General features: G+C 53.1%; 45 protein-coding genes, 5 tRNA genes, 3 rRNA genes and 5 pseudogenes (2 of these 58 running past the window's edge). 37 read left to right on the top strand and 21 right to left on the bottom strand.

Annotated elements, in window-relative coordinates; translation table 11 throughout:
* The 4 genes from ACQ86O_RS03300 to rrf all read left to right on the top strand — a co-directional run.
* A 16S ribosomal RNA gene (locus ACQ86O_RS03300) occupies positions 1-872 on the top strand (it extends 670 nt beyond the left edge of the window).
* A 204-nt stretch (positions 873-1,076) separates the two neighbouring features.
* Positions 1,077-1,152, top strand: a tRNA-Glu gene (locus ACQ86O_RS03295).
* 374 nt (positions 1,153-1,526) lie between these two features.
* Positions 1,527-4,433, top strand: a 23S ribosomal RNA gene (locus ACQ86O_RS03290).
* Positions 4,434-4,539: 106 nt separating this feature from the next.
* Positions 4,540-4,655, top strand: a 5S ribosomal RNA gene (rrf, locus tag ACQ86O_RS03285).
* The 16S, 23S and 5S rRNA genes sit together here with 1 tRNA gene alongside, the layout of an rRNA operon.
* Positions 4,656-4,857: 202 nt before the next feature.
* Here the strand turns inward: rrf and actP are convergent.
* From actP to acs, 3 genes are all read right to left on the bottom strand, one after another.
* Positions 4,858-6,510 (bottom strand): cation/acetate symporter ActP, encoded by a 1,653-nt coding sequence (actP, locus tag ACQ86O_RS03280; RefSeq protein WP_431224118.1) that lies wholly within the window; start codon positions 6,508-6,510, stop codon positions 4,858-4,860.
* On the bottom strand, positions 6,507-6,818 hold the full coding sequence (locus ACQ86O_RS03275) for a DUF485 domain-containing protein (protein ID WP_431224117.1): 312 nt from the start codon (positions 6,816-6,818) through the stop codon (positions 6,507-6,509). The genes actP and ACQ86O_RS03275 overlap by 4 nt, the downstream gene beginning before the upstream one ends.
* A gap of 191 nt (positions 6,819-7,009) precedes the next feature.
* On the bottom strand, positions 7,010-8,968 hold the full coding sequence (acs, locus tag ACQ86O_RS03270) for an acetate--CoA ligase (RefSeq protein WP_431224116.1): 1,959 nt from the start codon (positions 8,966-8,968) through the stop codon (positions 7,010-7,012).
* An 863-nt stretch (positions 8,969-9,831) separates the two neighbouring features.
* Here acs and gltP point away from each other — a divergent pair.
* The gene (gltP, locus tag ACQ86O_RS03265; protein ID WP_431224115.1) at positions 9,832-11,148 is read left to right on the top strand and encodes a glutamate/aspartate:proton symporter GltP; all 1,317 of its coding nucleotides are present in this window, start codon (positions 9,832-9,834) and stop codon (positions 11,146-11,148) included.
* A 101-nt stretch (positions 11,149-11,249) separates the two neighbouring features.
* Here gltP and ACQ86O_RS03260 read toward each other — a convergent pair whose 3' ends face one another.
* Positions 11,250-11,783: a metal-dependent hydrolase gene (locus ACQ86O_RS03260; RefSeq protein ID WP_431224114.1), complete on the bottom strand. Its 534-nt coding sequence runs from the start codon at positions 11,781-11,783 to the stop codon at positions 11,250-11,252.
* 462 nt (positions 11,784-12,245) lie between these two features.
* On the opposite strand from ACQ86O_RS03260, the gene ACQ86O_RS03255 reads away from it, so the two are divergent.
* The gene (locus ACQ86O_RS03255; RefSeq protein WP_431225636.1) at positions 12,246-12,353 is read left to right on the top strand and encodes a colicin E1 family microcin immunity protein; all 108 of its coding nucleotides are present in this window, start codon (positions 12,246-12,248) and stop codon (positions 12,351-12,353) included.
* A 62-nt stretch (positions 12,354-12,415) separates the two neighbouring features.
* Here the strand turns inward: ACQ86O_RS03255 and ACQ86O_RS03250 are convergent, their stop codons facing one another.
* On the bottom strand, positions 12,416-13,081 hold the full coding sequence (locus tag ACQ86O_RS03250; protein ID WP_431224113.1) for a DUF2461 domain-containing protein: 666 nt from the start codon (positions 13,079-13,081) through the stop codon (positions 12,416-12,418).
* A 549-nt stretch (positions 13,082-13,630) separates the two neighbouring features.
* Here ACQ86O_RS03250 and ACQ86O_RS03245 point away from each other — a divergent pair.
* The 16 genes and pseudogenes from ACQ86O_RS03245 (at position 13,631) to ACQ86O_RS03170 (ending at position 28,629) form a co-directional block, all read left to right on the top strand.
* On the top strand, positions 13,631-14,017 hold the full coding sequence (locus tag ACQ86O_RS03245; RefSeq protein ID WP_308886286.1) for a VOC family protein: 387 nt from the start codon (positions 13,631-13,633) through the stop codon (positions 14,015-14,017).
* 115 nt (positions 14,018-14,132) lie between these two features.
* Positions 14,133-14,903, top strand: coding sequence for an SDR family NAD(P)-dependent oxidoreductase (locus ACQ86O_RS03240; protein ID WP_431224112.1), 771 nt, complete (start codon positions 14,133-14,135; stop codon positions 14,901-14,903).
* 46 nt (positions 14,904-14,949) lie between these two features.
* On the top strand, positions 14,950-15,408 hold the full coding sequence (locus ACQ86O_RS03235; RefSeq protein ID WP_431224111.1) for a PhzA/PhzB family protein: 459 nt from the start codon (positions 14,950-14,952) through the stop codon (positions 15,406-15,408).
* A gap of 290 nt (positions 15,409-15,698) precedes the next feature.
* Positions 15,699-16,106: an isochorismatase family protein gene (locus tag ACQ86O_RS03230; RefSeq protein WP_431225635.1), complete on the top strand. Its 408-nt coding sequence runs from the start codon at positions 15,699-15,701 to the stop codon at positions 16,104-16,106.
* Positions 16,103-17,968 (top strand): anthranilate synthase family protein, encoded by a 1,866-nt coding sequence (locus tag ACQ86O_RS03225; RefSeq protein WP_431224110.1) that lies wholly within the window; start codon positions 16,103-16,105, stop codon positions 17,966-17,968. The genes ACQ86O_RS03230 and ACQ86O_RS03225 overlap by 4 nt, the downstream gene beginning before the upstream one ends.
* Positions 17,965-18,318: a hypothetical protein gene (locus tag ACQ86O_RS03220; RefSeq protein WP_431224109.1), complete on the top strand. Its 354-nt coding sequence runs from the start codon at positions 17,965-17,967 to the stop codon at positions 18,316-18,318. Before ACQ86O_RS03225 ends, ACQ86O_RS03220 begins: the two co-directional genes overlap by 4 nt.
* Complete coding sequence (locus ACQ86O_RS03215) at positions 18,297-19,142, top strand: PhzF family phenazine biosynthesis protein (protein ID WP_431224108.1); 846 nt, start codon at positions 18,297-18,299, stop codon at positions 19,140-19,142. The genes ACQ86O_RS03220 and ACQ86O_RS03215 overlap by 22 nt, the downstream gene beginning before the upstream one ends.
* A 13-nt stretch (positions 19,143-19,155) precedes the next feature.
* The gene (locus ACQ86O_RS03210) at positions 19,156-19,791 is read left to right on the top strand and encodes a pyridoxal 5'-phosphate synthase (RefSeq protein ID WP_431224107.1); all 636 of its coding nucleotides are present in this window, start codon (positions 19,156-19,158) and stop codon (positions 19,789-19,791) included.
* Between the two features lie 12 nt (positions 19,792-19,803).
* The gene (locus ACQ86O_RS03205) at positions 19,804-20,442 is read left to right on the top strand and encodes a hypothetical protein (protein WP_431224106.1); all 639 of its coding nucleotides are present in this window, start codon (positions 19,804-19,806) and stop codon (positions 20,440-20,442) included.
* 424 nt (positions 20,443-20,866) lie between these two features.
* The gene (locus ACQ86O_RS03200; protein WP_431224105.1) at positions 20,867-22,237 is read left to right on the top strand and encodes an aldehyde dehydrogenase family protein; all 1,371 of its coding nucleotides are present in this window, start codon (positions 20,867-20,869) and stop codon (positions 22,235-22,237) included.
* Entirely contained in the window at positions 22,234-23,166 is a 933-nt protein-coding gene (locus ACQ86O_RS03195; RefSeq protein WP_431224104.1) for a hypothetical protein, read from the top strand. Before ACQ86O_RS03200 ends, ACQ86O_RS03195 begins: the two co-directional genes overlap by 4 nt.
* A gap of 44 nt (positions 23,167-23,210) precedes the next feature.
* Positions 23,211-24,980: a non-ribosomal peptide synthetase gene (locus ACQ86O_RS03190; protein ID WP_431224103.1), complete on the top strand. Its 1,770-nt coding sequence runs from the start codon at positions 23,211-23,213 to the stop codon at positions 24,978-24,980.
* Positions 24,981-25,049: 69 nt separating this feature from the next.
* The gene (locus ACQ86O_RS03185; protein WP_431224102.1) at positions 25,050-25,508 is read left to right on the top strand and encodes a hypothetical protein; all 459 of its coding nucleotides are present in this window, start codon (positions 25,050-25,052) and stop codon (positions 25,506-25,508) included.
* On the top strand, positions 25,505-26,917 hold the full coding sequence (locus ACQ86O_RS03180) for an FAD-dependent oxidoreductase (RefSeq protein WP_431224101.1): 1,413 nt from the start codon (positions 25,505-25,507) through the stop codon (positions 26,915-26,917). Before ACQ86O_RS03185 ends, ACQ86O_RS03180 begins: the two co-directional genes overlap by 4 nt.
* Before the next feature lie 29 nt (positions 26,918-26,946).
* Positions 26,947-27,986, top strand: a pseudogene (locus tag ACQ86O_RS03175) (3-deoxy-7-phosphoheptulonate synthase).
* A gap of 250 nt (positions 27,987-28,236) precedes the next feature.
* The gene (locus ACQ86O_RS03170; RefSeq protein WP_431224100.1) at positions 28,237-28,629 is read left to right on the top strand and encodes a TraI domain-containing protein; all 393 of its coding nucleotides are present in this window, start codon (positions 28,237-28,239) and stop codon (positions 28,627-28,629) included.
* Positions 28,630-28,875: 246 nt separating this feature from the next.
* Here ACQ86O_RS03170 and ACQ86O_RS03165 read toward each other — a convergent pair.
* From ACQ86O_RS03165 to aspA, 6 genes and pseudogenes are all read right to left on the bottom strand, one after another.
* A tRNA-Phe gene (locus ACQ86O_RS03165) sits at positions 28,876-28,951 on the bottom strand.
* A 126-nt stretch (positions 28,952-29,077) separates the two neighbouring features.
* Entirely contained in the window at positions 29,078-29,653 is a 576-nt protein-coding gene (gene dicD / locus ACQ86O_RS03160; protein ID WP_431224099.1) for a division control transcriptional repressor DicD, read from the bottom strand.
* A 45-nt stretch (positions 29,654-29,698) separates the two neighbouring features.
* Positions 29,699-31,407: pseudogene (locus ACQ86O_RS03155) on the bottom strand (protein-disulfide reductase DsbD).
* Complete coding sequence (gene cutA / locus ACQ86O_RS03150) at positions 31,383-31,706, bottom strand: divalent cation tolerance protein CutA (protein WP_431224098.1); 324 nt, start codon at positions 31,704-31,706, stop codon at positions 31,383-31,385. Before cutA ends, ACQ86O_RS03155 begins: the two are co-directional and overlap by 25 nt.
* 123 nt (positions 31,707-31,829) lie before the next feature.
* The gene (locus ACQ86O_RS03145) at positions 31,830-33,131 is read right to left on the bottom strand and encodes an anaerobic C4-dicarboxylate transporter (RefSeq protein ID WP_431224097.1); all 1,302 of its coding nucleotides are present in this window, start codon (positions 33,129-33,131) and stop codon (positions 31,830-31,832) included.
* 123 nt (positions 33,132-33,254) lie between these two features.
* Positions 33,255-34,690: pseudogene (gene aspA / locus ACQ86O_RS03140) on the bottom strand (aspartate ammonia-lyase).
* Between the two features lie 349 nt (positions 34,691-35,039).
* Here aspA and ACQ86O_RS03135 point away from each other — a divergent pair.
* From ACQ86O_RS03135 to ACQ86O_RS03115, 5 genes are all read left to right on the top strand, one after another.
* On the top strand, positions 35,040-35,531 hold the full coding sequence (locus tag ACQ86O_RS03135) for an FxsA family protein (protein ID WP_431224096.1): 492 nt from the start codon (positions 35,040-35,042) through the stop codon (positions 35,529-35,531).
* A gap of 197 nt (positions 35,532-35,728) precedes the next feature.
* Entirely contained in the window at positions 35,729-36,022 is a 294-nt protein-coding gene (locus ACQ86O_RS03130) for a co-chaperone GroES (protein WP_004952634.1), read from the top strand.
* A gap of 46 nt (positions 36,023-36,068) precedes the next feature.
* Entirely contained in the window at positions 36,069-37,712 is a 1,644-nt protein-coding gene (gene groL, locus ACQ86O_RS03125) for a chaperonin GroEL (protein WP_431224095.1), read from the top strand.
* Between the two features lie 224 nt (positions 37,713-37,936).
* Positions 37,937-39,565 (top strand): methyl-accepting chemotaxis protein, encoded by a 1,629-nt coding sequence (locus tag ACQ86O_RS03120; protein WP_431224094.1) that lies wholly within the window; start codon positions 37,937-37,939, stop codon positions 39,563-39,565.
* Between the two features lie 209 nt (positions 39,566-39,774).
* A complete protein-coding gene (locus ACQ86O_RS03115; protein ID WP_431224093.1) occupies positions 39,775-40,119 on the top strand; it encodes a DUF4156 domain-containing protein in 345 nt (114 codons plus the stop codon).
* A 306-nt stretch (positions 40,120-40,425) separates the two neighbouring features.
* Here ACQ86O_RS03115 and epmB read toward each other — a convergent pair whose 3' ends face one another.
* Complete coding sequence (gene epmB / locus ACQ86O_RS03110; protein WP_431224092.1) at positions 40,426-41,454, bottom strand: EF-P beta-lysylation protein EpmB; 1,029 nt, start codon at positions 41,452-41,454, stop codon at positions 40,426-40,428.
* A gap of 42 nt (positions 41,455-41,496) precedes the next feature.
* Between epmB and efp the strand changes: the two genes are divergently transcribed.
* The 4 genes from efp (at position 41,497) to sugE (ending at position 43,038) form a co-directional block, all read left to right on the top strand.
* Positions 41,497-42,063 (top strand): elongation factor P, encoded by a 567-nt coding sequence (efp, locus tag ACQ86O_RS03105; protein ID WP_431224091.1) that lies wholly within the window; start codon positions 41,497-41,499, stop codon positions 42,061-42,063.
* Between the two features lie 72 nt (positions 42,064-42,135).
* On the top strand, positions 42,136-42,264 hold the full coding sequence (locus ACQ86O_RS03100) for an entericidin A/B family lipoprotein (RefSeq protein WP_431224090.1): 129 nt from the start codon (positions 42,136-42,138) through the stop codon (positions 42,262-42,264).
* Between the two features lie 120 nt (positions 42,265-42,384).
* On the top strand, positions 42,385-42,516 hold the full coding sequence (locus ACQ86O_RS03095) for an entericidin A/B family lipoprotein (protein ID WP_431224089.1): 132 nt from the start codon (positions 42,385-42,387) through the stop codon (positions 42,514-42,516).
* A gap of 204 nt (positions 42,517-42,720) precedes the next feature.
* Entirely contained in the window at positions 42,721-43,038 is a 318-nt protein-coding gene (gene sugE, locus ACQ86O_RS03090) for a quaternary ammonium compound efflux SMR transporter SugE (protein ID WP_431224088.1), read from the top strand.
* On the opposite strand, the gene blc is transcribed toward sugE, so the two are convergent.
* The 5 genes from blc to frdA all read right to left on the bottom strand — a co-directional run bounded on the left by blc (position 43,032) and on the right by frdA (position 46,957).
* On the bottom strand, positions 43,032-43,565 hold the full coding sequence (gene blc, locus ACQ86O_RS03085) for an outer membrane lipoprotein Blc (protein ID WP_431224087.1): 534 nt from the start codon (positions 43,563-43,565) through the stop codon (positions 43,032-43,034). The genes sugE and blc overlap by 7 nt on opposite strands.
* A gap of 87 nt (positions 43,566-43,652) precedes the next feature.
* The gene (frdD, locus tag ACQ86O_RS03080) at positions 43,653-44,012 is read right to left on the bottom strand and encodes a fumarate reductase subunit FrdD (RefSeq protein ID WP_431224086.1); all 360 of its coding nucleotides are present in this window, start codon (positions 44,010-44,012) and stop codon (positions 43,653-43,655) included.
* A 12-nt stretch (positions 44,013-44,024) separates the two neighbouring features.
* On the bottom strand, positions 44,025-44,417 hold the full coding sequence (gene frdC, locus ACQ86O_RS03075; protein WP_431224085.1) for a fumarate reductase subunit FrdC: 393 nt from the start codon (positions 44,415-44,417) through the stop codon (positions 44,025-44,027).
* Between the two features lie 16 nt (positions 44,418-44,433).
* Complete coding sequence (locus tag ACQ86O_RS03070) at positions 44,434-45,168, bottom strand: succinate dehydrogenase/fumarate reductase iron-sulfur subunit (RefSeq protein ID WP_431224084.1); 735 nt, start codon at positions 45,166-45,168, stop codon at positions 44,434-44,436.
* Complete coding sequence (gene frdA / locus ACQ86O_RS03065; RefSeq protein WP_431224083.1) at positions 45,161-46,957, bottom strand: fumarate reductase (quinol) flavoprotein subunit; 1,797 nt, start codon at positions 46,955-46,957, stop codon at positions 45,161-45,163. The genes ACQ86O_RS03070 and frdA overlap by 8 nt, the downstream gene beginning before the upstream one ends.
* A 434-nt stretch (positions 46,958-47,391) precedes the next feature.
* Here frdA and epmA point away from each other — a divergent pair, with 434 nt between their 5' ends.
* Positions 47,392-48,369, top strand: a complete 978-nt coding sequence (epmA, locus tag ACQ86O_RS03060; protein ID WP_431224082.1) for an elongation factor P--(R)-beta-lysine ligase — start codon at positions 47,392-47,394, stop codon at positions 48,367-48,369.
* Positions 48,370-48,418: 49 nt separating this feature from the next.
* On the opposite strand, the gene mscM is transcribed toward epmA, so the two are convergent.
* The 3 genes from mscM to rsgA are packed head-to-tail and all read right to left on the bottom strand — an operon-like array spanning position 48,419 to position 53,787.
* Positions 48,419-51,772 (bottom strand): miniconductance mechanosensitive channel MscM, encoded by a 3,354-nt coding sequence (gene mscM, locus ACQ86O_RS03055; RefSeq protein WP_431224081.1) that lies wholly within the window; start codon positions 51,770-51,772, stop codon positions 48,419-48,421.
* Between the two features lie 12 nt (positions 51,773-51,784).
* Positions 51,785-52,681: an archaetidylserine decarboxylase gene (asd, locus tag ACQ86O_RS03050; RefSeq protein WP_431224080.1), complete on the bottom strand. Its 897-nt coding sequence runs from the start codon at positions 52,679-52,681 to the stop codon at positions 51,785-51,787.
* Positions 52,682-52,737: 56 nt separating this feature from the next.
* A complete protein-coding gene (rsgA, locus tag ACQ86O_RS03045) occupies positions 52,738-53,787 on the bottom strand; it encodes a small ribosomal subunit biogenesis GTPase RsgA (RefSeq protein ID WP_431224079.1) in 1,050 nt (349 codons plus the stop codon).
* Positions 53,788-53,987: 200 nt separating this feature from the next.
* Here rsgA and orn point away from each other — a divergent pair, with 200 nt between their 5' ends.
* From orn to ACQ86O_RS03025, 4 genes are all read left to right on the top strand, one after another.
* Positions 53,988-54,533: an oligoribonuclease gene (orn, locus tag ACQ86O_RS03040; RefSeq protein ID WP_431224078.1), complete on the top strand. Its 546-nt coding sequence runs from the start codon at positions 53,988-53,990 to the stop codon at positions 54,531-54,533.
* A gap of 178 nt (positions 54,534-54,711) precedes the next feature.
* Positions 54,712-54,787, top strand: a tRNA-Gly gene (locus ACQ86O_RS03035).
* Positions 54,788-54,850: 63 nt separating this feature from the next.
* Positions 54,851-54,926 (top strand) — tRNA-Gly (locus tag ACQ86O_RS03030).
* A gap of 56 nt (positions 54,927-54,982) precedes the next feature.
* Positions 54,983-55,058 (top strand) — tRNA-Gly (locus tag ACQ86O_RS03025).
* A 287-nt stretch (positions 55,059-55,345) separates the two neighbouring features.
* Here the strand turns inward: ACQ86O_RS03025 and queG are convergent.
* Positions 55,346-56,484 (bottom strand): annotated as a pseudogene (queG, locus tag ACQ86O_RS03020) (tRNA epoxyqueuosine(34) reductase QueG).
* On the opposite strand from queG, the pseudogene nnr reads away from it, so the two are divergent.
* Positions 56,483-57,671: pseudogene (gene nnr / locus ACQ86O_RS03015) on the top strand (bifunctional ADP-dependent NAD(P)H-hydrate dehydratase/NAD(P)H-hydrate epimerase) (it continues 325 nt past the right edge of the window). The pseudogenes queG and nnr sit on opposite strands and share 2 nt — an antisense overlap.

The raw sequence follows: 57,671 nt of genomic DNA, 5'->3' as shown, positions 1-57,671 counted from the left end.
TAGAATTCCAGGTGTAGCGGTGAAATGCGTAGAGATCTGGAGGAATACCGGTGGCGAAGGCGGCCCCCTGGACAAAGACTGACGCTCAGGTGCGAAAGCGTGGGGAGCAAACAGGATTAGATACCCTGGTAGTCCACGCTGTAAACGATGTCGACTTGGAGGTTGTGCCCTTGAGGCGTGGCTTCCGGAGCTAACGCGTTAAGTCGACCGCCTGGGGAGTACGGCCGCAAGGTTAAAACTCAAATGAATTGACGGGGGCCCGCACAAGCGGTGGAGCATGTGGTTTAATTCGATGCAACGCGAAGAACCTTACCTACTCTTGACATCCACAGAATTCGCTAGAGATAGCTTAGTGCCTTCGGGAACTGTGAGACAGGTGCTGCATGGCTGTCGTCAGCTCGTGTTGTGAAATGTTGGGTTAAGTCCCGCAACGAGCGCAACCCTTATCCTTTGTTGCCAGCACGTCATGGTGGGAACTCAAAGGAGACTGCCGGTGATAAACCGGAGGAAGGTGGGGATGACGTCAAGTCATCATGGCCCTTACGAGTAGGGCTACACACGTGCTACAATGGCATATACAAAGAGAAGCGAACTCGCGAGAGCAAGCGGACCTCATAAAGTATGTCGTAGTCCGGATCGGAGTCTGCAACTCGACTCCGTGAAGTCGGAATCGCTAGTAATCGTAGATCAGAATGCTACGGTGAATACGTTCCCGGGCCTTGTACACACCGCCCGTCACACCATGGGAGTGGGTTGCAAAAGAAGTAGGTAGCTTAACCTTCGGGAGGGCGCTTACCACTTTGTGATTCATGACTGGGGTGAAGTCGTAACAAGGTAACCGTAGGGGAACCTGCGGTTGGATCACCTCCTTACCTAAAGATATTGGTTGAGTGCAGTGTCCACACAGATTGTCTGATGAAAAAGTAACGAGCAAAGAAAACCTGTGGTAGGGGTAAGTGCCGAGGGGTTTGTGGCTGCCAGGTGCAGTGACAAACAACAATGGCGCTCGATTTTTCACGAAAAATCTCACCTTTACCCGAAATTATCGGATCGCTGTTCCGATAAGAAAATTTCGGGTCCCCATCGTCTAGAGGCCTAGGACACTGCCCTTTCACGGCTGTAACAGGGGTTCGAATCCCCTTGGGGACGCCAATCCGATAATGAGTGAAAGACATTATCACCGGTTATTTATAACCCAAAAATCTTAAAGATGACTCTCACGAGTCGTGTTTAAGATATTGCTCTTTAACAATCTGGAACAAGCTGAAAATTGAAACATGACAGCTGAAACTTATCCCTCCGTAGAACTATTGGGGTAAGGATTAACCTGTCATAGAGTCTCTCAAATAATTGCAATGCGAAGGTCATCTTCCTTGTTGCAGTGTGAGCGAGAAGATACTCGGCAAGGCGTACCGCGCACAGCAACCGCAGTGGACTTAAGGTCCATGAGGATTGCGCGCACGGAACAACGCAGCAGAGTGTGTTCGCAGCCACACCAATAAAGAAAAGACACCTTCGGGTTGTGAGGTTAAGTGACTAAGCGTACACGGTGGATGCCTAGGCAGTCAGAGGCGATGAAGGGCGTGCTAATCTGCGAAAAGTGTCGGTAAGCTGATATGAAGCGTTACAACCGGCAATACCCGAATGGGGAAACCCAGTGCAATTCGTTGCACTATCGTATGGTGAATACATAGCCATACGAGGCGAACCGGGGGAACTGAAACATCTAAGTACCCCGAGGAAAAGAAATCAACCGAGATTCCCCCAGTAGCGGCGAGCGAACGGGGAGGAGCCCAGAACCTGAATCAGTTTGTGTGTTAGTGGAAGCGTCTGGAAAGTCGCGCAGCAAAGGGTGATAGCCCCGTACACTAAAATGCACAAGGTGTGAGTTCGATGAGTAGGGCGGGACACGTGACATCCTGTCTGAATATGGGGGGACCATCCTCCAAGGCTAAATACTCCTGACTGACCGATAGTGAACCAGTACCGTGAGGGAAAGGCGAAAAGAACCCCGGCGAGGGGAGTGAAATAGAACCTGAAACCGTGTACGTACAAGCAGTGGGAGCCTACTTTGTTGGGTGACTGCGTACCTTTTGTATAATGGGTCAGCGACTTATATTTTGTAGCAAGGTTAACCGTATAGGGGAGCCGTAGGGAAACCGAGTCTTAACTGGGCGAATAGTTGCAAGGTATAGACCCGAAACCCGGTGATCTAGCCATGGGCAGGTTGAAGGTTGGGTAACACTAACTGGAGGACCGAACCGACTAATGTTGAAAAATTAGCGGATGACTTGTGGCTGGGGGTGAAAGGCCAATCAAACCGGGAGATAGCTGGTTCTCCCCGAAAGCTATTTAGGTAGCGCCTCGTGAACTCATCTTCGGGGGTAGAGCACTGTTTCGGCTAGGGGGCCATCCCGGCTTACCAAACCGATGCAAACTCCGAATACCGAAGAATGTTATCACGGGAGACACACGGCGGGTGCTAACGTCCGTCGTGAAGAGGGAAACAACCCAGACCGCCAGCTAAGGTCCCAAAGTCATGGTTAAGTGGGAAACGATGTGGGAAGGCATAGACAGCCAGGATGTTGGCTTAGAAGCAGCCATCATTTAAAGAAAGCGTAATAGCTCACTGGTCGAGTCGGCCTGCGCGGAAGATGTAACGGGGCTAAACCATGCACCGAAGCTGCGGCAGCAACGCTTAGGCGTTGTTGGGTAGGGGAGCGTTCTGTAAGCCGTTGAAGGTGGACTGTGAGGTCTGCTGGAGGTATCAGAAGTGCGAATGCTGACATAAGTAACGATAAAGCGGGTGAAAAACCCGCTCGCCGGAAGACCAAGGGTTCCTGTCCAACGTTAATCGGGGCAGGGTGAGTCGACCCCTAAGGCGAGGCCGAAAGGCGTAGTCGATGGGAAACGGGTTAATATTCCCGTACTCGGTGTTACTGCGAAGGGGGACGGAGAAGGCTAGGCTAGCCGGGCGACGGTTGTCCCGGTTTAAGCGTGTAGGGGGTGTTCCTGGTAAATCCGGAACGCTATCAACCCTGAGGCGTGATGACGATGCACTACGGTGCAGAAGTAGTTGATGCCAAGCTTCCAGGAAAAGCCTCTAAGCATCAGGTAACATTGAATCGTACCCCAAACCGACACAGGTGGTCAGGTAGAGAATACTCAGGCGCTTGAGAGAACTCGGGTGAAGGAACTAGGCAAAATGGTGCCGTAACTTCGGGAGAAGGCACGCTGGCGCGTAGGTGAAAGGATTGACTCCTGGAGCTGAAGCCAGTCGCAGATACCAGCTGGCTGCAACTGTTTAATAAAAACACAGCACTGTGCAAACACGAAAGTGGACGTATACGGTGTGACGCCTGCCCGGTGCTGGAAGGTTAATTGATGGGGTCAGCCGCAAGGCGAAGCTCTTGATCGAAGCCCCAGTAAACGGCGGCCGTAACTATAACGGTCCTAAGGTAGCGAAATTCCTTGTCGGGTAAGTTCCGACCTGCACGAATGGCGTAATGATGGCCAGGCTGTCTCCACCCGAGACTCAGTGAAATTGAACTCGCTGTGAAGATGCAGTGTACCCGCGGCAAGACGGAAAGACCCCGTGAACCTTTACTATAGCTTGACACTGAACATTGAGCCTTGATGTGTAGGATAGGTGGGAGGCTTTGAAGTGTGGACGCCAGTCTGCATGGAGCCAACCTTGAAATACCACCCTTTAATGTTTGATGTTCTAACTCGGCCCCATAATCTGGGGTGAGGACAGTGTCTGGTGGGTAGTTTGACTGGGGCGGTCTCCTCCCAAAGAGTAACGGAGGAGCACGAAGGTTAGCTAATCACGGTCGGACATCGTGAGGTTAGTGCAAAGGCATAAGCTAGCTTGACTGCGAGAGTGACGGCTCGAGCAGGTACGAAAGTAGGTCTTAGTGATCCGGTGGTTCTGAATGGAAGGGCCATCGCTCAACGGATAAAAGGTACTCCGGGGATAACAGGCTGATACCGCCCAAGAGTTCATATCGACGGCGGTGTTTGGCACCTCGATGTCGGCTCATCACATCCTGGGGCTGAAGTAGGTCCCAAGGGTATGGCTGTTCGCCATTTAAAGTGGTACGCGAGCTGGGTTTAGAACGTCGTGAGACAGTTCGGTCCCTATCTGCCGTGGGCGTTGGAAGATTGAGAGGGGTTGCTCCTAGTACGAGAGGACCGGAGTGAACGCACCCCTGGTGTTCGGGTTGTCATGCCAATGGCACTGCCCGGTAGCTACGTGCGGAAAAGATAAGCGCTGAAAGCATCTAAGCGCGAAACTTGCCTCGAGATGAGTCTTCCCTGGGCCTTTAAGGTCCCTGAAGGAACGTTTAAGACTAAGACGTTGATAGGCTGGGTGTGTAAGTGCAGCGATGCATTGAGCTAACCAGTACTAATGAACCGTGAGGCTTAACCTTACAACACCGAAGGTGTTTTAGAGAGACGAGATTGATTTTCAGCGAAGTTCCGAGATTGGATTGGCTGGCATGACGAAAGTGATGCGGGTTGATGAAACAGAATTTGCCTGGCGGCGATAGCGCGGTGGTCCCACCTGACCCCATGCCGAACTCAGAAGTGAAACGCCGTAGCGCCGATGGTAGTGTGGGGTCTCCCCATGCGAGAGTAGGACACTGCCAGGCATCAAATAAAGCAATAAGCCCTACGTGAAAGCGTAGGGCTTTTTGTTTTGTGCCAAATACCGTTCTGGTCAGTTTATCTTCGTCAGAATATAAGGGGAAGGCGGCAGATAACTGAGTTATCAATCAATAAACCTGCCGGGTAGCCCAGCAGGTTAACGGTATGGGAAAGGACCAAATCAGGTTTGGCCCAGGTTACCAGAGCTTAATGCGCACTTCCTTGTGAAATACCCAACCCGGTTTGCGAGCGTACAAACTGGGCACGGAACTTCACCCGCTCCTGCTGCCCGACTAAAGAGTTGTCGGTGACAGAGAAGAACCAGGTACCCACAAATGCAATCAGCATTGAGAATAGCGCCGGATATTCATAAGGATAGATAGGTTTGGCGTGACCCAGAATCTGCACCCAGATAGTTGGGCCCAAAATCATCAGTATCACTGCGGTTAACAGACCGAGCCATCCTCCGATCATTGCGCCCCTGGTTGTCAGACGTGACCAATACATGGAAAGAATGAGGATCGGGAAGTTACAACTGGCCGCAATGGAGAATGCCAACCCCACCATAAAGGCAATGTTCTGCTTCTCGAACAGGATCCCCAAGGCAATAGCAACTACCCCGAGTAATACTACGGTGATCTTGGAAACCTTTAGTTCATCACGTTCCGTCGCTTTGCCATCTTTAACGACGCAAGCATACAAATCGTGAGAAACCGCAGAGGCACCAGCCAGGGTTAACCCGGCGACCACGGCTAGAATGGTGGCGAATGCCACAGCAGAGATAAAGCCGAGGAAGAAGTTCCCACCGACAGCATTAGCCAGATGAACCGCCGCCATATTATTGCCGCCCAGCAGGGCCCCAGCGGCATCTTTGAATGCCGGGTTGGCGCTGACAAGCAAGATTGCGCCAAAGCCGATAATAAAGGTCAGGATATAAAAGTAACCGATAAAACCGGTGGCATAGAACACACTTTTACGGGCTTCTTTGGCATCGCTAACGGTGAAGAAGCGCATCAGGATATGCGGCAAACCTGCGGTACCAAACATCAATGCCAAGCCCAGAGATAGCGCGGATATTGGATCGGAAACCAGCCCGCCAGGGCTCATGATGGCAAGCCCCTTCGGATGCACTTTTACCGCTTCGGCAAACAGGGTATTGAAATTAAAGTTGACCGACTTCATTACCATCAGCGCCATAAAGCTGGCTCCCGATAGCAGCAAAACGGCTTTGATGATTTGTACCCAGGTGGTAGCCAGCATGCCGCCGAACAGCACGTACATCACCATTAATATGCCAACCAGGATCACGGCAATATGGTAGTTGAGGCCAAATAATAGCTGGATCAATTTACCTGCGCCCACCATCTGGGCGATGAGATATAACGCCACCACGACCAGTGAACCACAGGCCGAGAGGCTCCTGATGGGTTTTTGCTTCAGGCGATAAGAGGCAACGTCGGCAAAAGTGTAACGCCCGAGGTTACGTAACCGTTCGGCAATCAGGAACAAAATAATGGGCCAACCAATCAGGAAGCCGATGGAATAAATCAGGCCGTCATAGCCGGAGGTGTACACCAGAGCGGAAATGCCGAGGAATGAAGCTGCAGACATAAAGTCGCCTGCGATGGCCAAGCCGTTTTGCAACCCGGTAATACGCCCTCCTGCGGTGTAGTAATCGCCTCGGGATCGGGTACGCTTGGAAGCCCAGTAGGTGATATAAAGCGTGGCACCCACGAACAGAATGAACATGACGATAGCCTGGATGTTCAAAGGTTGGCGTTGTACCGCACCACCTATGGCATCGGCATAGCTCAGGCCTGGCAGTGCCAGCAGAGCAGCAGCTGAAAGCAAGCGCTTCATTGTTTCACCTCACGCAGGATTTCGGCATTAAGACGATCGAATTCGCCGTTAGCGCGATAAACATAGATGCCTGTTGAGACGAAAGAGATGACGATCAACCCCACACCGATCGGGATCCCACGGGTAATGGTTGATCCTGTCGCAACTGGAGTCCCCAGCCACTGAGGATCGAAGGCAATCAGAAAGATAAAGCTCACGTACAGCGCCAGTATGATCAGCGAGAGGAGCCAAGCAAAGCGGCTGCGTTTTTGCACCAGCTCCTTGAAGCGCGGGTTTTCTTCAATCCCTTGATAAATGTTGTCATTCATCCGAGTTTCTCCAATAGGTATTGAGCGATTACGCCGCGCGATACCCTTCCGGTTTTCAAAACGGCGCTCTGTAGGCCGCCTTTACCCCTCCCAGTCAAAGTGTCTGGGATAAGCGTTGCTGCATTGAAAACTTTCAGGTATACAGGCCGTTCAAATGCGGAGTGCAGATGAACGGCCGCAAGCGGCATAAATTAGGATGGAACTGTCATTGATTGTTTTTCTTCCAACAGCTTGTCGACTACAGCTGGATCTGCCAGCGTTGAGGTATCCCCCAGATTGCTGGTATCGCCAGCGGCAATTTTGCGCAGAATACGCCGCATGATTTTGCCGGAGCGCGTTTTCGGCAAAGAATCGGTCCAGTGAAGGACATCCGGCGTAGCGATAGGACCGATCTCTTTACGTACCCAGTTACGCACTTCAGCATAGAGTTCCGGCGTCGGTTCTTCGCCATGGTTCAGGGTGATATAGGCATAAATTGCCTGGCCCTTGATGTTATGAGGGATCCCAACCACGGCGGCTTCAGCAATTTTAGGGTGGGATACCAAGGCAGATTCAATTTCGGCCGTACCCAGACGGTGACCGGAAACGTTCAGCACGTCATCAACGCGGCCAGTGATCCAGTAATAGCCGTCTTCGTCACGGCGCGCACCGTCACCACTGAAATACATGCCCTTAAAGGTTGAGAAATAGGTTTGTTCGAAGCGCTCATGGTCACCGAACAGGGTACGAGCCTGGCCTGGCCAGGAGTCAGTGATTACCAGGTTACCCTCGCAGGCTCCTTCTTGCGGTGTGCCCATGTTATCGACTAACGCTGGTTGTACACCAAAGAATGGGCGTGTGGCTGAACCTGCTTTCAACTCGGTTGCGCCTGGTAGTGGGGTGATCATGAAACCCCCGGTTTCGGTTTGCCACCAGGTATCGACGATTGGGCATTTCGCGTTACCAATCTTGTTGTAATACCATTCCCAGGCTTCCGGGTTGATGGGTTCACCAACTGAACCCATGATGCGCAGTGAATCGCGTTTGGTTCCTTCGATGGCTTTGTCGCCTTCGGCCATCAAGGCACGGATTGCGGTGGGAGCGGTATACAGAATATTAACCTGATGTTTATCTACCACTTGTGACAGCCTGTTCACCCCAGGGTAGTTTGGGACGCCTTCAAACATCAGCGTGATTGCGCCACAGGCCAATGGGCCATATAGCAGATAGCTGTGGCCGGTAACCCAACCGACGTCTGCAGTACACCAATAAATGTCGCCATCGTGGTAGTCAAAGACGTATTTGAAGGTCAGTGCGGCATACACCAGATAGCCGCCGGTAGTGTGCACCACGCCTTTCGGTTTACCCGTTGACCCGGAGGTATAAAGTATAAACAGCGGATCTTCCGCGTTCATTTCTTCCGGTGGGCAGTCAGCAGAAACGCCCTCTGTCAGTTCGTGCCACCAGAGGTCTCGCCCTTCCTGCCAATAACCCGGTTTACCGGTGCGTTGGAATACCACGACGTTGTCGATGCTTTTCACCCCAGGGTTTTTCAACGCATCATCGACGTTCTTTTTCAGAGGCACGGCGCGGCCAGCACGTAAGCCTTCATCCGCAGTAATGACCAGTTTGGAATTGGAGTCGATAATACGACCCGCAACGGCCTCTGGGGAGAAGCCACCAAAGATCACCGAGTGCACGGCACCGATACGGGCACAAGCCAGCATCGCGACGACGGCTTCTGGCACCATTGGCATATAGATCGCTACGACATCACCTTTCTTCACCCCGAGCTTTTTCAGCACGTTGGCGAACTGGCACACGTCATGATGCAATTGTTTGTAAGTGACATTTTTCGATTGGGTGGGATCGTCACCTTCCCAAATGATGGCGGTTTGATCGCCACGCTCTGCCAGGTGGCGATCCAAACAGTTGGCAGCCAGATTCAGAGTCCCGTCCTCAAACCAACGAATGCTGATATGACCGGGATCGAAAGAGGTGTTCTTGACCGATGTATAAGGTTTGATCCAGTCGAGGATCTTGCCTTGCTCGCTCCAGAATGCTGCGGGGTCTTGCACCGATTGTTGATAATAATGTTGATATTGCGCTTCATTAATCAGGGCACGATCTGCAATTGCAGAAGGAATGGTGTGTTTATGCACTTGGCTCATGGTTTTTCTCCTTAGAATTGTTAATAATATGTCAACTTATGGTTAAGTATAGTTTGCGATGATTCTTTGTTTCTTTTTTGGGCGGCAGATCACGCAACGAAGATGTTGATTTGTAATAGTTACTGTCGTAATTGTGTTGTGCATCTGTTTGGTTGACGGTGGAAAATTGATAATGTGGCTATTTCCCTTAAAAAAGTTTTTAACTAACTAAAAATAATAAGTATTAAAATACCTATGGTGTCATTTATTAAATGAATGGCGTGAGAATAGACTGTTTAGGTGGGTTTTATTATTTTAAATCTGGAAGATATATTTTCGGTGGTTATTATTCTGGGTTTATCTTTACCTTATCAATAATGTTTTTATATGGATTATATTAAATACATACCTGAATGTTTGAGTGTCTATCCATTCTAAAAATTTATTGATTGGCGTGAGATCCCTTCTGGTTGTTGTGCAATAATTTTTCATTTGCAAAACCATTTTTTAACAAAATTCACACATTGAATTCGACTAAATATGCAAAGGTTGTGAAAAGTCACGCATATTAATTTTGTTTGAAAATTGTTCAGGTAAATTTGGTACTCATCCGGTAGAGCTAATATTATGTTTTTAAGAACAAGCAATTATGTAACAACTCATTTTTTTCTTGCTTATTCAACATTCCGGAAGGTCTGCCGGCCAGATAAAACAAGGCTTGCAGCAACCGGCCTCCAGATGATACAGATTTATACTGCGTTGCACGAAGGGCAGGCGAACGCATGGGTCAACTAACATAAGCCCGTATCAAGTGATTAAATATTCCATCTGGAGCCTAAAGTTTAGTTAACACTTTAGCACGGAGTTTTTGAGGATTTTTGGGTATGAAGAGTGTAAAAATCAGCCTTGCTTGGCAAATTCTGATTGCGTTGGTATTGGGTATTATCTTAGGCGCAGTATTACATAATCAAACGGAATCACGTGACTGGTTGGTTAATAATGTATTGAGCCCGGCGGGTGATATCTTTATTCGTTTGATCAAGATGATCGTGGTGCCTATTGTTATTTCTACCCTGATAGTGGGTATTGCTGGGGTAGGGGATACCAAAAAGCTGGGCCGCATCGGATTGAAAACCATTATCTATTTTGAAGTGATCACCACCATCGCAATAGTCGTCGGTGTGACATTGGCTAATGTTTTTCAACCCGGGCACGGCATTGATATGTCGGCTTTGACCGCTGTTGATATCTCACAGTATGAAAAAACTACCGAACAGGTGCAAAGTGGTTCGCACAGCCTGGTCGCCACTATCCTTTCGTTAATTCCTTCAAACGTGTTCTCCTCAATGGCCCGAGGCGACATGTTGCCAATCATCTTCTTCTCCGTGCTGTTTGGTCTCGGGCTCTCTTCTTTACCAAAGGATACCAAAGAGCCATTGCTGAAGGTGTTTAAAGCTGTTTCTGAGAGCATGTTCAAAGTTACGCATATGATCATGCGCTACGCACCAATTGGGGTGTTTGGCCTGATCTCGGTAACGGTAGCCAATTTTGGTTTCGCTTCGCTGTTACCCCTGGCTAAACTGGTGGTGCTGGTTTACTTCGCGATTGCCTTTTTTGCCTTGGTGGTTCTTGGGACGGTCGCGCGGTTATGTAAGCTGAGCATCTGGACGTTGATACGTATCTTGAAAGAAGAGCTGATCCTGGCTTACTCAACGGCCAGTTCAGAAACCGTGCTGCCACGTATTATCGAAAAAATGGAGGCCTACGGCGCTCCAAGTTCTATCACCAGCTTTGTGGTGCCAACTGGCTACTCTTTCAATCTGGATGGTTCAACCCTGTATCAGAGCATTGCCGCGATCTTTATTGCGCAGTTGTACGGCATTGAGCTGTCGCTGGGGCAAGAGATCATTCTGGTTCTGACCTTGATGGTGACTTCAAAAGGGATCGCCGGTGTGCCAGGTGTCTCTTTTGTGGTACTGCTGGCGACTCTGGGCAGCGTGGGCATTCCGCTGGAAGGCCTGGCGTTTATAGCCGGTGTCGACCGTATCCTGGATATGGCGCGTACCGCACTGAACGTGGTCGGTAATGCATTGGCAGTGCTGGTAATTGCCAAATGGGAACACCAGTTCGATAGTAAAAAGGCATTGGCCTATGAGCAGGAGTTCCTGGCCGGTAAGGTAAAACCGGTCAATCAAGCATAAACGGGCTAAGCCAGGGTTTTGTTTAACGGCTTCCATGATTGGGAGCCGTTTTTCATCTTGCTCCGTTTGATGATTTGCACCACCGGTTTGGCGCTTAATCATCAATGGCGCAGTATAGCTCTACGCAGCAGCATCATGGCTGTCATCAGGATCACCCCTGGCAACCATACCCATAACAGCTCTGAAATGATCACCGCATGCCCAGCGGGAGTAAGGTATTTTTCCAGGCCAAATGGCGCAACGCGGATCACCTGCCAAGGGGCGAAAAAGCGCTCATCGCTCCATGGCCACAACCAACCCACGCCTTTACCCCCGGTAGTCACCGAGTCCAGCAAGCTGTGCGATAGCAGCGAAATGAAGAGAAACAGCCAGGTCTTGAGCAGGTTGGCCTTAAAGAAACGGTAGAAAAGTAATGCCAATGTGGGCATCAGTAGGGCAAACAACAGTGAATGCGTGAAACCGCGATGGCCGAACTGATTGCCATAAGCCACACCGAATTTAAAGGCGAGCACATCGGCATCCGGCAGCATTGAAAGCACGATCCCGGCAAGTAGTAGACGGGGAGGGATGATCTTCTGGCCCAAGCCTAGGCCGAGACATAATGGCACTGCGGCGTGGGTGATAACAGTCGGCATAATTTTCTTCCATGATAGAGGCTCAAGCGTTCAAGATGGCAACACTGCGGGAAATTCTCCACATTATGGCATATCCGAATGTGCGTCATCCCCTTTGTCCCCTTGAGAGAATGCCGCTGCCTTTAGTCCGGAGATTCCGTGGTGCAGGAGGTATCGCTGGGGGAGTATAAGGCGGACGGGAAAACCCATTGATTGAAAAGTACGGCCCCAGAAATGAGAGGCCGCACAGGCCTCCATGTGGGCAAATGCACAATGCTCAACCGCTATATTGTCCCCAAAACGACCACCACCAGTAGGCAATAAACATCACCAACCCGAAGCCATAGAGGAGCGCCTTAAAAACATCTTGAAAGATAATATCCCGTATCAAGGCTATCAGGGAGGGGGCCATTGGGCGTAATCCCTATATCGATCGTTTATTTATATTGGCTAATCAACCAAAGCAATCAAAAGTTAACATACATGCTAATTTTCTCCATTATAAGCGGAGTATTGTGTCCATTTTCTAATAAAATAATGACGAAAATTGGACTGTTATTTGCCAAAAAGGAATTTTGGGAAATATTTTAAGCCACCGGTGCTGCATTATGTTAGTGCATTTCCACATCGAGATTTTTCATCTTCAACACGAATCAGGAAGAGATAAAGGGGGCTAACTGGGTAAAAGCGTCTGCCAGCGTATTCACTAACTGTGGCTTGAACAGGTCGGCAATATCATGGTTTTCTTTCATGACCGAGAAAGATTTTCGATTATACCAGGTGGCGATATCTTCGGGCTGATCGGGCTGCAACAGGTGTTTGTAAGTTTCGCCTGCCAATTCAAACATGGGTAAAAGATGCGCCGTGGCGTGTCGGAATTCATTTTCGCGGCGGAGAATATTTTCTCTGACGCGATCCATCGTGGCTCGTGTCGCAGCGTAATAGCCCAAGCCGTAATAAAAACCATCTGGCCTGATTTCAAAGAAATAGACCGGAGAATCAATCCAATGTTTTTTATCGCGTTTAAACGTCAGCCACATTCGGTTGCGAAAGCGGGATTTGTCTTTGGAGAAGCGCGTATCTCGATAAATACGGGATACGGTCTTACCTATTGCGGGACTGACTTCAATGTGAGGATCAATGCTTTGCATTGTCGGGGTAAGTGATTCTACAAGATTTTGAAAAGGCTCCAATAGATGCATTTTATATGCAGGCTTATTGTTGTCATACCACTCTTTGCTGTTTTGCCGTTTCACTTCGCTTAAGAAGGCAATGCTTTCTCTGCTGAACTGGCTGTGTGGTGCAGTTGTATCATCCATTGTTTCCTCCTTTTTTACCGCAAACAGTAAAGCTTATCTAATTAAATAACTATTATTCATTATTTCAATAAAAAGCCGAATTAAAAAGTTGATTATTGATCTATGTCAATAAAAGTCGATCTTTGTGCAAGAATTATATACATTTATCGATACGTAAAGCATTCTGTTTGTAACAAATCATTAGAAAGTATAATGAATGTTGCGAAGTAAATAGTTATTACTGGTTATTATAAAACCCCATCTATAAGGAAAGGTTTATGATGAGAGGGCAAGTTATTAATTATCAGGGTAATATATTCATACTCGACGTTCTCGCAAACGCTATTCATAGTTCGGTTTTTTCTTGCGGGCCATCCCATGCCGGTGTGAATAGCAAATTTCCGCTTCGCTCTCTGCGGTTTTCCCTGTGTTCTCCTCATCAGTTTCTGTCTTTTACCTCAGTTTTATTCTTTCTTGTGGTGATTAATTTCATACTTAATCATTTTCACTCGAAATACATCGAACGCTATTGAATCAATCTGACTTTAAGCCCTTTACAGGAGGAGTGGTATGTTCAAGCCTAATAGTGTGATTTTGTACGTTGACAACGTAGAAGCCAGCACCGCGTTTTATAAAGCTATTTTTGGCGAGGGTCCGATCGAGGCTTTCCCCGGTTTTTCCGTGTTCTCGTTAAAAGATGGTTTTATTTTAGGGCTGCAAACCAAGCACGATATCGAGCCGAAGCCCCAACCGGCATTCGGCGGATTTGAGCTGTGCCTGAGCGATATCTCGATCGAAGAGGTTGACGCCATTTACCGCGACTTTAAAGCGCGCAATGTTCCAATGGCGTTGCCGCCAAGCAGACTGGAGTTTGGCTACACCTTTGTGGCGCTGGATCCTGATGGGCACCGCATCCGTCTATGCGCAACGGACACCAGTGGGATCGAGAAGCTCTAATCGGCCTGGCCGATGTTGTCTTTACCGGCAGGTGGTATTAGCGATTTGCTTAGGGAGAGATGAACATCGGCCATGGGTTCGTCATAGCACTCAAGGAGAGGCATGTGAGAAAAATATGGTTGATCACCGGTGCGGCTCGCGGCTTTGGCCGCGTCTGGACGGAGGCGGCGCTAAAAGGGGAGATGGTGTCATTGCTACGGCGCGTGAGCCGGAGAAATTGGCCGATCTGGCCGCTGAGTACGGTGAGAGCCTCTTGCCGGTGAAGATGGATGTGTGCGATCGCGCTGCCGTGGCGGCTGCGGTGGAAACCGGCTTTCACGCCTTCGGGCGCATCGACGTTGTGGTGAATAATGCCGGTTACGGTCTGTTTTGCCCGTTGGAAGACGTGCCGGAAAAGGAAGCCAGGCAGATTGTCGAAACCAATCTGCTAGGATCGCTGTGGGTTATTCAGTCGGTGCTGCCGTATTTAAGGCGACAAGGGCATGGGCATATGATCCAGATCTCCAGCATTGCCGGTTTGCTGGCGTTGCCCGGCATGGCGATGTACAACGCGACAAAATGGGCAGTGGAAGGCATGGTCGAAACGCTGGCTCAGGAGGTCAAAGCGTTTGGAATCAATGTCACGCTGGTGGAACCTGGCCCCCACCTTACCGATTGGATCGGCAGCTCGGCTGTGCGCCCGGAACGCGGGCAGGCCTATCCCTCTCATGAGCAGATGATGCAGCAGAGCTGGCCGCGTTTGCTATTGGCCGCTCCCGATGCCGCCGTGGCGCCGATGATGACGCTGGTGGATTCGGATGCGCCCCCGTTGCGGCTGCTGTTGGGTGAGTCGTTAAATGCACTGATTATTCAGGATGGGCAACAACGCCTGGCTGGTATCGCATAATCTAATAAGCATGCTGTCTCATTTTATATGAAATGAAGGAGCAGTGATGATGGAAAGTAAAGTTCGCGCGAGCAATCGTAATATTGTCGAACAGTATATGAATACTTACGGACAAGCCCGTTTATCCAGGCACGAACTGTTTGACGAAGAGGGGTGTGGAGGGCTTTGGACTACGGATAGCGGCGAACCGGTCGTTATCAAAAGTAAAAAGCAGTTGGCTAAACATGCGGTATGGTCGTTGGCCTGCTTCCCCGATTGGCGCTGGTACAACGTGCAGATCTTCGATACACAGGATCCGGATATTTTTTGGGTTGAATGTGACGGTAAAGGAGAGATTAATTTTAAGGGCTACCCCAAAGGGTTTTATCAAAATCACTTTATTCATTACTTCCAGTTTAAAAATGGAAAAATCATCCTTCAACGTGAGTTTATGAATCCTTGTCAGCAATTCCGAGCACTGGGCATTGATGTGCCGGAAATAATCAGAGAAGGCATTCCAACCTAATATCCTTTTTCATTGATTCATCTTTATCTCGTTTTTATGTGATTCCTTTTTACGTCCTGATAAGACTGGGGATATAACATGGCTATACCTGATATTGAAGATTATGATCTCGGCTCGTTGGCATCGTCAATGCCAAATAAAGTGGACTGGCGTATAACTCCCGTAAGGAGTTTGCTTTTAGTTCACGACATGCAAAATTTTTCCTTAACCCGTTGCCTGAGTTATTACGCAATACCCTGTTGGCGAATTGCGCACAATTGTTAGCCTGGGCGAGAAAATATGCCGTTCCCGTGGTTTACACCGGCCAGAAAGGTAGCATGAGCGCCAAGGAACGCGGATTGCTTTATGATTTTTGGGGCGCGGGAATGGATGCCGATCCGTTGCACACGGCAATCACACCATTATTATCGCCTCAGCCGGGAGAGCCGGTATTAAAAAAATGGCGATATAGCGCGTTCTTCTCTTCGGAGCTTGCCAATATATTTTCTGACCAGCAGCGTGATCAAATAATTATATGTGGCGTCTATGCGCAAATTGGCATTTTAACCACCGCGCTGGATGCTTATTCCAGAGATATTGAGGTCTTTTTGGCGCGGGATGCGATAGCTGATTTTTCCCAGGCGGCCCATCAACGCATGCTGACTTACGCCGCTTCATGTTGTGCGTCGATATTATCGGTGGACGAGGTGATGGCATGAATACACATCCGGCAATCACCTCTTTGCTGCGGCATGGCAGCAACCATGAATCGTTTGCCTTGCTATTCAGATGCGGGCGCGGCGCGGTTCCCGAAATCGAAGTGATCACGGGGGAAGAACGGCATCTGAACAGTTTGCAAGATCTGGCGGATTTACCGGCGAATGCTGATGGCGGCGATGGGCGACAAACGCTGTTGGTCGCGCCTTATCGGCAGATTGCTGAACGGGGTTACGCTGTGAATGACGACGGTAAACCGCTCATTGCGTTCGTCAATGCGCGCAGCCATAAAGTGCCGCTCCATGAGGCTCTGGCTCTGCTGCCCGATGCGCCGTTGAAGGTGAACAACGCCGCGTTCGAGCCTTCCGACGATGAGTATGCGCACACGGTCGCCCAAGTCATTCAACAGGAGATCGGCACCGGTCAGGGGGCTAACTTCGTTATCCGCCGCGCCTTTACCGCTGCCTTCGCGGATTATGGCTGCGAAACGGGATTAACCCTCTTTAAAAACCTGCTGCTGCAAGAAAGCGGTGCTTACTGGACTTTTTTCATTCAGTGCCGAGATGTCACCTTGATAGGAGCATCACCTGAGCGGCATATCACCCTGCAGCAACAAAGGGTCTCCATGACGCCGATCAGTGGTACCTATCGCTATCCCGCCACCGGGCCGACCCGTGAAGGGCTGCTCGACTTCTTATCTAATGAGAAGGAGAAGGATGAGTTATCGATGGTGCTGGATGAAGAGCTGAAGATGATGACCCGTATCTGCGACGCCGATGTCAAAACGTTTGGCCCCTTCTTAACGCCGATGTCGCGTTTGGTGCATACAGGCTATCGGCTGGAGGGACATTCATCGTTGCCGATGCCGGAGATTTTGCGAACTTCCATGTTTGCGCCGACAGTCACCGGCAGCCCACTGGAAAACGCGACGCGCGTTATCGCCAAATATGAGTCATCCGGGCGAGGCTACTATAGCGGCTTTGCCGCCTTGCTGGACTCTGAGGGCGGTGAGCCGACGATCGATTCGGCGATCCTGATCAGGACGAGTGAAATTGATTCGACGGGCGCGCTGACCATAGGGTTGGGAGCGACGTTGGTTCGGACCTCGGATCCTGCCGCCGAAGCGGCCGAGACGCGGGCGAAGGCCGCCGCGTTACAGTGCGCCATGGGGTTGAATGGCGAATCGACGTCCATTTTTCAGGATGAACAGGTCGCCGTCGCGCTGCAAAAGCACAATCATCGTCTGGCCGCCTTTTGGCGTGATGACGCCGGTGCGAATGCGGGGGCCTGCCGGGGCGAGGTGCTGCTGATTGATAACGAAGACGCCTTTACCTCGATGATGGAGTATCAACTGCGGGCGATGGGATTCAACGTCCGGCTCGTGCATTACGCTTCTCCTCTCCAACCCAACCCGCATGAGCTGCTGGTCATCGGCCCCGGACCGGGCGATCCACGCGATCTGAACGACAAACGGGTGATCCGCAGCCGCAAGCTGATCCAGACCGCCATGCAACAAGGCCAGCCCTTTATCGCGATCTGTTTCGGCCATCAGATTCTGTGTGCTGCCCTGGGATATCCGATAGTCGCGCTGGCGTCGCCCAATCAGGGGATACAAAAAGAGATCCCCTTCTTTGACAAGGTCGAACGCGTGGGGTTTTACAACACGTTCACCGGGCTGGCGGCCAGCAATGCGTTGGCCAGCGAGTATGGCGAGATCCGCGTCGCACGGGATGAGGCGACCGGCCAAATTTATGGCCTGCGTGGACCGCGCTTTTCCTCCATGCAGTTCCATCCCGAGTCGGTGCTGACCATCGATGGGCCGCGGATCCTTTATGAATCAATCCAACAGGTAGTGACCTCATGATCATGGAATGTGTGTGGTGGGAGCTGGCGCCGGGCGAGCCGGACATCGGGCAACTGCAAGCGCAGCTTGAGCAGTGCGATCTGGCCGCCTGGCAGCGAATCGATGCGTTGCAGGCCAAATACTGGATTATGAATGAGGCACCGCCGCGCTGGGGGGCAGTGATGGTGTGGCGTGATGAGAAACCCGATCTCGCGGCGTTGCCGCTGAATGCGGCCGCCGAGGCGATCGGCCGGCCGCCGGATGTGCGGCTGCGGTTCACCGTCGCCGCATCTTGCCTGAATGAGTCGATTATCACGCCCTGGGCGTCTTTGCTGAATCGGGAGGAAACATGCACCACTATGTCATCGTAAATGCGTTCAGCGATCGCGTGCTGGCCGGCAATCCGGTCGCCGTATTTTTCGACTGTGACGATCTTGAGCCGGAAATCATGCAGCGCATAGCGGCGGAAATGCGGCTCTCGGAATCCACGTTCGTGTCGCGCCCTCGCAACGGTGGCGATGCGCATGTCCGCATTTTTACACCGGTAAATGAACTGGGGTTCGCTGGCCACCCGCTGCTGGGCACGGCACTGGCGCTGTCTTTCCGGCTGCAAAAAACCACCCTGAATATCGAAACTGCGAAGGGCGTTTTCCCCTTCACGCTGGAAGATGCCAAGTTGCACAGCGATCTCCCGGTCGCCCATGTCGATATGCTCCAGCCGTCCCCGATAATCCAACCTTATGCGCAAGCTGAAGCGTTACTGCTTGCGCTGGGGGTGAAACATAGCACTTTGCCGATTGAACAGTACGACGTCGGGCCGCGTCACGTCTTTGTCGGCGTCGCTGACATGCAGACGCTGGCGTCGCTCAATCCGGATCAGCGCGCGTTGGCGCAGCATGAAAACATGGCCGCGCTCTGTTTCTGCCGCGACGGCAATCGCTGGCGTCTGCGTATGTTCTCACCGGCATACGGCGTCGTGGAAGACGCGGCGACCGGCTCGGCAGCCGGGCCTTTGGCGCTGCATCTGGCGCGGCACGGGTGGAGTGACTATGGCCAGTCGTTGGAAATCTGGCAGGGGGTGGAAATGGGGCACCCGTCAAAAATGTACGGTATGGCGCAAAAGGATGAAGGGGCGTACCGGCTGTATGCCGGGGGGCACGCCATCCAGGTAGCGCAGGGCACCTATGCGATTTGAAGGAGGAGGGAAAATGGGAAACAGTGCGTTTGAAAGTGTCAGCGGCAAGGTAGATACGGACTTTTTGCCTTTCCATGCGCGGCTAAACCAGCCGATTGAGCTCGCCTGCGCCTGGGTACGGGAAGCGATGCGCGAACAGGTCAGAGAACCGCGTGCGATGGTGCTGACGACCGCCAATGCGCAGGGCGAAATGAGTTCGCGCGTTATGGCGATCCTCGATTTCGCCGAGAGCGGCATTCTGTTCGCCACCCACAGCTGTAGCCGCAAGATTCAGGATATCGACAGCCATCCCCACGCCTGCGCTCACTTCTACTGGAAAGAATTAGGGCGGCAGCTCTCGGTCAGCGGCAGGGTGGTCAAGCTGCCGCAGGCCACGGCCAGGGCGGTTTGGGAAAAGCGTCCGATTCCGTTGCATGCAATGTCGACGGCCTCTCACCAAAGTGAACCGCTGTTGGACAGCGAGATGTTGCGTCGGGCAGCCGAGGCTCTTGAGGGCGAGGGGGCATTGCCCTGCCCCGACCGTTTCGCTGTCTACCAACTGGTACCGCAAACGGTGGAGTTTTGGGCCGCCAGTTCGGATCGCCTGCACCGGCGCCTGCGGGCCGAGTATCACCGGAACGAATGGCGAAGCGTCTGGCTACAGCCGTAACCATGGGAAAATATGATGAATTTACCTGACTTTACTTCCCACCTGACGGGAATGATGAAATGGCATTTTTCACCGCAAACCGGCGCGCCGTTCTGGTTAGATATGCGCCAATCGCTCGATTTTGATCCGCTGCATGAGGTTAACACCTTCGCCGATCTGGCGCGTTTCCCCGATGTTGCCGATCGTCTGCGCGACGTTCCGATAGAAGCGCTGATCCCGCGTGGCCTGCATGGCTCGGCGCTGGCCGGCGTATTTGAAAGCGGCGGCACTACCGGCAAGCCGAAACGCATCGTGGTGTTTGAACAGTGGCTGGACGAATTGGTGAGCTGGCGTTTATCCGGTCAGCGGCCCGGTGCCGACGAACAGCCCGGCAATACCCTGGCACTGGTCCCCACCGGTCCGCATATCGTCGGCGCGATAAACGCCCGTCGCGCGAGGGCTAAAGGCGGGTTGTGCTTTACCGTCGATCTGGATCCGCGCTGGGTAAAAAGTGCATTCAGCGCAATGACATGGCCGGGATGCAAGCCTATGCCGCGCATATCGTCGAACAGGCCGAGGATATCCTGTACACGCAGTCTATCCAGTACCTTATCGCCACACCGCCAATTCTGGAGCGAATGGCGCAACGTCCGGCGCTGGTGGCGCAAATGAACCGGACGCTGAAGGAGATCACCTGGGGCGGCACCCAAATGGATCCCGATACCCTGGCGTTCCTGCAAACGGAGGTGTTTCCGGCGGTGCCGATCAACGCCAGCTATGGCAGCACGATGATCCTGGGGGAAGCGAAGGCGCGTTGCCCGGCGGGTGCCGACGATGCGGTGATTTTCGACAGTTTTGCCCCCTATATCCTGCTGGAGGTGGTCGACCCGCAAACGCTGCATCCCGTGCAGTTTGGCGAATGCGGACGAGTGATCATGCATCATCTCAGTCGTTACGCCTTCTTCCCTAATATCCTGGAGCGTGACACTGCGGTGCGCCAACCTCGCAACGACGATTTCCCCGGCGCGTCGGTTAGCGACGTCGGCCCGTTGGCGGCCATTGACGGACGCGCGGTCATCGAGGGGGTTTATTAACCATGAACTCTTCTGTTGGTTCGGCGGCGGTGGGGCGGATTGAGGCCGTGGCGCTGGGGCGCGAGTACGCTACTCGGCGGCGCGTCGCGATCCACGATCTACTCGGCGCTTCGGTAGCGGAAATGGCGGTTGCCCCGCCAGTTTACATCCATAGCACCATCGGCGCGATGAGAGAAGCCCCCGCGCTCTCCCTGGCGGAAATTCATGCCGCGATGGCGCGTGCGGCGAATAGCTTCCAATACCATATTGTCGCGGGGCTGTCGCCAGATGCGTATTGTCAACGGGTGCGCCACACCACCGGCTTACCGGCGGCGGTGACGCAAAACGCCCTGGCCGCGATCGCGCAGGCGTTGCGCGAGATGCCGCAGATTATCGATGCGGGTAGGCCGCAAGGCGCCTGCTGGTCGCGGCACGATGCACAGGCGCAGGCCGGATGCAGCTTATTCAGCCGCAAAGGCGACATTTTCGCCGTGCTGGCCGCCGGCAATGGGCCGGGCATTCATGCGTTGTGGCCGCAAGCGGTGGCGCTGGGTTACCGTGCGCTGGTCAGGCCTTCTACGCGCGAACCCTTCACGGCACAACGTGTGGTCTGCGCGATGGCGCAAGCCGGGCTGGCGCATTATGTGGCGCTGGTCCCCACGGACTATCGCGGGGCGGACGAACTGGTGGCGTCGGCCGACCTGACGTTGGCGTATGGCGGCCAGGATATTGTGGATAAATACCGTCTTCATCCCCGGGTACGCGTGCAGGGGCCGGGGCGCGCCAAGATTGTCGTCGGCGCCGACGCTTGCCTGGATGAAGCGGCCGCGTTGGTGGCGAGATCAATGACCGATCTTGGCGGCGCCGCCTGTGTATCGGCCAGCGCGGTGCTGGTGGAGGGTGATGCGCATGACTTTTGTCGGCGTTTAAGGCTGGCGCTGCAACGGCTGCCGCCGGAGACGTTGCCGCGCGCATCGCGGCAAACGGTGGATTGGCTGGGCAGCGCGCTCGCCTCACCCATTGAGGCGGACTCGACGCCGGAAGGCTACGTGCTACATCCGTTGATAACCGAAGTCACTGAACCTGACGATCCGCGGGTGCAGCGCGAGTTGCCTTTCCCCTGCGTGACGGTCGCGCCGTACCAGGCGATGCGCAGCGCACCGATGCTGTCGGGTTCCTTGGCCGTGACGGTATTTTCTCGACAATCCCGGCTGTTGGTGCCGATTTTGGCCGACGCCAGTATCAGCAATATTTATGTCGGTGATATTCCCACTACCTGGATGGCCCCCTCAGTGCCCCACGATGCCTACCTGAGTGATTTCTTGATGTGCAACCGGGGATTTCGCGTCGCGCCATCCTGGGCAGAAAATAAAACTAAAGGAGAGACATTGTGACCATCCCCTATGCGCTGATTTTTGGACCTGCGGATGTTTCCCACATGATGAAAGACATGCAGCGTCTTTACGATACCCATTCTCAGGTTCGTGCCCGCTTCGGGCAAGTTGCGCGCTCAGCCGGTATGGACGTCAACACGATCTTGCGTAAGACGCCGCTGCTTGATGATGCTTCATGCATGCAGGTGGTTTCGCTGGGGTTGCTCGCCGGCATGCTGGGCATCGCCGACGACATCATTGAACAACGCGGTGCGCCGAGCTGTGTAGGTGGCATCAGTCTTGGGGAGGTGGCCGCGCTCTGCGTGGCTGGCGGGTTGACCCTGGATGAGGCAACGGCACTGATCCGCCTGCGGGTCGATATGCCTGAGGCCGAGGACGAAACGGTGGGATTTGTCATGGTGATGGAAGAAGGCGGCCGCGCTTTCTACAACCAGCCGCCTGAAATGCGCATTGCCGTCGATTATGGCCAGATTCATCAAGGCATCGGCTCGCTGTTGATGGTCGCCGGTTTGCGCCGGGCGCTGGAGGGGCGCGGGCAGGAAGGTTCCGGCGTGCTGGAGGTGCTGCCGCCAGCGCTGTGCAACTCGGCGTATCACACCCCTTATCGCCAGCGGATCGCCGAGCAGATCGATGCGTATTTGCAGGGTTGCGCGCTGCCAGCGCCGCGTTATCCGCTGGTGACCTGTTTGCCGGAGATCGGCGTGGTTAACGATCCGCAGGGGATCAAACAGATGTGCGTGCGCGGCGAAACGGAAATGCTGTCCGTGCCGGCGATGATCCGGCAGATGCAAAGCTTCGGTGTGGCGGACGTCATCTGCATCGGACCTTTCTTGCGCAGCCTCAATATGGATTTCGGCGGCGTATCGACCTCATTTCGTGATGAACAATGGGTCGACGATATCTTGTCGTCTCTCTCGGCGGTTGAATAACGGCGCCCACGTGTTTCTCAATGCTTTGCCTACAGGAGCTCCTCATGCCAGACATGAAGACCGGAAACCGCAGTGTGAAAATCAGTGAAACCGGCAACGCGGCCGAGTTGATTCTACAGTCAATCGTGCAACATCCAGAGAAAACCGCGCTAATCAACGGCGGGATCCGCATGGATTACACCGAATTCGAACGGCGCGTGGTTGCCGTTCAGCGCCAACTGACGCAGGTAGGTGTTGGGCCGAATGATGTCGTCGGGTTGCTGTTGCATCGCGATCGGTGGCTGATCCCTGCGATGGTCGCCACATTGGCTCTCGGGGCGACCTTTGTCCCGTTGGATCCCGCCTATCCGCTGTCCAGACTGGAACGATATGTCGACGTCGCCAAGCCGAAAGTACTGCTCGCTCATCCGGACGAGACCGTTCTGGCGCGGCAGTTGCACCATAACGTGACGTATCCCGTACCTGGTGTGGCAGGAAAGGTGGTTTGCGTGGCAAGGCGGCGCGATGATATCGCTTACATCCTGTTTACCAGCGGTTCGACCGGGCAGCCCAAGGGCGTCAGTATCAGCCACCAGGCGCTGAGCAACTTCTTAACCGCCATTGCCGAACGATTGGAAGTGCGCTCGTCCCATGTCTTTTTGGCGCATACCACAGTAGCGTTCGATATTTCCATTCTTGAGCTGCTGTTGCCGTTGAGCGTTGGCGGGACGGTCCTGTTGGCGAACAATGATGAAGTGAGCGCCATCGAAGGCATTCTCCCGCTGATTGAACAAAGCCATTTCGTTCAGGCGACCCCGAGCCTGTGGAAAATTTTGTGGGCGACCGGCTGGCGTCCCGATGCATCCGTGACTTTGTTGGCCGGTGGGGAGGCGCTGCCGTTGGCGTTGGCGAAAAAATTGAGCCAGGCCTGCGGCAAATTATGGAATCTGTATGGCCCGACGGAAGCAACGGTCTGGACATCGTGCGAATGCGTTGAGTGGGACGCGGATTACATTTCAATCGGCGAACCGCTGGCGAATACCCATCTGCACGTGTTGAACGAAGCGCTTGAGCCGTGCGAACAGGGAGAACTCTATATTTCCGGGCACGGTCTGGCCCAAGGCTATTACGGCAATCGCGAGGGCACGGAAAAAGTCTTTATCACTCACCCGCAAACCGGTGTGAGGCTTTATCGCTCGGGGGATCGCGTTCACCTGCGCGAGCCGGGAAAAATCGAATGGCTGGGGCGCGGGGAAGGGGAAATTAAAATCCGCGGCAATCGCATCGGCGTGAGTGAGATCGAGCAAGAGCTGGAAAATATCCCCGGCGTCGCGGGCGCGATGGTCACCGCCAAACCGTTTGAAGGACAGGGCGACGATATGCTCACCGCTTATATCATCAGCCAGGCGTCATTGAGCAAAGCATCGCTGGAAGCCAGTTTGGCGAATAAGCTGCCCGCTTATATGGTGCCGGATCTGTTCGTTGTGCTGCCCGAGTTTCCTCTCCAGCCGAACGGCAAGTTCGACAGAAAATCCCTGCCCGATCCCTGTTGGAACAACACGTTGCATCACCATGCTGACAGCGCGTCTCCCGCGCAGGGCGGTGTCCAACGGCAAGCTATCGCGGAGACGGTTTGTCAGGTTTTCGCCACCACGTTGGGCCGCAAAGCGTTTGACGCCACATCAAGCTTCTTCGACCGCGGTGGCAATTCGGCGCTGGCCGTGATTTCGGCAGGCATTATCAGCGCTAAGTTGCAGCGCAAAATTCCGGTAGCGCTGATCGTCAGCGGCGAAAACCCCAATGCCATTGCGGAGCAAATATTGCAACACACCTGAGCGGCGGGTTGCAGGGAATATGATTAGCGCATCCAGAGCATCATCCGAGGAGCATGCTAAGGAGAGACCATGAATAACGAACAGCAATTACATGAAATCTGCCAATTCATTAATCAGGAGCGCGTATTAACGCTCAGTGTCGCTGCGGAAGGGGCAGTGTGGTCGGCAAGTTGTTTTTATCAATTCCAAAAAGATCAGATGGTGTTGTATTTGATGAGCGATATCAATTCACGCCATTCGCAGTTAATGCTCAAGGCGCCAACGGTTTCCGGCACCATTATTTCATCGGTTAAATCAATGATGTCTATGAAAGGGATGCAATATCAGGCCCATATCACCCCGTTGTCTGCGGAACATGAGGAGCAGGCGCGAAATTTCTATTGTGAACGTTATCCAATCAGTCGCGTTATGGCTTTGAAAATATGGAGGCTGCAATTGATAGAAATAAAATTTACCCAAAGACGCATGGGCGTGAAACGGTGTCTGCATTGGCTGCGGACGCCGAAGCGGGAGGCGTTGCCACAATGAAGAAAAAACATATCGCCATTATCGGTGGCGGCGCGGCGGGCACCGTAGCGGCCTGGCTGTTGCGCGACCGGCATCATGTGACCGTATTTGAAGCAAACAATTATATCGGCGGGCACGTTTATACATGCTCTGTTGACGCTGGTGAACAAGAACGCATTCCCGTGGATATGGGGGTGGAATACTTTAACGAACGGGTTGCGCCGAACGTATTTAATTTGCTGCGTTATTTAGGCATCGAAAATTACGTGGCGCCCTCATCGTTCCACGCCAGTTTTCCCGGAGAAGCGCAATACTGGAGCAATATTCACTACGATGGCACCCTGCGTCAGGGCATGCAGGACGAATTTAGCCGTTTTCAACTGGGCATGTCGGAGGTGATGAGTTCCGGCGACGCACGTTATAAAGCGATGACGATAGCGGATTACCTGGCGGAAAACGGCTATTCGCCGGGCTTTATTTATCAGGCGCTCTATCCGCTGATCAGTATTTCTACCGGCTGTAATGTCGACCTGCGTAGCTATCCGCTGATGTTTTTTGCGCTATCGTTCAACGCCAATCTGGTGTCGTTCTTTGCCCCCGGCTATTGGCGCAAGGTAGAGGGCGGCATGAATCGCTACCTGCAAAGTCTGGCCGACACGTTGGGGGAGCGCTTACGGCTGAATACGCCGGTACAGTGGGTAAAAGCCCGTGGCAAAGGCGTTGTGTTGTGCCATGTGGGCAAAGAGGAGATGTTCGATGCGGTGATTTTCGCCACCTCTGCGGAGGTGACCCTGTCGTTGTTGGCCGACGCGACGGCGCAGCAACGGGAGATCCTGTCCCATTTCGCCTATCACGATATCGAAAGCGTGGCTCACCATGATACGTGCTATCTGGGGGAGAAGGCGGTGCCGCACTACTTCAATTTTCGCCAGTTCACCGACTCGCCTGTGGGAACGCCGGCCGGTAGCGTCACCCGCGTGATTAACGCGTTAACACCGTATCGGCATCTCGCTACGCCGCTGTTGGTGACTCTCGATCCTAAAGTCCCCATCGATCCGCAAAAACGGGTAAAAACCTGCCGCTGGCGCGTGGCTAAACAGCAGCCTGGCGATTTATTGCATAAGACGCGTCTGAGGGAAATACAGGGCGGCGACAACATGTGGTTTTGCGGCGTCGACACCAGTCTGGGCGGGCATGAAGGGGCGGTGGTGTCAGGCATGGTGATCGCCGATCGGTTGGGGGCGCCTTATCCTTATAAGGATGACCTGCTGGCGTATATTCAATTCAAAGTAACCAAAGATATTATGGGGGTTAAAACTCGCGGTGAAGCGTTAAAAGACAGGCTGTCCGATCTGTTATTCATCACAGCCAAAAAATGCGCTCTTCATAAAAGCCTTTCTTACAAGTTTATTAAAGATTTCATCATGTAAACATGTACACCAGTGTACTAGGGAACATTATGTACAAAATAGATGAATTGCGTATCGACAGTTTAGTGACTCCCGATAAATTAGCGGGGCAATTACCGGCTTCCGCTGGCATTATCGATAATGTCATTGCGGCGCGTAAACGTATTAAACGCATTCTTTACGGGGAAGATAAAAGGCTGCTGGTCGTGATTGGCCCCTGTTCGATTCACGACCGGAGCGCTGCGCTAGACTATGCTGGGCTGCTGGCGACCCAGCGCGAGCTTTATCAGGATCGGCTGGAAATCGTCATGCGCACCTATTTCGAAAAACCGCGCACGGTGGTGGGGTGGAAGGGGTTAATCTCCGATCCTGCGTTGGACGGCAGTTGCCAGGTGAGCCGCGGCATTGAAATGGCGCGTCGGCTACTGCTGGATATCAATCAGCTTGGGCTACCCACCGCCACCGAGTATTTGGATGTGGTCGTGGGGCGTTATATCGCCGATTTGATCAGTTGGGGAGCGATAGGCGCGCGAACGACGGAAAGTCAGGTGCACCGGGAAATGGCTTCAGCACTGTCCAGCCCCATGGGGTTTAAAAATGGCACAGACGGCAATATCAGCATCGCTATTGACGCCATTCGGGCCGCACGCAGCAGCCATACGTTTTTCTCGCAGGATAAACATGGGCAGATGACGGTTTATCAGACCAAGGGCAACGCCTACGGGCACATCATTTTGCGGGGGGAAAGAGTCCGAATTACCATGCAACGGATATTGCAGCCGCGTGCGAAAAGCTGCGCATCTGCAACTTGCCGGAGTATTTGATGATTGATTTCAGCCACGGTAACTGCCAGAAAATAGCGCGCAACCAACTGATGGTCGCCGCAGAGGTATGCCAGCAAATTCGTGTAGGTTCGAGGGCAATAGCCGGTGTCATGGCGGAAAGTTTTCTGATTGAAGGCTCACAGCCAGTCGTTGCGGGGCAAACTCTGATCTATGGGCAGTCGATCACCGACCCTTGTCTCAGTTGGACGGACAGCGTGCAGTTGCTGGCTATGCTGGCCGAGGCAGTTGACGCGCGTTTCTGTTAACGATGATCCAATAGGTCCAATAAGGTTAATAAACAGTGATGCTCCATCGGCCATAAAGTTTGAGAATATCAGAATGAATGACATATCTATCTTATGTGTGTGATTCATAGACATCGTTTCAATTTTCTCAGCTCAAGTTTAAGCTTGTATTTCTGTCCCTGTATATGCTCTTCACTGGGCAGATAGTCGGTGTGAATGGCCATCAGCAGTTCCCTGCAACGCAGAGCGATCACCATGCTTTTCTGAGGGCATGGTGGATCACCTGCTCGAAACGGCGGGTTATGCAGCTCGGTTATCAAAAAATTATCTGTTACCGATCGGGGCACAACCGGAAGAGCAGGCCTCACAGAGTGCTGCCTGGAATGCGGTAATTGTCTTTGCGGTAATGGTGCAATCCTTCGACAGGTTATGCCAGATTGTGGCTGAGTTAGAAAGTGGACAACGTTGGATGCCGCTGAATGCAATGCCGGGCGAGCCCCACCGTTTCCGGCACAGTGTAGCGACCAACATGATGAAATCCCCGGATCATCATATCCAGGCGGTAAAGCGCCTCTTGGGACACTCCAGCTCGCGTTCTACGCAGGAATACATTGATGAAGATGTGGAAAGCTTGCGGGATATTATGGAGCAGGAGGGGGAATGAATGAGATACAGAATGAGGTTATGCCCTTGACACAATTTAACATTCGCATCCGGAAACTGTAAAAATTGCGCACAAAAAATCCCGCTTGCGCTAACAGGCGGGATTATCGAGAGCCTTTTTACAACAACCGGGTAATGGTATCACTGGTTGGAACCTTCTAACCACACCTTCGGTTATTGCGTATTCTGACTCATTTCGTACCTGTCAGGTTTCGTTTGGAAATCTTGACAAGCGCTTCTGAATGAGTGGTGCCCGGACTCGGAATCGAACCAAGGACACGGGGATTTTCAATCCCCTGCTCTACCGACTGAGCTATCCGGGCAACGGGCCGCATTAAACCGTATTGGTCGTACGGCGTCAACGGATTTATGGCAAAAAATGTGAAAATAGAGCCAATTGCTGGCTTTTCAGACAAAGGGCCCGGAATTCTGTATTTAATCTCGTCAGGCTAGCTTAAAGCTCCGAACTTGCGGCATTGGGCAATCTGCAGAATATCTTCGGCCAACCGCTTGGCGACAGCAACATCCTGCCATTGGCGTTTGACCAGCAACTTGCTCAGGCAACCTTCCTGTACCAATTCTATTTGTTGTGCCACCGAATCGGCGTCATCGGCATCCATCTCACGCAGCAGTTCGCGGGTGAAGCCCAGAGATGTCAGTTTCTGCTGTTCGGCCAACTGATGAATAGGGTGATCGCTTTCAGGGAAGAAGCTGCATGCGGCAATAAACAGGCAGCCTGGGTAGCGTTCATTCTGTACATACTCTTCCAGCACGTCATAACGCGCCAACAGTTTTTGCTGCGGGCTCAGCGTTTCATCTAACTGCAGCTGGCGGCGCCAGGTATCAATCTGCTGGCTATGATGGCGTAGGCAGTCATAAAGCAAAGCTTCACGATCGGGCCAGAACGGCGTGATGCTGGTGACGGGTACACCCAGCTTTGCAGCCAGCATTTCCAGGGTGGCGGTCGCCAGACCCTGTTTTTCCAACAGCTCCAAGGCTGTATTTAATACCTGTTCACGTTGCACTTATGCTCCCTCCCAAGAGTGTTCTAAACCTCAGCTCAGTGTCGTTTACCGAACTGTTTTCTGCAAATGCGCGTTGAATGCCGCGGCATCCATAAAGCCCGTGACGCGGGCGGATGGCAACTCTTTGCCCGTTGCGTTAAAAAACAGGATGGTGGGTAGCCCAAGCACTTGCAAATGCTTCAGTAAGGCCACCTGCTCGGCATTATTGGCCGTAACGTCCGCCTGCAGCAATACCGTGTTGGCCAACTGCGCCTGCACTGCCGGGTCACTAAAGGTGTATTTTTCGAATTCCTTGCAGGCGACACACCAATCCGCATACAGATCTAACATAACCGGTTTACCCTGTGCCTGTTGCAGGGCCAGCTCAAGCTGCTCAACGTTGCCGATCCGAGTGAAGTTCAGGTGTGGTTGAGCCGCCTGCTGAGACGTGGTGCTGCCAAATACCCAGTCTTGCAGCGGGCGTGCCGTAATCACCAATGCGGCCAGCAATAATACCTGCAGGGCACGTACATAGCCGCGGGATGACTTCAGGCTCAGTATGAATGCCCAGCCGAAGAACGCCAGGCTGAGCAGGCTCCATAAGCGCAGCCCCCAGACATCGCCGAGCACCCGCTCAAGCAGGAACACCGGCAGTGCCAGGATCACAAAGCCAAAGGCTTCTTTGACATACTGCATCCAGGGGCCACTGCGTGGCAGCAGGCGGTTACCGAACAATGTCACGATCACCAGCGGGATACCCATTCCCAGCGCGTACAGATATAGCGTACCGCCGCCTGCCCACATATTGCCGCTTTGGGCGATGTACAACAGGATGGCGCTGAGTGGCGCTGTGGTACATGGCGAGCAGATTAGGCCGGCCAATGCGCCCATAACAAACACGCCAAGCAGTGACCCACCCCGTTGGGTATTGCTCCAGTTTGCCAGCCGGGTTTGCAGCGAAGAGGGAGCTGCAGCGAATAACAGCCGAACATCGATAAGGCCAGGGCGACAAACAGCACCGATAGCCCGATCAACACGTAAGGGTGCTGAAGTGCGGCCTGGAACTGCAACCCGGCGGCAGCTACCACCAGGCCGAGCAAGGTATAGGTCAGGGCCATACCTTGCACATAAACCACGGCCAGCACCAGGATGCGTCCGCTACTGTGAGGCCGTTCGCGGCCCAGGATAATGCCGGAAATCAAGGGGTACATCGGTAATACGCAAGGAGTGAATGCGATCCCGATCCCGATCAACAGAGCCCACAGGGGCGAGAATGGCAGCTTGGCCGGTTCAGCGGTTACCGGCTCGGCCTGCGGTGGGGGCTCTGCGGTGGCGACCACGGCATCCAGTGGAATAATGCGTGTCTCTGGTGGGTAGCAGAACCCGGCTTCGGCACATCCCTGGTAGGTGACGCTCAGACTGGCACCGGCATCGGCTTGCAACAACGGAAGGGTCAGAACCAGTGGCTGTTTGAAAATAGCCACTTCACCAAAGAATTCGTCCTTATGCATTAACCCGGCGGGCAGCTCAAATTTGCCAAGCGTAGCCTGCTGCGGGACCAGCTTGATCTGCTGGCGATACAGATAATAGCCAGGGCGAATTTGCCAGCTCAGCGTCAGTTGGTGGTCCTGCTGTTTAAAATCGAAGGCAAATGCCTGATCGACGGGCACGAACTGGGTGCCACCGTTTTGGCCAAACAGGGAGGCCTGAACCGCTTGCGGCAGGAAAAACAGGCTGCAAAGCAGGAATATCAGTTTAATGAGGCGTTGATCCATGACAGGTAGTCTTTATCTCCAGCCATCACCGGCAGCACCAACAGCTCAGGGGTTTGATACGGGTGATGTTGTTTCAGGTAGGTGAGGAGGGCTTGTTGATGTTGGCGATTGCTTTTGAACAACATCTGTACTTCATATTCCTGTTCCAGTTTCCCTTCCCAGTAATACATCGATGAGGCTCCAGGCAGCAGCGTGGCGCATGCGGCCAGTTTTTCTCCCAGCACGCGTGCCGCCAGCTCTTGCGCCGTCGCTTCATCGGGTGCGGTACAGAGTATGACGATAGCTTCGCAATCAGACATCTTCGGCCCTCTCAACCAGGTTATCAGCAGGGACTATACCCTGAAGCCGGGTTGGCTAGAAGGCGAGATTATCAGCAAAGGGAAATGGAAAGGGGAAAGCGGGGCCGAAACCCCGCTGATGGATCACAGAATAACGCTGCCTAACAGGAAGCCGAAGACCACCGCAAATATCACGCCCAGGGTGCCAGGAATGAAGAACGGGTGGTTAAACACGAAACGCCCGATACGTGTGGTACCGGTATCGTCCATCTGTACAGCTGCCACCAGAGTTGGGTAGGTTGGCAGAATAAACAGGCCAGACACTGCCGCAAATGAAGCGATAGCCGTCAACGGGGTAACGTTCAGTGCCAATGCCATCGGCATCAGCGCCTTGGCGGTAGCTGCCTGAGAGTACAGCAGCGCCGAGCAGAAGAAGAAGATCACTGCCAGCAGCCAAGGGTGTGACTGGATAACCGTTCCTGCAGTCTCTTTAATCCAGTCAAGGTTGGCCTGCACGAAGGTGTCACCCAACCAGGCAACGCCCAGGATACAGATACAGGCACTCATACCGGCTTTGAAAGTACTGGAGTTCAGCACCATGTCGGTATCGACATTGCACAGGATGGTCGTCAGGGTTGCCACGCTCAGCATGATAATCAGGATGGCATTGGTGGTGTTCATCAGTGGAGTTGCCACCAGACCCATACTTGGGCTGTTGATGATGGCATATGCCACGACGCACAGAACGCCAGCCAGGAACAACAGAACGGAGGCTTTGGCACGAGGTTTGATCTCAACTACGCGGTCACCGCGCAGGGAGATCAGGCCCTCTTCCAGGCGCTTTTGATACACCGGATCTTCTGACAGTTTGGAGTCAAACAGCCAGGTGACCAGCAGTGACATCAGGATCACCGCACAGAAAGTGGAAGGGATAACCACCATCAGCAGATGCAGATAACTGACGCCATGCCCTTCCATCACCGAAGACATATACACCACTGCCGCAGAGATAGGCGAGGCGGTGATGGCAATCTGTGCGGAAACGACGGCAGTAGACAGTGGACGGCAAGGTTTGATGCCCTGTTCTTTGGCCACTTCTGCAATAACCGGCAGTGCAGAGAGAGAGATATTGCCGGTACCTGCAAAGATGGTCAGAAAATAGGTGACGATGGGTGCCAGGATTGTGATGTATTTTGGATTCTTGCGCAGCAGTTTTTCAGTTTGCTGTACCAGGTAGTCCATTCCGCCAGCGACCTGCATGGCGGCGATAGCGGCGATAACCGCCATGATGATTGAAATAACGTCAAAGGGAATACTGCCTGGCTTAACGCCAATCATGGCCAGAACCAAAACCCCAAGACCACCTGCAAAGCCTATCCCGATACCGCCCAGCCTGGCTCCTAAAAATATCGCCAGGAGAACGATTACCAATTCCACAACTAGCATAATGTTTACCCCTTCAAAATGAATATTTATGAAAATCAAAAGTTACAACTTTGTGGCGGCCTAAAGAAAAAAGGCACGCTATCCAGAGGATTAGCGTGCCTTTCAGGCTACCGGATGTTTCTATTATTGTTCATTTTCATCAGTATAGCGTTTCGCTTTGTAGGCTGGGTGCATCAGGTTCTCTACAGAGAAGATATCATCCAGTTCAGCTTCGGTTAGCAATCCACGCTCCAGTACTACTTCACGTACGCTCTTTCCGGTTTCTGCACAAATCTTGCCGACGATGTCACCGTTATGGTGGCCAATGAACGGGTTCAGATAAGTGACTATCCCGATTGAGTTAAATACGTAGTACTCACAAACTTCCTTGTTTGCTGTAATACCATTAATACATTTTTCCAGCAGGTTATAGCAGGCGTTGGTCAGAATGTGAATTGACTCAAACATTGCCTGGCCAATTACCGGCTCCATCACGTTTAGCTGCAACTGGCCTGCTTCGGCGGCCATGGTAACGCAGATGTCGTTGCCAATCACTTTAAAGCAAACCTGGTTAACAACCTCTGGAATAACCGGGTTCACTTTGGCTGGCATGATAGAAGAACCCGCCTGCAATTCTGGCAGGTTGATTTCGTTCAGGCCAGCGCGTGGGCCGGAAGACAGCAGGCGCAGGTCGTTACAGATCTTGGAGAGTTTCACTGCCAGCCGCTTGAGGGCGCTGTGTACCATCACATAGGCACCGCAGTCGGAGGTGGCTTCGATCAGGTCTTCAGCAGGAATGACCGGCAGATTACTGACTTCTGCCAGTTTTTGTACTGCCAGATGCTGGTAGCCTTCCGGGGTGTTCAGCGCCGTGCCGATCGCCGTAGCGCCCAGGTTCACTTCCAGCAGCAGTTCCGCGGTGCGATGCAGGTTACGGGTCTCTTCATTCAGCAGGACGCTGAACGCATGGAACTCTTGGCCCAGGGTCATTGGCACCGCATCCTGCAACTGGGTACGGCCCATTTTCAGAACGGTTTCGAACTCTTTGGCTTTACGGTCAAAGCCTTCACGCAGTTGGTTGATGGCGTCGATCAGTTTCTGGTTGGAGGCATATACCGCGATGCGGAAACCGGTAGGGTAAGCATCGTTGGTGGATTGGCATTTATTGAGATGATCGTTAGGGTTAAGGTACTGATATTCGCCCTTCTGGTGGCCCATCAGTTCCAGGCCGATATTTGCCAGCACTTCGTTGGTGTTCATGTTCAATGAGGTACCGGCCCCCCTTGGAACACATCCACAGGGAATTGATCCATGCATTTGCCTTTATCCAGCACCTCATCACAGGCCAGGATGATGGTATCGGCAATTTTACGCGGGATAGTTTTCAGTTCTTTGTTGGCCAATGCAGCGGCTTTTTTCACCATGACCATGCCCCGAACAAACTCAGGGACATCGCTGATTTTACTGTTGCTGATATAGAAGTTTTCAATCGCACGCAGTGTATGAATACCATAGTAGGCTTCTGCGGGGACTTCACGTGTTCCTAACAGGTCTTCTTCGATACGAATGTTGTTTGACATGAGAACCTTCTCTATGTTGCTGCCGAATTAATTATACGTATGTAAATGAAATTATGTTGCCGGGAGCTTCGAGCGCGGAAGTATTGACCGCCGCAATTGTTGCTACCCGGATCATATGCTGCTGGGTAATAAATGAATGAACGCAGATCACTATCTGGCGTTTCTAAAATTTTGGCTTTCGATTTATGTGATCGGCCTCACGCATATTAACCCTGACAATAAAAATTACCGCTCGGTTGAAATCGCTGGAGAATGCCCCCATTGTAATAAGGTCGGCCTGCTGCAGGCCCCATTATTTTACGTATGCGCCATCAGGCGTGTACGTCGACTCTACCGAGAGGAGAACCAGGTGCGCTGGTTACCACTACTGCTGATATTTCTGCTGGCTTATATAGAGATATCCTTATTTATCAAGGTCGCTGCCGTATTGGGTGTGGCGATGACGCTGCTGCTGGTGGTGTTTACTTCCTGCGTGGGTGTGTCACTGGTGCGCAATCAGGGCATGAAAACCTTTGTGCAGATGCAACAGAAGCTGGCGGCGGGTGAAAGCCCGGCTGCGGAGATGGTGAAAAGCGTATCTTTGGTACTGGCGGGTTTTCTGCTGCTGGTGCCGGGATTCTTTACCGATTTCCTGGGGCTGTTGCTATTGTTGCCACCGGTGCAAAAATCGTTGACGCTAAAACTGATGCCGCATCTTTCGGTTTATCGCCCCGGGGGTTGGGGCCACAACGGCGGGTCTGCCAATGGCAATACCTTTGACGGCGAGTTCCAGCGGAAAAACGACGATCGGTATACGCTGGATCACCAGCCAGACGATCACGATAAACGAGACGATCGCTAATCTTTTCCCCAAAACGCAGCCAAATGGCTGCGTTTTTGCTAACGGTTCCTTTCCCTGCAATCAAAATCGAAAATTTTTTTGTTCTTGCCCCTTGAAGGGGGATGGAACGCCCCCATTTCAAATCCCACGGAGCCGGTATCAACAATCCGGTGAGCAACCCTAAATCTGATAGAGACCTTCTTACAGGAGAGCGTTCAATGAGTATTCGTCCATTGCATGACCGCGTTATCGTCAAGCGCAAAGAAGTTGAATCAAAATCTGCTGGCGGCATCGTTCTGACTGGCTCTGCAGCGGGTAAATCTACTCGTGGTGAAGTGGTAGCCGTTGGTAAAGGACGTGTTCTGGAAAGCGGCAACATTCAGCCGCTGGATGTGAAAGTAGGCGACATCGTGATTTTCAACGACGGTTACGGCGTGAAAGCAGAGAAGATCGACAATGAAGAAGTGTTGATCATGTCCGAAAGCGACATTCTGGCAATTGTTGAAGCGTAATAACGCTTTATATCTTCTGAACTGAACGAGTTGAAGGGAAATACCAATGGCAGCTAAAGACGTAAAATTCGGTAATGACGCACGTGTGAAGATGCTCCGTGGCGTGAATGTACTGGCTGATGCAGTAAAAGTAACCTTGGGCCCGAAAGGCCGTAACGTAGTGCTGGATAAATCCTTCGGCGCTCCATCCATCACTAAAGATGGCGTATCTGTTGCTCGTGAAATCGAACTGGAAGACAAGTTCGAGAACATGGGTGCACAAATGGTGAAAGAAGTTGCCTCTAAAGCGAACGACGCTGCAGGCGATGGCACCACCACCGCAACCGTACTGGCACAATCTATCATCACCGAAGGCCTGAAAGCTGTGGCTGCCGGCATGAACCCGATGGATCTGAAGCGCGGCATCGACAAAGCGGTTATCGCTGCGGTTGAAGAACTGAAAAAACTGTCTGTACCTTGCTCTGACTCCAAAGCTATTGCTCAGGTAGGCACCATCTCTGCAAACTCCGACGAAACCGTGGGTAAACTGATCGCAGAAGCCATGGAGAAAGTGGGTAAAGAAGGCGTTATCACCGTTGAAGAAGGCACTGGCCTGCAAGACGAGCTGGACGTGGTTGAAGGTATGCAGTTTGACCGTGGCTACCTGTCTCCGTACTTCATCAACAAGCCAGAAACCGGTTCTATTGAGCTGGAAAGCCCGTTCATCCTGCTGGCTGACAAAAAAATCTCCAACATCCGTGAGATGCTGCCAGTTCTGGAAGCCGTTGCCAAAGCGGGTAAACCACTGCTGATTATCGCAGAAGATGTTGAAGGCGAAGCGCTGGCAACTCTGGTGGTTAACACCATGCGTGGCATCGTGAAAGTGGCTGCGGTTAAAGCACCAGGCTTCGGCGATCGCCGTAAAGCCATGCTGCAAGACATCGCGACCCTGACTGCCGGTACCGTGATCTCTGAAGAGATCGGTCTGGAGCTGGAAAAAGCGACGCTGGAAGACCTGGGCCAGGCAAAACGCATCGTGATCAACAAAGACACCACCATCATTATTGATGGCGTGGGCGACGAAACGACCATCCAGGGGCGCGTTACCCAGATCCGTCAGCAGATCGAAGAAGCGACCTCTGACTACGATCGTGAAAAACTGCAAGAGCGTGTAGCTAAACTGGCTGGCGGCGTTGCCGTTATCAAAGTTGGCGCAGCTACTGAAGTTGAAATGAAAGAGAAGAAAGCCCGCGTTGAAGATGCTCTGCACGCAACCCGTGCAGCAGTTGAAGAAGGCGTGGTTGCTGGCGGTGGCGTAGCGCTGATCCGTGTAGCAGGCAAAATTGCTGGCCTGAAAGGTGATAACGAAGACCAGAACGTGGGTATCAAAGTTGCCCTGCGTGCGATGGAGTCTCCACTGCGTCAGATCGTAATCAACGCCGGTGAAGAAGCTTCTGTTATTGCCAACAACGTGAAAGCAGGCGAAGGCAGCTATGGCTACAACGCTTACACTGAAGAATACGGCGACATGATCGCGATGGGTATCCTGGATCCAACCAAAGTGACCCGTTCTGCTCTGCAGTACGCGGCCTCTGTGGCTGGCCTGATGATCACCACCGAGTGCATGGTGACCGACCTGCCGAAAGAAGATAAAGGCGACATGGGCGCTGCAGGTATGGGCGGCATGGGTGGCATGGGCGGCATGATGTAATCCCTCCCTCCACATTCGTGTGTTAAGAACCCGGCTTCGGCCGGGTTTTTTTATCTCTAAAATCACCTATGAAGACGATTTGATGTTGATAGATTTATTTAATGAATGATTTTTGGTTTATTTTTCTTTCGACATAAATACTTCCTCCGTTAGACCGATATTAACCCTACAAGCAAAAGGCTTTTTCTTTTTGCGGTCTATGTCTATGACAATGGAGAGGACAAGTGTTGAAGAATATGAAAATTGCTAACTGGTTGATGATCATTCTGTTGTTGCTGGGGTTGATGCCGATGGGCACCAGCATCATTGCTTTCTACTTTATCGATCAGAACGGCGAAAGCATCGGTACCATGGGCACATTGTCAGAGGAAGAGGCGGCACTCAACCGGAGCTGGCAGGCACTGCTGCAAACACAGACGCTAATCGACAATCTGGCTTTTGAGCAGATGGTGAAAGACGATCAGGCTGATGTCAGACAAAGCCTGGCAGAAGCACGCAATGAGCTCGATACCGCTGAGAAGGCCTTCAACCTGTTTTGGAGCATTCCTGGTCTCACAGTCTCCAGCCCTGAATTGGGGGAAGCGATGAAGAAAGTCTATCTGGCGCAACAAGCCCTATTAAACCGGGAAATGTCGTTGGTGGAAACGACGCCCGTAGCCGCATTACTGGGTTCATTGCATCAGCTAGGCGCAGAGAAACGCCAGATACGACAGGATCTGGACAGCCAGTTCTCCGATTATATGGCAGCCACCCAGGCCAATCATCGTGCGGCGTTCAACAGTGCCAAACAGAGCCAACAGCAGTTTATCCGCTTGCTGGCGGGTACTTTAGTGGTGATTGTCGGGTTGTTCCTGTGGGTGCACCGTAGTTTCCGCAATCGTCTGGTAATGCCGTTACTGCAGGTGTCCGAGTATCTGCAAAAAATTGGCAGTGGTGATTTACGCCAGGTTATCGAGGTTAAAAACAACAACGAAATCGGCCAACTGTTCGCCAGCTTACAGAAGATGCAGCTCGAACTTACGGAAACGGTGCAACAGGTGCGTAATGGAGTGGAATCCATCAACCTCGGAACGCAGGAAATTGCGGCTGGCAACACCGATCTCTCCAGCCGCACCGAAGAGCAAGCCAGCGCACTGACACAAACCGCTGCCAGCATGGAACAGATTACCGCCACGGTCAGGCAGACGGCAGATAATGCCAATCAGGCATCTGACATGATTATCCAGACCGCCAATATTGCCCGTGAAGGGGGCAATATCATGAGTAACGTGGTCAGTAAAATGCATGTCATCAACAACAGCGCGCAGAAGGTGGGGGATATCATCAATGTTATCGACAGCATCGCTTTCCAGACCAATATTCTGGCATTGAATGCTGCGGTGGAGGCTGCCCGTGCTGGAGAGCAAGGGCGTGGTTTCGCCGTTGTGGCCGGTGAGGTCCGTAATCTGGCACAACGCTGTGCCCTGTCGGCTAAAGAAATCAGCACGCTGGTCTCCGGAGCGGCTGGCGATATCACCGAAGGTGTCCATTTGGTTGAAAAGGCAGGGATCACCATGACGGATATTGTCAACTCTGTCGATAAAGCCACGGTGATGATGGAAAGCATTTCCTGTGCTGCCGAAGAGCAAAGCAAAGGCGTGGTGCAGGTTGGTATAGCCATTACGCAAATGGACCAGGTTACCCAGCAAAATGCGGCACTCGTGGAGCAGGTAGCGACCACCGCCGCTAATGTCGAAGAGCAGGCCGTGTTGCTGACGCAGGCGGTTGCGGTATTCCAACTGACGGGGCTACGGCCTCAGGCGGCTGTAGTGGCTAAAGCTGATAATGCCCTGCAGGAAGAGGATTGGGTTTAATCTGTAACCCAGCTTTGCGCCACACCATCATGTTGTAGCGCTGAATTTGATGATATTTTTACAGACCGTATCGATTTACCGTGTAAACTGATACCTCATCAGCTGTCGCTCAAGGCGTTGACCAGGCTCCGGTGGCAACGGATGCTTAAGAGATAGCAACGCTTTCTGATAAGCTTTTGCGTAATTCTCAACATCAAATGGGGAACAAGATGCGGATTAAAGCCTTACTGGGTCTATCGGCAGCGTTGCTGCTGGCAGGTTGTAGCAGCACCAATGAACTGACCGCCGCAGGCCAGCAAGTTAAGTTCACTGACACCAAGCCCGCAGCAGAGTGCCAATTGGTAGGCGAAGTGACAGGTTCCCAAAGCAACTGGCTTTCAGGAACCGGTGGTGAAGGCAGCTCTATGCGGGGTGCGGCGAACGATCTTCGCAACAAAGCTGCGGCTATGGGAGGCAACGTAATTTACGGTGCAAACAGTCCTAGCCAGAACCTGCTTTCAAGTTTTGCACCGCTAGACAGCAAAATGGTAGGCCAAGTGTATAAGTGCCCGTAAATACCCGTCGTCTTTCATGCTGCAGCGTTGTTATCTGCACTTAATCACTAGGTCCATCCGTGGGCCTGGCCCTGCAGGGCCGCTGCATGCAGCATTCAAATCGGTTCCTGGCAGATTGGTCACTCCTGTCACTTGACGCTCTAAGTTCCAGGAGATGAGTGCTTGGTTGTGCTGTACAGCGAAGTACAAATGCCGTGGGCGCATGTGTGCGCTAGCGCGGCCAACGTGAAATCCATAAGGTATTACGTGCAGCTAAAGTAAAAAAAGAGGAATGCCAAGGCGTTCCTCTTTTTGCATTGGTAACCATCAGCTCTGCGTCAGGCGTAGATCCAGTGGTGTTTTGCTCGGCTCCCCGCCTATTTCACGCGCCAGGCGCGGCACCAGGTAGCCGGAAACCAGGCTCAATAACCCTTTCATAATCGCTCGGGCTTCATCGTCGCTGACCATAAAGTGTGCTGCGCCCTGCACTTTATCCAAGACGTGAATGTAATAGGGCAGGATCCCGGCATCGAACAGGGCATTGCTCAACGTGGCTAGCGTCTCGGCATGATCGTTAATGCCCCGCAGCAATACGCTCTGGTTCAGCAAGGTCACTCCGGCGCCGCGCAATTGCGCCATACTGGCACGCAGCTCCTGGTCAATCTCGTTGGCGTGATTGATGTGGGTGACCATCAGCACCTGCAGGCGTGATGCCGCCAGCCGCTGGCAAAGCGCAGAAGTGATGCGGGCAGGAATAACCACCGGTAAACGGGTATGAATACGCAGGCGTTTAAGATGAGGGATGGTTTCCAGCTCGCCTATCAGCCAGTCCAGCTCGTGGTCTTTGGCCATCAGTGGATCGCCACCAGAGAAAATAATTTCATCCAGTTCCGGGTGTTGGCGGATATACTCCAACGCCTGCAGCCAGTTCGCCTTATTGCCTTGGTTGTCCTGATAGGGGAAATGGCGGCGGAAGCAGTAGCGGCAGTTGACTGCACAGCCGCCTTTCACCAGCAGCAGGGCGCGGTTGCGGTATTTGTGCAGCAAACCGGGCACCACACTGCGTTGTTCATCCAGCGGATCGGTGGTGTACCCGGGGGCATTGATAAATTCTGCGCTGGCGGTCAGAACCTGAAGCAACAGCGGGTCATTGGCATCGCCGGGGCGCATGCGTTTTACAAAGGCGTGCGGTACCCGCAAGGCGAACAAACGGCGTGCTTCGTGCCCTTGTGATAGCTGTGGGTGAGTATTCAGTGACAAAAGCTGCAGTAATTCATCGGGATCGGTAATAACATCGGCGAGTTGATGCAACCAATCTTCTCTATGTGCCGTATTTCGGGTTATAATGTGTGCCATTTTTTTGGCTAAGCTACCAGTTTAAATATTCAGAGGGCCATCATGGCGACTTATTCTAGCAACGATTTCCGTCCGGGTCTTAAAATCATGTTCGAGGGCGAACCTTACGCTATCGAATCCAGCGAGTTCGTAAAACCAGGCAAAGGCCAGGCTTTCGCCCGTGTTAAAATGCGTCGTCTGCTGACCGGCACCCGCGTTGAGAAAACCTTTAAATCTACCGATTCCTGCGAAGGCGCAGACGTTGTAGATACCAACATGAACTATCTGTACAACGACGGTGAGTTCTACCACTTCATGCACCCTGAGTCTTTTGAGCAGCATCAGGTTGACGAAAAAACCGTCTCTGACGTAGCAAAATGGCTGCAGGATAATGCGGAATGTATCGTTACTCTGTGGGATGGCCGTGCCATCGCGGTTCAGCCACCGAACTTTATCGAAGCTGAAATCATTGAAACCGATCCAGGCCTGAAAGGTGACACCGCAGGTACTGGCGGCAAGCCAGCCACGCTGAGCACCGGCGCAGTCGTTAAAGTGCCATTGTTCGTTCAGATTGGCGAAGTGATCAAAGTTGACACTCGCTCTGGCGAATACGTCTCCCGCGTAAAATAAGTTTCAAGGCAGAGGAACCCCGGGGTTCCTCTGCTTTATCCCTTCCCGTCGAACGTTGGCAGAATCCACATAATGAAAAAAACTCTGTTGGCCTTGATCACCATGTTGTTGCTGATGTCCCTGAGCGGCTGCAATACTTTCCGTGGCTTTGGTGAGGATGTTCAACACCTTGGTGGCGCAATTTCCCGTGGCGCGAGCTGAATCCAATAAGCTTCATTAATCGAATAGTGCAGAAAAATCCGTTAATTTCGCCAAGCCTGCTGATTTTTACTACGCTTAGAGAGCCGTACTTTTTCATCAATAACAAATAAGGGTAATCTTATGCTGAAGAAAAGTATTATTGCGATTTTCTCTTTGCTGATTTTGTCATCGCTGGTGGGCTGTAATACAACTGAAGGCGTGGGTAAAGATGTTGAAGCGGGTGGCAAGGCTATTCAACGCACCGCACAGTAATTTTCCTTTAGGTTTTCAGCGGTATTCCACGGGAGATATTGGACGACTTCGCATTTCGCTTACCGTGGAATACCCCTATTCCTGAGTCTCGTGTATCCGTATCCTCAGTTGGTATATAATCAACTCCTTCAATCAGCCAGGCGGGACGACCCACCTGCGCTTCTGTTGTCTGGGGACGACCCCATCAGTTCTGGAGCCTGTCTCATGGCGTGGACCATCTTGATTTTTGCCGGCCTGTTAGAGGTCGTTTGGGCGATTGGCCTGAAATACACCCACGGTTTTACTCGTTTGACGCCAAGCCTGATCACCGTCGCTGCCATGGTGGTGAGCATGGTATTGCTGGCGCATGCAATGAAAACCCTGCCTGCGGGCACTGCTTACGCAGTGTGGACGGGGATCGGTGCCGTGGGCGCGGCGGTGATGGGAATGGTGTTACTCGGCGAATCGACCAACATCATGCGTATTCTCAGCCTGTGTTTGATCGTCGCCGGTATTTTGGGGTTGAAGTTCAGTAGTCAGTGAGAAGGTTGTTGATTAACCCAGATTAGCGCGTCGGTATCAAAGCCATAACCTTGGGCAATCTGCACCAATCTGTCGCGTGTGGCGGCGTCCAGCGTCGGCGTGCGCGACAGTATCCACAGATAGTCTTTGTTAGGGCCGCAAACCAGCGCATAGCGATATTGAGGATCCAGCTCGATAACGTTATAGCCACCATAAAACGGGCCAAAGAACGAGACTTTCAACGCGGCCGTCTGTGGTGAGCCGATAAAGTACGCCTTGCCTTCACTTTCCTTCCACTGTTGCCTTTTAGTATCGAAACCCCGGTTAACCACCTTCAGGCCACCGTCTTCGCGTGGGCTGTAATTGGCAGTAACCTGTTCCAGACCCCGCTCAAAGCGGTGGTCCAGGCGGGCAATTTCATACCAGGTGCCGAGATAGCGTTGGCTATCGAAGTTATCCACCACCTTGACGTCCTTCGGCGGCGTCACACTGCAGGCAACGGAAACAAAGGCGGATAACATGACACAAAGTTTTGACCAAAAACGCATGGTTTACTCCTGCTTACCGGTATCAGATAAACAGTGTAGTCGACAGGGAGGGAATTGGCGGCCAACGAAAGCTGGCCACCAGAGGTATTACAGAGTGACGACCCCGATCAGAGTAACGACGCTCAGGATAGCTGCCAGACCGTAAAATACCCATTTGCCAGCAGGCACGTGGATTTTCAGGTCATGCATGGCGTGGTGGATACGGTGCAGGCCACACCACAGTGGCAGGATAATCATCAGCAGCAGGAACAGGCGGCCGATCCAGCTTTGGCAAAACGCCAACACCCGCTCGTAACCCAGCGCTTCGCCAGGGAACAGGCCGAGTGGCAGCAGGATGCCGACCAGCAGCACGATAGCCGGTGCAACGATCGCTCCCCACATACCGCCAGCGCCAAATAATCCCCAGAAAACCGGTTCATCAGAGCGTTTAGGTGCAAGATTAGTCATGTTTCCTCCGGATTACAGTAACGCTACGGCGAGAATGATCACGGTGACGACGATGGTCACTGCCCACAGAGCCTTAACGATCGGCTCCGGCCCCATTTTCTCGCTGTTTACTACGATGTTGGCGGCTTTGGGTGCCAAATCGAACCAGGTTTTGGTATGTAGCACTGCGGCCAGCAGGGCGATGATGTTAATCAGCAGCACCACCGGGTTTTGCAGGAAGCCGACAAACCCGGCCCAGCTCTCAGCGCCACCTTTCAAGGCAAAGACGCCGTAGATCAGCACCAGGCTGAACCATACGGCCAGCACTGATGTCCCTTCACGTAGCATATAGAAACGGTAGAAACCCAGCTTTTGCCACCAGGTTGGCGTCATGGTACGCACATAGGGCTTACGTTGTGTTGTCATTGCTGTCTCCTCTCCCTTATTGCGGTTTCAGCATTGCGATCATGAAGTCTTTGGCACTCTCAACCTTGCCTTGCTGGATCGCAGCGGCCGGGTCGACGTGTTTCGGGCAGACTTCAGAGCAGTAGCCAACAAACGTACAGGACCAGACACCGTTCTGACCATTGAGCAGCGGCATACGTTCTTTTTTGCCATGATCGCGGGTATCCAGGTTATAACGGTGTGCCAGCGTAATGGCCGCAGGGCCGATAAACTCTGGGTTGAGGCCAAACTGCGGACAAGCGGCGTAGCAAAGACCACAGTTGATGCAGCCGGAGAACTGGTGATATTTCGCCATTTGTCCCGGTGTCTGTAGGCTCGGGCCATCTTCCAGCTTGCGAGTATTACCAATGATGTATGGCTTAATCGCTTCGAGGCTTTCGATAAAGTGGGTCATATCGACCACCAGATCGCGCTCGATTGGGAAGTTGCCCAGTGCTTCAACCTTCATGCCTTCTGTGTATTCACGCAGGAAGGTTTTACAGGCCAGTTTTGGTACGCGGTTAACCATCATGCCGCAGGAACCGCAGATAGCCATACGGCACGACCAGCGGTAGGACAGGTCTGGAGCCAGGTTATCTTTGATATAACCCAGTGCGTCCAACAGTGAGGTCTGCTCATCGTAAGGTACGCTAAAAGTCTCGAAATGCGGCTCTGCGTCGCGTTCCGGATTGTAGCGCATGACTTCGATTTTCAACGTTTTCATCTCAGCCATTCGCCTGCTCCTTATCCTTTTTCTCCTGTGCTTCGGCTTCAGCGCCATAAACACGTTTGGCCGGTGGCAGTTTGGTAATTTTCACGTCGCTATACTCCAGGCGAGGCGCACCATTCGGGTTATGGAACGTCAGCGTATGTTTCAGGAAGTTCACGTCGTCACGCTCGGTACAACCTTCGTCCAAACGCTGGTGCGCACCGCGCGACTCTTTACGGTTGATAGCGGAGTGTGCCATACATTCGGCAACGTCCAGGCCGTAACCCAACTCGATGGTGTACAGCAAGTCGGTGTTGAACACGTTGGTGGTGTCGGTGATCTTGACACGCTTGAAGCGCTCTTTCAGCTCTGCCAGCTTATCGATGGTTTTTTGCATCAGTTCCGGTGTGCGGTAGATTCCGCAGCCTTCTTCCATCGACAGACCCATTTCGTCGCGGATTTTCGCCCAGTTCTCATTACCTTCCTGCTTCATCAGGTTACTGAGACGGGTCTCCACGTCGCGGCCTTGTGCTTCGAGAGCACTGCCATTAGCCGGGCCGACCTCTTGTGCACGGCGGGCAGCGCTTTCACCCGCCACACGCCCAAAGACCACCAGTTCTGCCAGCGAATTGGAGCCCAGACGGTTGGCACCATGCAGACCAACAGAGGAACATTCGCCAACGGCAAACAGCCCCTTGATACGGGTTTCACAGTGTTGATCGGTTTCGATCCCGCCCATGGTGTAGTGCGCGGTTGGGCGTACCGGGATAGGATCTTTGACCGGGTCGACGCCGACATAGGCTTTCGACAGTTCACAGATAAACGGCAGGCGCTCCAGCAGCTTCTTCTCGCCCAGATGGCGCAGGTCCAGATAGACTACATCGCCACGAGGTGTCGGGATGGTGCGGCCAGCACGCCATTCATGCCAGAACGCTTGCGAAACTTTGTCACGCGGGCCCAGTTCCATATATTTGTTCTTAGGTTCACCCAGCGGGGTTTCCGGACCCATGCCGTAGTCTTGCAGATAGCGGTAGCCGTCTTTGTTAACCAGAATACCGCCTTCGCCACGGCAACCTTCCGTCATCAGAATGCCGGAGCCTGGCAGGCCGGTTGGGTGATATTGCACAAACTCCATGTCGCGCAGTGGCACGCCGTGGTGGAATGCCATCCCCATACCGTCGCCGGTGACGATGCCGCCGTTGGTGTTATAACGATAGACTCGTCCAGCACCGCCAGTAGCCATAATGACCGCATTGGCCCGGATTTGTACGCGGGTGCCTTCCATCATGTTCATTGCGACCACGCCACGTGCCTGGCCATCGTCGACCAGCACGTCCAGCACGAAGTGCTCGTCGAAGCGTTGGATTTGCGGGTATTTTAACGAAGTCTGGAACAGGGTATGCAGCATGTGGAAGCCGGTTTTATCAGCGGCGAACCAGGTACGCTCGATCTTCATGCCGCCAAAACGGCGCACGTTCACTGAACCGTCCGGCTTGCGGCTCCACGGGCAACCCCATTGTTCAAGCTGGGCCATTTCCTGTGGGCAGCTGTGGACAAAGTGATCGACTACGTCCTGCTCACAAAGCCAGTCGCCACCGGCAACGGTGTCCTGGAAGTGATAGTCGTAGCTGTCATGGGCCTGAGTTACGGCGGCGGAGCCCCCTTCGGCAGCAACCGTATGGCTGCGCATGGGGTAAACTTTTGATATCAGCGCGATTTTGAGCTTGGGATTGGCTTCTGCGGCGGCGATGGCTGCCCGTAAACCAGCTCCCCCAGCACCAATAATGGCTAGGTCGGCGTTAAAGGTTTGCACTGCACTCCTCCAATATTCTTCTTGTTGATCGATCTGCCCGTCGTCTTTCGAGTCGTAGCTTGAAAGCCAGAGGGATCTATACTTAATCTTTATCAAGATACTTCGGGTGTTAACGTATTCAGCGGTCCGTTTAACTAAAAGTTAAGGATAGATAACTCCTACCGAATATAGGGATATAACTATACCTAAAGTTAAGTAGGAGAAATTTGATGTGATCGATTGTTTTGCCTTTTATCTAAGGCACAAGACGCATTCCTGTAAAATTAACGGGTTTCCTCGTCTTCACCTTTGATTAATTTAATTAATGGAGGTTTATATGGCTAATATGTTTTTTATGATTTTAATGTAGACCATAAACCGACACCCCGAAGCATTTGTTTGCATGGCAGGATACGAGTAGACTGCACCCCCTGTTTGATTTCGGAGTAATTACCATGAGCGAAACGGCAAGCTGGCAACCAAGTGCTCCTATCGCCAATTTGTTGAAACGCGCAGCGATTCTGGCTGAGATCAGGCGTTTCTTTGCCGATCGGGGCGTATTGGAGGTTGAGACGCCGGCGATGAGCCAGGCGACGGTAACCGATATCCACCTGTTCCCGTTCCAGACGAGTTTCGTCGGCCCTGGGGCGGCAGATGGCCTGACGCTGTACATGATGACCAGCCCGGAATACCACATGAAGCGCCTGTTGGCGGCAGGTAGTGGCCCCATTTACCAACTTGGTCGCAGTTTCCGTAATGAAGAAGCGGGGCGGCATCACAACCCTGAATTCACCATGCTGGAATGGTATCGCCCGCATTATGATATGTACCGCCTGATTAATGAGGTGGATGATCTGATGCAGCAGGTGCTCGATTGCGACAGTGCTGAAACCCTGTCTTATCAGCAGGCATTCTTGCGTCATCTGGATATCGACCCACTCTCAGCAGAGAAAGCGCAATTACGTGAGGCAGCAGCCAAGCTCGATCTAAGCAATATCGCCGATACGGAAGAAGACCGCGATACCTTATTGCAGCTGTTATTCACCGTAGGTGTCGAGCCACATATCGGCCGTGATAAACCGGCGTTCGTGTACCACTTCCCGGCTTCCCAGGCCGCGCTGGCTGAAATCAGTACGGAAGATCACCGCGTTGCGGAACGGTTTGAGGTCTATTTCAAAGGCATCGAGCTGGCGAATGGTTTCCGTGAACTAACCGACGGCAACGAACAGCGCCAGCGCTTTGAACAGGATAACCGCAAGCGCGCAGCGCGTGGTCTGCCGGTTCACCCGATTGACAACAACCTGCTGGATGCATTGCAACACGGTATGCCGGAGTGTGCCGGGGTAGCGCTAGGGGTCGATCGCCTGGTGATGCTGGCATTGGGCGGGGAAAGCCTGAGTGACGTGATCGCGTTCCCGGTCGACCGGGCATAACGTTCTGGCTCAGTAAAAAAGGGGTCGGCTTGCCGAGCCCCTTTTGTTTTTACAGCCCGCCTGATTCGCGACGAGTATTTCGCGGTGGGGTTGACGGTGGTGTGCGCCCATTGCTGGTCATGCGCGACAGCGTTTCGGTACGTACCTGGAACGGTGGATACGGCAGAGTGATGCCATGTTCGCGGTAACCGGCCAGGATCAACTGGTGGATTTCGTGGCGCAGCGGCATGCGGTGGCCCATTTCGGCAGCGTAGATCCTCAGTTCAAAGATCTGAATACCCTGTTGCAGATCCACCAGATACACTTCCGGCGCCGGGTTATCCAGAACCAGTGTGCAACGTTCAGCCGCGTTGGTCAGGATCTTGGTCACTTCTTCACTGTTAGCCTCTGCTGGTGCAGGTACCGTGAGCACTACGCGGGTGAGGGTGTCGGACAGCGACCAGTTGATAAACTGCTCGGTGATAAACGCCTTATTGGGCACGATGATCTCTTTGCGATCCCAGTCTGAAATAGTCGTGGCGCGGGTGTTGATCTTGGTGACGCTACCGGTCAGGTTACGGATCGTCACCGTGTCGCCGATGCGGATAGGTTTTTCAAACAAGATAATCAGGCCGGAGATAAAGTTGGAGAAGATCTCCTGCATCCCGAAGCCCAAGCCTACGCTGAGTGCGGTAACTACCCATTGCAGTTTTGACCATTCGATACCGATCCAGGAAAAACTCAGGATCGCGCCAAACAGCAGCAACAGATATTTGGTAATGGTGGTGATGGCGTAGCCAGTGCCCGGCGTCAGGTCCAGGTGCTGTAACACCGCCAACTCCAGCAACGCAGGGAGGTTACGCACCAGCTGCATGGTGACGATCAACACCAGAATAGCGATCAGCACCGCCCCCATGGTGATCGGTTGGGCGATATCGACCCCGTTTACCGTAGAGGTGACATCCCAGAGCTTGATATTTTCCAGGAAGCCGAAGGCCGAATGGATCTCTGACCATAGGGCGATCACTGAAACCAGCGCGATCATCGTCAAGATCGAACGTACCAGCCGCAGTGACTGGGCGCTGATCACATCAAGATCGATCTCCGTTTCATCAACTTCAATCGATCCCTCGGTGCTGTTCGGCGTATGGGACGTCTCAACCTCGCCTTTGGCACGTTGTGCCAGGATATCGGCGCGGCGTTGCTTGGCACGGTCAAAAGCGATGCGCCGCCGCTGGATCAGCATCCAGCGACGGATAATATGGTAAACCACCAACAGCAGGAACCAGATGGCTACCGAAGTTTCCAGGCGGGCCAGCAGTTTCTGCGCTGTTGTCAGGTAGCCGACGGTGGAAGCCAGTGCTGCAATCAGCGGTGCGGAAAGCAGCAGCCCCCACAGCGCGGTGTTGATCAGGTTCTCGCCGGAGCCTTTTTTATCCAGATACAGCGGAATACCGGCGCGTTTCAGGCTATTGGTGACCAGCGCCAAGGCTAGACACAACAGGATGAAGCACAGGCGGCCAAGAGTGCTGGAGAATTCACGATCGTTAAGATTGTCGAAGGTAATCAGCGCCATGATCAACGGCACAATCAGCCAGATCGACATCTTGTAATACCGCATGGCGCGGGAAACCTGTTGTACCGGCCAACGGAAATGGGCAATGAACAGCCCTTGAGGATGGGCGAAGGCGGCACTGATCATGCACACCCACAGCACCGGCAGCGTGGCGGTCACGCCGTCGCCAATCGCGACAGCTACCGGATACGGCCAGGCATTCTGTAGCCCAAAGCCCAATGCGGCCCACAATACCGGTAGCGGCAAGGCCACCAGAATCGACCAGAATACGGTACGTAACGTCAGGAGAAACTCGTCCTGCGTCACCTTGCCCACTCTGCTGCTGGCGCGTGCCAGGAACGCCTGGTAATGCTTGCGTGAACTGATACTGAAGATAACCAACAGCACCGCACCAAACAACGGCACTAACGTTTCCCGGCTGGTGACCATCATCATAAAGGCACCGCTCAACTGGGTCAGCGTATCCAGTGACAGCAGGCGTGTCAGGTCATGTGCCACATTCAGTGGGTAAGACAGCGAGATAGGGCTGACGTCCGGTACCCAGAATAAATATCGGTGCGCGGCATCGCGAATTTCATTCAGCGCTTCCACCAACTGGGTGTTGGCAACTTTCAGCTTGGTCAGCTCAAGAATTTGGGTGTCACAGCCGGAAAGCAGCGAGTTCAACAACTCGCGCTGTGTACGAATCTGTGCATCAACAATGCGCTGTTCGGCAATGGTCAGCGGGGAACCATCGTCTTGTTTCAACTCTATGGCGCGTTGTGGCAGCTTTTCCAACTGGCTTTCGAAACGTAAGCGCTGAACGCGTAGATCGGCCATTGCGCTATCCAACTGCTGTGGCTTGGGCATGTCCGGCAATGTGGCAACCTGCGCTCGCAGGGTTTCGCCCAAGGCGGTAGAAGCACCCAGCCATTGGGCCTGCTCGATTATGGTACTCAGCGCCTGACGCACCTGTAGCGTTTGCGCTGCCGCCTGGCGTTGCTGGGACGAAATCAGATCCATCTGCTGCGCCTGGTTATTCAGGGCAGTAGAAAGCTCGCGGTTTATTTGCAGTTGCTGGCTGATGCTTTTTGGCAGGTCACCGTTCTGTTCTGCCAACTGTTCGGTTTTCTCCAGCGCACGCTCTGCTTCACGCTGGCGCTGGCTATTAAGATTGTTGCGCAGCGCCTGCAGTTGAATATCGGTCTTTTCGTGGCGTTTCTTGTAGACCTCGGCACGCATCCGCGCCAATTCCTGGCGGTTGTTGGCAGAAAGTTGAGCCAGTTCCAGCTCATCCACTTTCGCTTTTCTGGCTGCGGCTTCGGCCTGGAGCAGGGCCAACTGCGCCAGAGCCAAGGGGGTGCTTTGGCTGTTGCCTTGTAATTGCAGGCGACGCTGTACTTCCGTCAATGCACGCCGTGCTTCGGTTTGCTGCTGTGGCAGTTGGCTTAAGGAATCGCTGATCTCGCGTGAGCGATCCTGTTCTTGTTGTAAAAGGCGGGCCTGTTCCAGCAGTTGGCTGCTGGTCTGCAGGATCAGTTGCTCCAGGTCGCTGGCAGGCAGGTTGTCGCCATTGGGCAGGATTTTGGCTTCTTCAACGGTCAGTTGGCGGCGCAGCTCTTGCGTCATTTTCGGGAAATCGTCGATGACTCTCTGATACTGCTCAGAATTGTTCTTCGACTCATTGCGTTCGGCAAGCCAGTTAAGGGCGCTTTGCAGCGCCTCAACGGTTTCCGCCTGATTGGGCGCGTTTTTGTTGCCCTCAGCCTGCTTGAGTTCTTGCCGCAGTTGCGATTCATTGGGAATGCTGGCGGCCAGGACCGGTTGGATGAGTAACAGGCCAAGCAATAACGAGATTATCAGGCGCACGCGTCAGTTCCCTCAGGTCTGCGGGGTGTTGGTGGCATCTGGGGCGGCCACGATTTCTGCAAAAGCTTGGCCCATGCGGGTCACGCTACCGTTGTTCAACTGTGGGGCGAACTGTACGCTGCCAGGTGTAAACAAGTTAATCACCGTAGAGCCCAGTTTGAAACGGCCCATCTCTTGCCCTTTAACCAGTTGGATTGCTCCTTCCATGCCTTCGGCCGGATAGGTCCAGCGTTTGATGATACCTTCACGCGGTGGGGTTACGGTGCCAGCCCAGACGGTCTCAATGCTGCCTACAATTGTTGCGCCAACCAGGATCTGCACCATCGGGCCCAAAGCGGTATCAAACACGCAGATAACGCGTTCATTGCGGGCAAAAAGGTTAGGTACGTTGGCGGCGGTCAGCGGATTAACCGAGAACAGATCGCCAGGCACGTAGGTCATTTCGCGCAGTACGCCGTCACAAGGCATATGGACACGGTGATAATCACGCGGTGCCAGATAGGTAGTGGCAAACAGACCGTTACGGAACGGTTCCGCCAGCAGGTAGTTACCTGCCAACAGCGCTTCGAGCGTGTAATGATGGCCTTTAGCCTGGAAAATCTGATCGTCGCGGATCGCGCCGAGCTGGCTGATGGCGCCGTCGGCAGGCAGCGCCAGGAGATTCGGCTCCGCCACGATCGGGCGTGCACCTTCACGCAGTGGACGAACGAAGAAATCGTTAAAGGTGGCGTAGGAGGTCAAGTCTGGATTTTGCGCTTCTTGCATTTCCACGCGGTAATAACGGGCGAAGGCTTTCACCACCAGTTGCGTCAGCCAACCGGCCTTTTTCTCAGCGCCCCAACCGGCAAGACGGGTCAGTGCCAGTTTTGGCAGCCAATATTGTAATTTAATCTTGATGCTATCCAGCACATTAACCTCTTAAAAGTACATAAAGGGCACGCCAAGTAGCGGCGCGCACTGTTGAATCAATTATCTGCTTCCGGGAAGTTTTTGCGGGTTTTGACCTGCGCCATGCTTTCCAGGATGCGGTGGTAGTTGTCGAAACGTTCTTCCGCTATCGCACCACTCTCCACGGCGGCGCGAATGGCACAGCCTGGATCGGTATCGTGGCGGCAGTCTCGGAATTTGCAACCGCCTAAATAGTCACGGAATTCGATATACGCACGGGTGACCTGTTCCGGCTCCAGGTGCCACAGGCCGAATTCACGTACTCCCGGGGAGTCGATGACATCACCACCATGCTGGAAGTGATACAGCCGCGCCGCAGTGGTGGTATGTTGCCCCAGGCCGGAGACGTCGGAAACCTCATTTACCAGAATTTGCTTTTCCGTTTGTGGCAGCAGGGCATTCAACAGGCTGGACTTACCAACGCCGGACTGGCCGGCAAAGATGCTGATACGCCCGGCAAGCGCCTGCTCAAAGGCTTCCATCCCTTCACGGGTCTGGCTGGAAACTTCCAGAACGCGATAACCGATATGACGATAGATATCCATCATGCCATCAACCAGCTTGCGCGCTTCGGCGTCCAGCAGATCGATTTTGTTAAGGACGATCAGCGGCTCGACTTCCAGCGTTTCACAGGCAACCAGATAGCGATCGATCATATTGAGTGAAAGTTCAGGCAAGATCGCTGAAACGATAACGATCTGATCGATATTGGCGGCGATCGGTTTGACGCCGTCGTAGAAATCCGGGCGGTTCAGCACCGAAGTGCGCTCATGTACCGCTTCGACGATGCCTTTGACACCGGCGTGAGTGCCTACGCCAGGGCGCCAAACTACGCGATCGCCAGTTACCAGTGAGCGCAGGGTGCGGCGGATATTACAGCGATGCTGTGTGCCGTCTGCGGCTTCAACGTCGGCATGCATGCCAAAGCGGCTGATGACGATCCCGTCCTGTGGCTCCCCCAGTTGGGAATCATCCAGCTCAGGTTTATTGTCAGTGCGCTTGAGGCGACGCTGATGATTCGCCTGCACGCGGCGTTGCTGGCCTTTGGACAGTTTATTCTTAGTCACTGCGCCTCACTTGAGTCTTGAATCGGCTTTTATCGCTCAGGATGAGCAAAAAGGCTATGATACACACTATTTTATATGAAATAACCGTTGTATACCCGTCGTCTTTCAAGCTCAGACGGTATAGCCGCCATGCATATTGGCATTGGCAGCGGGTTTGCCCGTGGTTGGTTTTATCTTTCGGCTTTTACGCAGGAAATATCATGACAGGAAACGAAAATAACCTGATTTGGATCGATCTGGAGATGACCGGGCTGGATCCCGAACGAGATCGTATTATCGAAATTGCGACGCTGGTGACCGACGCCAATTTGAATATTCTTGCGGAAGGCCCGGTGATCGCCGTGCATCAATCAGATGAACAACTGGCGCTGATGGATGACTGGAACGTCCGCACCCATACCGGGAGTGGCTTGGTCAAACGGGTCAAAGCCAGCAAACTCGACGATCGCGCAGCCGAACTGGCCACTATCGCCTTCCTGCAAGAATGGGTGCCCGCAGGTAAATCGCCAATCTGTGGTAACAGCATTGGCCAGGACCGCCGTTTCCTGTTCCGCTACATGCCGCTGCTGGAAGCCTATTTTCATTATCGTTACCTCGATGTCAGCACTTTGAAAGAGTTAGCGCGCCGCTGGAAACCGGAAATCCTGCCCGGCTTCAAGAAGCAGGGAACTCATCAGGCGCTGGACGATATCCGGGAGTCTGTTGCCGAACTGGCGTATTATCGCGAGCATTTCATTCAGCTATGACCTCCGGTGCCCTTGAATGGCTGCCTGGCGCTTAATTCGCCACTTTGGCGTATAAAGCAGCAAACAAACTAAATTCGCGTTTTTTTGCTTTCAGGGGCTTGCGGCAAAAAGGATTTCTCGTATAATGCGCACCCCGTACCGATGAAGAATTTCGTAGTTTCAGCCATCGATACGCCGGGCGGGAATAGCTCAGTTGGTAGAGCACGACCTTGCCAAGGTCGGGGTCGCGAGTTCGAGTCTCGTTTCCCGCTCCAAATTCAACAATGCTGCTGATGTGGCATGATGAATAAAAAGCAGTGAAGTAGTACCCATGCGACGCGGGAATAGCTCAGTTGGTAGAGCACGACCTTGCCAAGGTCGGGGTCGCGAGTTCGAGTCTCGTTTCCCGCTCCAAAAATTTTCAAAGGCCATGCTGTATTTTTGTTGGCCGGATGCTCAAGCATCTCAATGCGGGAATAGCTCAGTTGGTAGAGCACGACCTTGCCAAGGTCGGGGTCGCGAGTTCGAGTCTCGTTTCCCGCTCCAATTTTATCTCCAGTTCAAACTCAGTTCTACGCCGCTCCTGGCGGGGCTTTCTATTGAGTTATTCATACTCCGATATAATGTTGTGAACAGAGTTATCCACAGCTTGTGTTCATAATACCTTCTGTACAATAAATCAACGCCACATAAATGAAATATTTATCTTGTTGATAATAATCAATATTTATTTCTTATAAAACGTTATCCCGATCACTTGCTCTTTTTGTTGCGGTTGAAAGACAACGCATTTTTATTTTTATGCACAAATCCACAGAGGGAGTCGGAAGAATTCAGGCATCCCTCGGTAATCCCTTTTCTATTGCTCGAACCAAACGTCTTTTCTGCGCGGTCTGCACCTCAATCCCCTGTGCCTCACGCCGCATAAGTTGTTGTGCCAATGCCCAGTCGATATGTTCATCCAGCATCGGGTCCTGGCCAAGGCGTGTTCGCAATGTGGCGACAACCTGATCCAGGTAAGGGGCATTGCCGAGTGCAACGGCGATATTGCGCAACCAGCGTAAATGACCAATACGCCGGATGGCCGACCCTTCGGTGATACGCAGGAATTTATCTTCACTCCATGCGAACAGTTCAATAAGCTGCGGGGTATGTAATACGGCGCGGGGGCTGAAATCTTCTTCATCCGTCAGTGGCGAGAAACGATTCCACGGGCAGATAAGCTGACAATCATCGCATCCATAGATACGGTTGCCTATCAGTGGCCGGAATTCCTGCGGGATGGCACCCTCCAGTTCGATAGTCAGGTAGGAGATACAACGCCGGGCATCGACGGTGTAAGGGGCGACTATCGCGCCGGTAGGGCAAGTCGTGATACAGGCGACGCAGCGGCCACACTGTTCCTCCTGCGGTTTATCCACCGGCAGGGGAAGGTCAATCAATAATTCCCCCAGAAAGAACCAGGAGCCCGCCTCGCGGTTGATGATCAGTGAGTGTTTACCAACCCAGCCGATACCGGCTTTTGAGGCCAGTGCGCGCTCCATGACTGGTGCCGAATCCACAAAGGGGCGGAAATTCAACTCACCGCAATAAGCCTGGATTTGATCGCCGAGTTTTTTAACCTCTGGCGTAACAGCTTGTGGTAATCGCGGCCTAAGGCATAACGGCTGACGTAACCTAACTCGGGGTTTTTCAGCGTGCTGGCAAACGCGGCTTTGGCGGGCAGATAGTTCATGCGAACACTGATGACCCGCAGCGTGCCGGGCAACAACTCGTGTGGCCTCGCGCGCAACATGCCATGACGTGCCATCCATTCCATTTCGCCGTGGTATTGCTTATCCAGCCACGCCTGTAATTTGGGTTCCTCTGCGCTCAGATCGGTATCGCAGATGCCTACCTGCTGGAATCCTAGCGATTGGCCCCATTGCTTGATATGTTGGGCAAGTTGATTGAGATCGAGAGGGTGTGTCATGACGAGCCATAGTGAGAAACAATACAGCTCCAGTTTACCACACTCTGTCTGGTCTGCAGACTGGATCAGGCGGGCAGAACCTGCGGCTGCCGCTGCACTGGGTATCCCTTTGTACACACTGATGTTACGTGCCGGTGCGGCTGCTTATGCTCTGGCTTGCGATCGCTATCCGGCAAGCCGCCACTGGCTGGTGCTGTGTGGTCATGGTAATAACGGAGGCGATGGCTATGTCGTGGCCCGTTTGGCGGCGGCTGAGGGAGTCAGAGTAACGGTTATCGCCTGCGAAGGTTCGCGTCCATTACCGCCAGAGGCGGCTTCTGCCCGGCAAGCCTGGTTGGAGAGCGGCGGCGTCATTGAACCTGCTAACAGTCGTTGGCCAGAAGATATCGACCTGATTATAGATGGCCTGTTAGGTACCGGACTGGGGCCGCACCGCGGGCTCCTTACGAGGGGCTAATCGAGGCGGTTAACCGGGCCAGCGCGCCGGTCATTTCTCTGGACATCCCTTCTGGCCTGCTGGCAGAAAGCGGTGCTGTTCCAGGGGCGGTGGTTCGTGCAGAACACACGCTGACGTTTATCGCCCTTAAACCAGGATTGCTGACCGGGCAGGCACGCGACTGGGTTGGGCAACTTCACTATAGTTCGTTAGGACTGGCTGACTGGTTGGTCAAGCAGCCTTCGCAGATCCAGCGGCTGACTGTAGATAATCTGGGGCAGTGGCTTAAGCGCCGCCGCCCTTGTTCTCATAAAGGGGAGCACGGCCGTTTGCTGGTGGTTGGGGGCGACCACGGATTTGGTGGTGCGATCCGCATGGCGGCAGAAGCGGCCTTGCGCGCTGGAGCCGGACTTGTGCGAGTGCTCACTCACATCGAGCATGTCGAATCGCTATTAACCGCCCGACCAGAACTGATGGTGCAGCGCCTGAGTGAGGATACGCTGCAGCAGGCTCTTGAGTGGGCTGATGTGACTGTGATTGGCCCTGGGCTTGGGCAGGGGGATTGGGGCAGGAATGCGTTGAAACTGCTGCAAGCCAGTGATAAACCGACCTTATGGGATGCCGATGCGCTTAACTTGCTGGCATTACATCCTGAGAAGCGTCAGAATCGTATTCTTAGCCCACATCCTGGCGAAGCCGCGCGGTTATTGAGTTGCCACACCGCTGATATCGAGAGTGATCGCTTACTTGC

The sequence above is a fragment of the Serratia sp. L9 genome (assembly GCF_050632285.1).
Classification (GTDB): domain Bacteria; phylum Pseudomonadota; class Gammaproteobacteria; order Enterobacterales; family Enterobacteriaceae; genus Chania.
This window is presented reverse-complemented; position numbering and strand designations above follow the sequence as displayed.

Bases quoted from the DNA above. Each gene is read 5' to 3' on its own strand.
- ACQ86O_RS03220 (WP_431224109.1), top strand. From the start codon at position 17,965: ATGATCATGGAATGTGTGTGGTGGGAGCTGGCGCCGGGCGAGCCGGAC.
- efp (WP_431224091.1), top strand. From the start codon at position 41,497: ATGGCGACTTATTCTAGCAACGATTTCCGTCCGGGTCTTAAAATCATG.
- ACQ86O_RS03170 (WP_431224100.1), top strand. From the start codon at position 28,237: ATGGTGGATCACCTGCTCGAAACGGCGGGTTATGCAGCTCGGTTATCA.
- ACQ86O_RS03070 (WP_431224084.1), bottom strand. From the start codon at position 45,168: ATGGCTGAGATGAAAACGTTGAAAATCGAAGTCATGCGCTACAATCCG.
- groL (WP_431224095.1), top strand. From the start codon at position 36,069: ATGGCAGCTAAAGACGTAAAATTCGGTAATGACGCACGTGTGAAGATG.
- ACQ86O_RS03275 (WP_431224117.1), bottom strand. From the start codon at position 6,818: ATGAATGACAACATTTATCAAGGGATTGAAGAAAACCCGCGCTTCAAG.
- frdC (WP_431224085.1), bottom strand. From the start codon at position 44,417: ATGACAACACAACGTAAGCCCTATGTGCGTACCATGACGCCAACCTGG.
- ACQ86O_RS03200 (WP_431224105.1), top strand. From the start codon at position 20,867: ATGAACTCTTCTGTTGGTTCGGCGGCGGTGGGGCGGATTGAGGCCGTG.
- ACQ86O_RS03240 (WP_431224112.1), top strand. From the start codon at position 14,133: ATGGTTGATCACCGGTGCGGCTCGCGGCTTTGGCCGCGTCTGGACGGA.
- epmA (WP_431224082.1), top strand. From the start codon at position 47,392: ATGAGCGAAACGGCAAGCTGGCAACCAAGTGCTCCTATCGCCAATTTG.
- frdD (WP_431224086.1), bottom strand. From the start codon at position 44,012: ATGACTAATCTTGCACCTAAACGCTCTGATGAACCGGTTTTCTGGGGA.
- ACQ86O_RS03100 (WP_431224090.1), top strand. From the start codon at position 42,136: ATGAAAAAAACTCTGTTGGCCTTGATCACCATGTTGTTGCTGATGTCC.
- ACQ86O_RS03210 (WP_431224107.1), top strand. From the start codon at position 19,156: ATGGGAAACAGTGCGTTTGAAAGTGTCAGCGGCAAGGTAGATACGGAC.
- ACQ86O_RS03260 (WP_431224114.1), bottom strand. From the start codon at position 11,783: ATGCCGACTGTTATCACCCACGCCGCAGTGCCATTATGTCTCGGCCTA.
- ACQ86O_RS03235 (WP_431224111.1), top strand. From the start codon at position 14,950: ATGATGGAAAGTAAAGTTCGCGCGAGCAATCGTAATATTGTCGAACAG.
- ACQ86O_RS03115 (WP_431224093.1), top strand. From the start codon at position 39,775: ATGCGGATTAAAGCCTTACTGGGTCTATCGGCAGCGTTGCTGCTGGCA.
- ACQ86O_RS03225 (WP_431224110.1), top strand. From the start codon at position 16,103: ATGAATACACATCCGGCAATCACCTCTTTGCTGCGGCATGGCAGCAAC.
- blc (WP_431224087.1), bottom strand. From the start codon at position 43,565: ATGCGTTTTTGGTCAAAACTTTGTGTCATGTTATCCGCCTTTGTTTCC.
- ACQ86O_RS03185 (WP_431224102.1), top strand. From the start codon at position 25,050: ATGAATAACGAACAGCAATTACATGAAATCTGCCAATTCATTAATCAG.
- sugE (WP_431224088.1), top strand. From the start codon at position 42,721: ATGGCGTGGACCATCTTGATTTTTGCCGGCCTGTTAGAGGTCGTTTGG.
- ACQ86O_RS03130 (WP_004952634.1), top strand. From the start codon at position 35,729: ATGAGTATTCGTCCATTGCATGACCGCGTTATCGTCAAGCGCAAAGAA.
- ACQ86O_RS03255 (WP_431225636.1), top strand. From the start codon at position 12,246: ATGCTAATTTTCTCCATTATAAGCGGAGTATTGTGTCCATTTTCTAAT.
- ACQ86O_RS03205 (WP_431224106.1), top strand. From the start codon at position 19,804: ATGATGAATTTACCTGACTTTACTTCCCACCTGACGGGAATGATGAAA.
- acs (WP_431224116.1), bottom strand. From the start codon at position 8,968: ATGAGCCAAGTGCATAAACACACCATTCCTTCTGCAATTGCAGATCGT.
- ACQ86O_RS03190 (WP_431224103.1), top strand. From the start codon at position 23,211: ATGCCAGACATGAAGACCGGAAACCGCAGTGTGAAAATCAGTGAAACC.
- ACQ86O_RS03245 (WP_308886286.1), top strand. From the start codon at position 13,631: ATGTTCAAGCCTAATAGTGTGATTTTGTACGTTGACAACGTAGAAGCC.
- ACQ86O_RS03095 (WP_431224089.1), top strand. From the start codon at position 42,385: ATGCTGAAGAAAAGTATTATTGCGATTTTCTCTTTGCTGATTTTGTCA.
- ACQ86O_RS03250 (WP_431224113.1), bottom strand. From the start codon at position 13,081: ATGGATGATACAACTGCACCACACAGCCAGTTCAGCAGAGAAAGCATT.
- actP (WP_431224118.1), bottom strand. From the start codon at position 6,510: ATGAAGCGCTTGCTTTCAGCTGCTGCTCTGCTGGCACTGCCAGGCCTG.
- orn (WP_431224078.1), top strand. From the start codon at position 53,988: ATGACAGGAAACGAAAATAACCTGATTTGGATCGATCTGGAGATGACC.
- gltP (WP_431224115.1), top strand. From the start codon at position 9,832: ATGAAGAGTGTAAAAATCAGCCTTGCTTGGCAAATTCTGATTGCGTTG.
- ACQ86O_RS03145 (WP_431224097.1), bottom strand. From the start codon at position 33,131: ATGCTAGTTGTGGAATTGGTAATCGTTCTCCTGGCGATATTTTTAGGA.
- ACQ86O_RS03180 (WP_431224101.1), top strand. From the start codon at position 25,505: ATGAAGAAAAAACATATCGCCATTATCGGTGGCGGCGCGGCGGGCACC.
- epmB (WP_431224092.1), bottom strand. From the start codon at position 41,454: ATGGCACACATTATAACCCGAAATACGGCACATAGAGAAGATTGGTTG.
- ACQ86O_RS03215 (WP_431224108.1), top strand. From the start codon at position 18,297: ATGCACCACTATGTCATCGTAAATGCGTTCAGCGATCGCGTGCTGGCC.
- cutA (WP_431224098.1), bottom strand. From the start codon at position 31,706: ATGTCTGATTGCGAAGCTATCGTCATACTCTGTACCGCACCCGATGAA.